Origin of the sequence: Centipeda noxia ATCC 43541 (assembly GCF_000160555.1) — a bacterium.
GTDB lineage: Bacteria > Bacillota > Negativicutes > Selenomonadales > Selenomonadaceae > Centipeda > Centipeda noxia.
Genome location: NZ_GG749280.1, coordinates 285,664 through 339,009 on the forward strand (window position 1 = coordinate 285,664; position 53,346 = coordinate 339,009).

Sequence of the window (53,346 nt, forward strand, 5' to 3'; positions counted from 1 at the left end):
GCAGGCACCTGATCCCGGCCGCTGTGGCGCACCTCGATATAGTAGCCGAACACCTTGTTGTAGCCGATCTTGAGGGTCTTGATGCCCGTACGCTCGCGCTCGCGCTCCTCCATCTCCTGCAGCAGGGCTTTGCTGTCATGCGAGAAGCGATGCAGATCATCGAGCGCCGCATCGTATCCTTCCCGGATAATGCCGCCCTCGCGTACGGAGATCCCCGGCTCGTCCACAATCGCACGCTCCAGCACATCGCGCAGCTCATCAAAAGTCAGGATCGCCCCGGCAAAATGCGTAAGCAGGCGGCTCTCCGCCGTACCCAACGCCGTACGCACCATGGGAAGCGCGGCAAGAGAAACGCGCAGAGCGACGAGATCGCGCGCATTTGCCGCCAAAGTTTCGATGCGGGTCAAAAGGCGCTCGAAATCGTAGATCGAGCGCAGAGCCTCCCGCAGGCCGCTTCGCAGCGATGGTTTCTCCGCCAGCTCCGCGACCGCATCCAGGCGCGCGTCGATGCGGTGCGGTACGAGCAGCGGATGCTCCAGCCAGGACTTCAGGAGGCGTGTGCCCATCGGCGTACGCGTAAAGTCCAGCACATCAAAAAGGGTATTTTTCTTGCTGCCGTCGCGCAGGCTGCGGGTAATCTCGAGATTGCGCAGCGTGTAGGTATCCAGCTGCATCGTACCTGCCGCATCGAGGAACGCGAGGCGGTTGATCTGCGAGAGATCCGCCATCACCGTATCGTGCAGGTAGCGCAAAAGCGCAGCGATCGCCGTCTGCGCTCCCCCGTCTGCGGGAATCTCCTCCGCCGGGAAATGCTGTGCGAGCAGCTCCGTATCCGCCGTCGCCTCCACGGACGAAATGGCACAGTGCGGCAGGCGCTGCGCGGCGAACTCGCGCACATCGTCTGCAAGAGAGAATCCCCAGGTCATGAGCAGCTCCGCCGTCATACGGCGATAGAGCTCGTCGAAAATCTGCTGTGCGGCATTTTCCCCTGCATAGGCGGCATAGAACGCCTCGCCCGTCGAGATGTCCGCACCTGCCAGAACGAATTTCCTGGGCGCACTCTCGTGAAGGAGCGCGATGTAAATATTGGATGCGTCCCGCAGTACCTCGTCCGAAAGCGTCGTGCCCGGGGTGATGACCTTGACCACCTCGCGATGCGTCAGTCCCTTTGCCTTCGGGTCGCCGATCTGTTCGGCAATCGCGACTTTGAACCCCTTGGCAACGAGGCGCGCGATATAGCTGTCTGCTGCATGGTAGGGCACGCCGCACATAGGACTCTTGTCGAGGTCGCCGCTGCGGCTCGTGAGGGTCAGTCCGAGCTCCTTGGCAGCAATCTTTGCATCCTCGAAGAACATCTCGTAGAAGTCCCCGAGGCGAAAGAAGAGCAGTTCGCCGGGATGCGCCTGCTTCGCGCTCAGATATTGCTGCATCATCGGCGTGACGTTCTGCGCATCCATAACGAACCTCCTAGATTAAGTAATTGTTGATAAAGTAAGATGACAGCGTGCGTTTCGCCCCCGACGGGTTTCTTTCGTCCAAGCGAAGCGCGTTCAGGTATTTAGGTGAATAAACACGCGGCCACTTGTGTAACGAGGCACTCGCGCGGACTCACATCGTGATAAACTACGAAACAACTTCCCCTTTGAGCAGCCACGTCTGCGGCTGGTTGATTTTCACCCGCACGAAGTCGCCCTCACGTTCTGCGCCATGCGGAAAGAGCACAATCTTGTTCGTGCGCGTGCGCCCGCTCCAGACGCGCGGATCATTCTTGCTCGCTCCCTCGACCATGATCTCGAGCTCCGCACCCATGAGCCGCTCGTTGATCGCGCGGCTGATCGCGTTCTGCTCTTCCATCAGTCGGTTCAGGCGCGCATGCTTTACATCGTCCGCCACTTGGTTCGCCATCGTTGCAGCGGGCGTCCCCGAGCGCTTCGAGTAGAGGAAGGTATATGCCGAGTCATAGCGCATCTCGCGCAGGAACGCGAGCATCTGAGCAAAATCCTCCTCCGTCTCGCCGGGAAATCCCACAATGAGATCGGTCGTCAGGCTCGCCTCCGGCAGCGCCTCGCGCACACGCAGCGCACGCTCGCGATATTTTTCCACCGTATAGCCGCGGTTCATTGCCTTCAGGAGGCGGCTGCTGCCGTACTGCACGGGGAGATGGATATGCTCGCAGATATGCGCGCCGCTCTTGATCGTATCGATGAGCTTGTCGCTGATATCCTTCGGGTGCGAGGTCATGAAGCGCACGCGGCGAATGCCCTCCACCTCATCCACCATGCGCAGAAGATCGGCAAAATCCGCTTCCTTATGATCTTTGCCGTAGGAGTTCACATTCTGTCCAAGGAGCGTCACCTCGCGATAGCCTTCCGCTACCGCGCGGCGCACCTCTGCAACGACCTCCTCCGGCGCGCGGCTGCGCTCGCGTCCGCGCACATAGGGCACGATGCAGTACGTACAGTAGTTGTTGCAGCCGTACATGATCGGCACCCATGCCGAGAACTTTCCGCCGCGCGCAACGGGCAGATCCTCCGCGATCTCACTGTCCGAAAGCGCCACGTCCACCACAGGCGAGTGTTCCGCGCGGATCTCGGCGATGATGCGCGTCAGTTCCTGCACCTTGCCCGTACCGAGGACAAAGTCAATGTGCGGCGCGCGGCGCATGAGGTTGTCCCCCTCCTTCTGCGCCATGCAGCCTGCGATGCCGAAGATCAGCTTCGGATTTTTCTCCTTGATCTTCTTGACTTCGCCGATCTTCCCGTAGACCTTATCCTCCGCTGTCTCGCGCACACAGCAGGTGTTGATGAGGATGATGTCGGCATTCGCCGTCTCCTCCGTGCGCGCGTAGCCCGCCGCCTGCAGCTGCCCCTCCATGCGCTCGGCGTCGGCGATGTTCATCTGGCAGCCGTAGACAAGAATCTTGTACCGTCCCTGCATGCGTTTCCTTTCCCGTTGCATTCATACACAGATAGTAAAAAAGTCTGGAAGAAATCCTTCCAGACCGCATTTCATATTGGAGGCGACACCCAGAATCGAACTGGGGATAAAGGTTTTGCAGACCTCGGCCTTACCACTTGGCTATGTCGCCGAAAGATGGAGCGGAAAACGAGGCTCGAACTCGCGACCCCCACCTTGGCAAGGTGGTGCTCTACCACTGAGCTACTTCCGCATGTGATCTTCCTGCACCGCAAATATGCGATACCTTGATATTATATCTGCAACACCTGGTCATGTCAACCCTAAAATCCGGGGAGGCAGCATGAATCATTTTCCTGCACAAAAGTTTGACACGAGGCGCTGATTCTGCAATAATGCAGGTTGAACTTTTTGAAATATTTGTATAGGACCGTGGAGGGACTCACTATCAATTCGTTGAAAAAAAAGGATCTGCTGACGCTCGGCTTCATGATGTTCTCCATCTACTTCGGGGCGGGCAATCTCATCTTCCCGCCCGCGCTCGGGCAGGCTGCCGGAGATCACACGCTGCATGCAATGCTGGGCTTTATGACGACAGGTATCGGGCTGCCGCTGCTCGGCATCACGGCGATCGCGCTCGCGGGCGGCGAATATGTGCCGCTCCTGCACGCAAAGACGTGGCCGCGCTTTGCGACGGTGCTGCTCGTCATCCTCTACCTCATCATCGGGCCGCTCTTTGCCATGCCGCGCACCGGTGCCGTCTCGTTTGAGATCGGCATACGCCCCTTTCTCAGCGCAGATAATCTTGCGCTCGGACAGATTATCTATACGGCAGTCTTCTTTGCTTCATCATACTATCTCGCGCTGAATCCGAACAAGATCATCGACCGCGTGGGCCGGATGCTGACACCTGCACTCCTCATCGTCCTGCTCATTCTCTTTGTGCAGGCGTTCCATGCGCCGCTCGGAGCCATCCTGCCTGCAACGGGCGCCTACATCGACGCGCCGTTTGCGCAGGGCTTCCAGGACGGCTACCAGACGATGGATCTGCTGGCATCAATTGCGATCGGCGCGCTTGTTGCCAATGCCGTGCGCATGCGCGGGATCACGGACAGTCGGGCAGTCGGCGCCGCGTGTCTTGTCTCCGGTCTCATCACGGTCATGCTGATGGCTGCGGTTTACGGCTCTCTTGCCTACATCGGGGCAACGAGTACATCCATACTCGGTCAGGCGGAGAACGGCGGTCAGATTCTCTCGGCTGCGGTCGGCATCTTCTTCGGCTCTGCAGGGAATCTTCTGCTCGCGGTCATCATCGGGCTCGCATGTCTGACGACCTGCTGCGGCATCACCTCGAGCGCCGCGATGTTCTTCAATAAATTGCTCAAAGGGCGCATCTCCTATGAGCGCCTGCTCCTCTTTTCGATCCTATTCAGCTTCGCGGCATCGAATGTCGGACTCACACAGATCATTGCGCTCGCTATCCCGTTCCTCGTCACAATCTATCCGCTGATTATCGTGTTCGTCATCCTCTCGCTCTTCGACCGCTTCATCGGATGGCGAAAGAGCATCTATCAGGGCGCAATGGCGCTCACGCTCGTATTCTCATTCATCGACGGCCTGCATGCAGCGGGCCTGAGCAGTGAACCGGTCCATGCGCTGCTTGTCGCATACATTCCCTTCTATAATATTATGATGGGATGGGTATGCCCCGCCGTCATCGGCGCGCTCGTCGGCCTTATCATCTCGTTTTTTCAGACGGTTCCAAGGGCGGCGGAAGAATCCCATGTCTAGGACGGTAAAAAGCGGCTGCTGCACGAATTTTTCATGCAGCAGCCGCTTTTTCATCAACGCAGATGTCTCTTTTTTTTCTTCCTCCACTGAAGGTAGAAGTAAGCGATCACAAGGACGGAGCAAATAACGAAGACGATGCTCGCCTCGTGTCCGTACTCCATGAGATCGGTCCAGTTCTCGCCGAGCATCATTCCGGCGCAGAGGATTGCCGCAGTCCACGGGAGGGAGCCTGCGATCGTGTAGACGAAAAATCGCTTCGTATCAACGCGGGCAAACCCCGCTGGGAGCGAGATAAACGTACGAATGACGGGCAGCATGCGGCTGAAGAATACCACCTTGAGTCCATAACGGTCGAACCAGTCCTGCGCCGTATCGACATGAGACTTCTTAATGAGGAAGTATTTCCCGTATTTCTCCACGAACGGGCGTCCGCCGCGCGCGCCGACCTCATAGGAAAACACCGATCCGAGAAGGCCGCCGACCATCCCGGCCGCAAGCGCTCCCTCGAACGACATGTGTCCGGCAAAGATGAGATAGCCCGCAAATCCGAGGATGAGCTCGCTCGGGATGGGGATGCAGGCGTTCTCCGCTGCCATGAGGACGGCGACAGCAAAATAGCCCCAGGAGGCAATGAACGAGAGAAATATCTGAGAGAAATATTCCACGGCAGGTTCTCCTTTAGATCCTCCAAATGAGTGAATGTCCTACAAAAAAATCCCCAGTGCACATCTGTACTGGAGATTCAAATCCACGGTGGTGCCTCAGAGCGGAATCGAACCACTGACACGGGGATTTTCAGTCCCCTGCTCTACCAACTGAGCTACCGAGGCAAGAGGAAAATGGCGACCCGGATGGGACTTGAACCCACGACCTCCGCCGTGACAGGGCGGCATTCTAACCAACTAAACTACCGGGCCGTTCTTGGTGACGCGTACGGGATTCGAACCCGTGAAGCCGCCGTGAAAGGGCGGTGTCTTAACCACTTGACCAACGCGCCGAACATGATAAGATGCGGCGGACTGCCTGCATGGCATCCGCCGCACACTCACGAACGCAATTATATGGGATTTTTAACAGCTTGTCAACATCTTTTATTTGTGCTGCAATACGGGCATCAGATGTTGACGCCGCTGCCGAGATTCGCCCACTGAGCGTCGGAGGCATACTCCTCGAGCTCTGGCAGTTTCTCCATGAGGTACGCGTTCGTCACGCGCACAAACGTCCCCTTCATGCCAAGCGATTTCGACTCGATGACGCCCGCCGACTCGAACTTGCGGAGCGCGTTGACGATCACCGAGCGCGTGATCTTCGCCTCGTCCGCGATGCGGGAAGCGATCAGCCGTCCTTCGAATTTCCCCTGGCTCGCAAGCTCCTGCAGGATGGCATGTGCCGCCTTGCGCTCGGAGTAGGAGAGCGTCTCAACGGCGATGCGTACGGCCTCGCGCTGACGCGCCTCAATCTCATTGCGCTGCGATGCGTCGCGCAGCATCTCCATGCCGACAACTGTCGCGCCATACTCGCAGAGCAGGAGATCAGGGTCTCCGAACTCCTTCTTGCTGCTTGCCACGACGAGTGTCCCCAGTCTGCGCCGCGGGCCGTAGATCGGTGTGATGACAATATTCTGCCCGCGAAAGAGCTCCACCATCTCCTGCTCATAGGAAGCGCCCTCTGCATCCATGCGGATGTTGGCGTGCGTCTCCTCAAGCCGATTGAGCCAATCAACATACTTGCGCGGGAACTGCCCCAGCTCGATTGCTTCATTCACCATGAGATCATCATCATCGAAGAACGCGTATCCGCAGATCTTTCCTCTCTCGTCGGTAATGTAGACATTCGCCTCAAGGACATTGCTCAGCACCCGCGAAATGCCGTCATACTCAACGCTCTCTGAGCGCTGGAGCAGGCGATTGATCTGTCGTGTCTTCCCCAGTAATGAAATCATCTGAATCCCCCTCTTTCTCGGGCCGTCCGCACAGCCCTGTGAAACAAATAACCACACCCCGTAAATGACATTTTCCTTCTATGCCTAGCATACCACTTTTTTCCGAAATTTCAAGAAAAACTTGAATGTTTTTCATTTTTCACAGATAAAATCCTACTATTGTCCCATAGGCATATATGATGGTGCAGGAAAAAATTTTTGCAACGTATTGCCTAATAGAAGGAATCATAGTATAATGTTCTGGTATTGCGCGCAGCTTGGATGAAGTGCGCGCCGAGGAGGTGTAGCAATGGCAAGTGTATGCGAGGTCTGCGGCAAGGGCCCGATGAGCGGCAACAACGTGAGCCACTCCCATGTAAAGACGAAACGCAAGTGGAAGCCGAATATTCAGCGTGTCCGCGCCCTTGTGAAGGGTGAAGTGAAACACGTCAATGTGTGTACGCGCTGCCTGCGTTCCGGCAACGTTGACCGTGCCGTTTGAGCAATCAGTGCATAGAAGAAGCCGTCCGGCATGCCGGACGGTTTTTTCGTAAATATTTTGGAGAGAACGAGATGACCATGGGAACGAACATCGAAAAAATCCGCGCAGCAAACGAGCGCTATGCTGCTGCGTTCGGCGATAAGTGTCGTCTGCCGCACCATCCGGTGCGCCGCTTTGCCGTCGTTACCTGCATGGACTGCCGTCTCGATCCCGCAAAGTTTGCGGGGATCGCCGAGGGCGATGCGCACGTCATCCGCAATGCGGGCGGCCGCGTCTCGGACGATGTCATCCGCTCCCTCCTCATCTCCTGCAAGATGCTCGGCACGAACGAATGGTTCGTTATCCAGCACACACACTGCGGCATGCAGGGATTTACAAATGAGGAAGCGCGCGCGCGCTTCGCGGAGGACGCCACAGCGCAGGGGCGCGATGCGGCAGAGGCGCACAGCATCGACTTTATGCCGATCAGCGGCACGATCGAGGAAAGCGTTGTGCGCGATGTGCAGCGTCTGCGCACGCATCCGCTTGTCCCCGCTTCTGTTGCGATCCACGGCTATGTCTACGATGTACACACAGGGCGTCTCGCCCCGGTAGAGGAAGCCGAACAAATCGGCGCGGCGAAATAAAGTACGGCATAAAAAGAACGCTCCATCCGGAGCGTTCTTTTTTGCTGTCAAATTCCATCTGCTCTTGCCCAGCCGTTCAGCATGCGCCGCATTTCCTGCCAGTCCGGAAAATACATATCCATGCGTGCATAAAAACGCGCGTCATGCCCGCGCACCCAGAGATGGGTCAGCTCATGGATAATGACGCAGCGCAGGGCGCGCACATCGTACTGTGCGAGCTGCAGGTTCAGCGTGATCGCCGCTGTGCGGATATTGCAGCTGCCCCAGCGCGTCTTCATTGCGCGGATGCGCCAACGAGAAGCATGTTTGCCGACAATTTCCTCGCACGCAGGTGCTTCGCGCTCGATTGCTGCTGCGAGTTCTGTGCGATAGAGGGCATCGAGTGCCGCACGCCGCTGCTTGGCATCTGCGCCCTCCGCCGCATGAAGGACAATCGCTCCGTCTGTGCGTTCGGCATATGATCTCCCGCGCAGGAGAGGACGGTGCATGATCCGATATTCCTTTCCCCAGAGGCGAAGATGCTCTCCTTCCCCACAGCAGGGCGGATCGTTCTCCGCACGCGCACAAATCAGCCGCCGGCGCTCATCAATCCATGCGCGCCTGTGGCTGATAAAGTTTTCCATATCTGCATATGCCGTATGATACGGCACACTCAGTTCAATATGTCCGTCCGGCGGGCGAACACGAAGATAGAGGTTCTTGATGTTCTTATACCGAATGCATGCAGGAATGCCCGCAATCACTGTCTCTTCCTCGCGCAAAAGGCGCATGTTCCTTCTCATGCCCCGACGGGAGCGCGCATCGCACGCATTTTCTTTGCGGCATTGTAGATGGCGCTGAGTTCCTCGCGGTCAAAGTTGTACGCCGCGCCGCAGAAGTGGCATTTCACCTCTGCCCGACCATCGTCGCGAAGCGACCGCAGGTCCTCCTCACCGAGCATCAAGAGGCGGTCGGTGATATAGTTCTTCGAGCAGTTGCAGCGAAAGGAAAGATCCGTTGCGGACAGGATCTTCACATCGTCGAAGCCGCCAAAGACTTTTTCGATGATCCCTGCGGCATCCAGTCCCGCCTCGACCATGTGGGAGACGGAGGATATCGTCTTGAGGTTCTCCTCAACACGGTCGAGCGTCTCCCCCGATGCGCCCGGCATCGGCTGAACGAAAAAACCGCCGGCGCCGAGGCACTCGAGTTCCGGGCTGACCAAAACGCCGAGCCCAATGGACGACGGCGTCTGCTCGGAGGTATAGAGATAGCTGATGAGATCCTCTGCAATCTCCCCGTTCACGATATGAACGCTTCCCGTCACCGGCTCTTTCAGTCCTGTAAAACGTGTAACGGACAGAAGTCCCCTGCCGATCCCGCCGCCGACATCGATCTTTCCCATCGCATTGAGCGGCAGATGGACGTGCGGATGATCGACATAGCCGCGCACATAGCCCTCCGCCGTCGCATCCGCCGTGACAGTCCCGAGCGGGCCGTCGCCCTTGAACTTAATCGTGACCGATTCCTTATTCTTAAGATTTGCGGCAAAGAGGAGCGCGCCCGTCATCGTGCGTCCGAGTGCTGCCGCCGCAACGGGCCAGCAGTCATGCCGGCGCATTGCCTCGGCGACGAGGTTCGTGGTCACCGCTGCAAATATACGCAGTTCGCCGCCTGCTGCCGCAGCTTTTACCAGTTGATCCATTTTATCCTTACCAATCCAGAGCGAGTTCATGCAGGACATCGCCCGTCTCAATATCAAAAATCTGAGCTCTTCCGTTCTCGAGAACGGCGACGGTATTGCGCCCATCGGAGCGCTTCGAGAGGGCCGCAGACCCGGGGTTGAGGAACACCGTGCTGCCGCGCTTTTCGAGAACGGTCACATGAATATGACCACTGATGAAAAGATCTGCCTTCAGATGCTTTGCCGCCCTGTCTTTTTCCGTATCCGTCATGACCGCATCGCCGTGCGTAACGATGATGCGCCGCCCCTCCCATACAACGTAGGCATAGGGGGACATAAGAGGCACCTCGAGGCAGCTCGCGTCCACATCGGAGTCGCAGTTCCCCTTAGCAAGGATGACGGGAATCTCCGAGGCGTTGATGCGCTCGATGAGCCCCATCGGATTATAGTCTGCCTTCATCGGATTGCGCGGTCCGTGGTAGGCGACGTCCCCCGCGTGGAGAATGAGATCTGCACCCGTGAAAAACTGCTCACAGGCGCGCACCCACGCACCCTCATGTCCGTGGGTGTCGCTGATAATTCCAATCTTCATCGCGTGCCTCACATCTTCTTCAAGAGGCTTGCCATCTCCATCGCTGCCATCGCAGAGTCTGCGCCCTTGTTGCCGGCCTTTGTGCCCGCACGCTCGATCGCCTGTTCAATGTTCTCCGTCGTCACCACGCCGAAGATTGTCGGCACGCCCGTCTGGAGGCCGACCTGCGCCACGCCCTTCGAGACCTCGCTGCACACGTAGTCGTAATGCGTCGTCGCGCCGCGGATAACCGCACCGAGGCAGATGACGGCATCGTATCTGCCGCTGCCCGCCATTCTCTTCGCTGCGAGCGGGATCTCGAACGCGCCCGGCACCCATGCGATGTCGATATCGCTGTCCGCCGTCTCATGGCGATGCAGCGCATCAAGTGCGCCGCTGAGCAGCTTGCTCGTGATAAATTCGTTGAACCGCGCGGCAATGATGCCGATCTTCAGTCCCTTGCCGCTGATGTATCCTTCGATGATGTTTGCCATATCCGTTTCTCCTTACTCCTCCATCATCTTCACAAATTGATTGTGCGACGATGCATGATAATATCCCAACTTGTGCAGTGTATACCAATCCTCAATCAGAGTTTTCTCAGCGACATGAAGTGCCGTCAAAACCTCTCTGGCAAATTCCAGAGGCGCAGACCCGTTCGCCGTAATGATATTTTGATCGCGCACAGATTGTCGCGCCTGGAAATTCTCTGCGCCTTCGTACTCCGTGCCCGGCCACTCCTGCAAGGCGGACAGTCGGTTGCCCGTATGTTTGACCGTATTCAAAACGCCGATTGACGCCAAAAAGGCAGCCGCATCGCAAATCCCGCCAAGCAGTCTGTCGTTTTTCAAACAATGCCTGACCAGCGGGATAATCTGTTGTGCACGCTCTTCGCGCCATCTCATTCCGCCGATGAGAAGCAGCGCATCGTAATCCTCCGGTGCTGAATCCACGGTATAATCTGCCACAGCTTGGATGCCGCCGATCGAAGTCACCGCATGCTCCGAGAGGGCTGCCGTCTTGACTATAAATTTCCCTTGCCCAAGCATATGAATCCCTGTCGATACATACGCCGCTTCCCAATCCGCATACTGTTCCAGAAGCGCCAGTAAAACCGTTCTCATCCCTTGCGCCCTTTCACTTGTTTCCCAATTCCTCATCCGTCAGCATATGTCCCATTTTTTCCTTCTTAACCGTCATATATTTGCGGTCGAACTCGTGCGTATGCATAACGAGCGGCACGCGCTCGACGATCTTCAGGCCGTAGCCCTCGAGTCCCGCGCGCTTTGCCGGGTTGTTCGTCATGAGACGGATCGTTGTAAGTCCGAGATCGGCGAGGATCTGCGCGCCGAGGCCGTAGTCGCGGAGATCCGGCGCAAAGCCGAGCTCAACATTCGCCTCCACCGTGTCGCGTCCCTGATCCTGGAGCGCATAGGCGCGCATCTTGTTCGCAAGGCCGATGCCGCGCCCCTCCTGCCGCACATAGAGGACAACGCCCTCGCCTGCCGCTTCGATCTGCTTGAGCGCCGCCGTGAGCTGATCGCCGCAGTCGCAGCGCATCGAGCCGAGTGCATCGCCCGTCAGGCATTCCGAGTGCACGCGCACGAGCACGTTCTGCTTACCGCGCACATCGCCCTTGACAACGGCGAGATCGCAGCGGTTATTGAGCGTATTCTCGTAGGCGAGCAGGCGGAAGTGTCCGTATTTGCTTGGGAAATCAACGTCCGAGATCTGATGAACCAGCGTCTCCGTATGCTTGCGGTACTCGATGAGATCCTTGATCGTGATGATATGGAGCTCATGCTTTTTCGCAAATTCGATGAGCTCCGCCGTACGCATCATATGCCCGTCATCGGCCATGATCTCACAGCACAAGCCCGCCGGATAGAGGCCCGCCATACGCGCAAGATCCGTCGTCGCCTCCGTATGCCCCGCGCGGCGCAGCACGCCGCCCTCCACCGTACGCAGAGGAAAGACGTGGCCGGGCCGGCGAAAGCTCAACGGCTTCGCCGCAGGATCGATCAGCATCTTCACCGTGTGGCAGCGCTCGAATGCCGAGATTCCGGTCGTCGTATCGCAGGCGTCAATGCTGACCGTGAAGGCAGTCTCGTGGTTATCCGTATTGTTCTCCACCATCTGCCCGATCTCAAGCTCATCGAGGCGGCTGCCGATGATCGGCGTGCAGATCAGTCCGCGCGCATACGTCGCCATAAAATTGATATGCGCGGGCGTGAGTTTTTCTGCGGCGACGATGATATCGCCCTCATTCTCCCGGTCCTCATCGTCGATGACAACGAGCATCCTGCCGGCTCTGATGTCCGCGACCGCCTGTTCAATTGTTGCAAAGTCTGACATGCTATCTCTCCTAAAATCCATTTTGCAGAAGGAACTCCTGCGTTACCCTGCCGCTCTTATCCGCATGATCGGTGATGCCAAGCAGCTTCACTGCGTATTTCCCAAGAATGTCCGTCTCAATGTTGAGCGAACTGCCCGCTCGTTTCGCGCCGAGATTTGTCACGGTGCGGGTGTGCGGGATCAGGCTGACAGTAAAATCCGCCGCACCCACAGCCGCCACCGTGAGACTGATGCCGTCAAGGGCAACCGAGCCTTTCTCCACGATGCCGCGCAGGATCTCAGGCGCCGCCGCTACCGTCATCAGGATAGCGTTGCCCTCCTCGCGCATCTCTTTGATGCGCCCGACGCCGTCGATGTGCCCGCTGACGAAATGCCCGCCGAGCCGCGTGGTCGGGAGCAGTGCGCGTTCGAGATTGAGCGGAGCCCCGTGCGCGAGACCCTCGAGCGACGTCCGCCGCATCGTCTCCGGCATGACCGCCGCGCGAAAACCGCGTGCGTCGAACTGCGTCACTGTGAGACAGATGCCGTTGACCGCAATGCTGTCCCCAATATGCGCATCGGATACGACGAGGCGCGCGCCGATCGTGATCTCGCCGCGCGAGAGCCCCCCGAACACGCCGACCTCCTCAATGATTCCTGTAAACATGCCGCCTCCTCATTCCGACGGGATAATCGGATAGCCTGTAACCAAAAGATCCATGCCGATCTGTTCAACCGTCACATCGCCGAGGCGAAGCGCCGTCTGCGGGCTGTCAAAGCCTGCCCCTCCGACGGGGGTCGGTGCCGCAGCGCCGCCCATGAGCATCGGCGCGATAAACGCGTGTACCTTATCCGCATGTCCCCCCGCGAGAAATGACCAGTTTGCCTCTGCACCGCCCTCGACAAAGAGCGACGTGCATTCGCGTTCCCCGAGCCAGTCCAGGAGGCACCCGATATCCACGCGCTCTGCACCGAGGGTCACAACCTCCGCGCCGCATGCACGGAGGAGGTTCATGCGCTTCGGATCGGCGCGCTCACTCACGGCGATCACGGTTGGTGCCGCACCGTCCGTCACAAGCTTTGCAGAGATCGGCGTCCGCGCTTCGGAGTCGAGCACGATGCGCAGCGGGTGATGCCCCGGACGATCGGGCAGACGTGCCGTCAGGCTCGGGTCGTCGGCAAGCAGCGTACCAATGCCGATGAGAATGGCGTCATACGCGTCGCGATACTCATGTACGCGCATGCGGGCACTCTCCCCTGTGATCCACGCAGAGGCGCCCGTGCGGCTTGCAATCTTTCCATCGAGCGTCATTGCTGTCTTGAGTGTGACAAAAGGACGCTTCGTCGTAATCCATTTGAGAAACGTCTCGTTCTGCCGACGCGCCTCATCTTCGAGTACGCCGGTCACAACTTCGATGCCCGCCGCCTCAAGCATCGCGATTCCGCGGCCCGCAACCAAGGGATTCGGATCGCAGAGCGCCACAACTACACGGGCAACCCCCGCCGCAATGACGGCCTCAGCGCAGGGGCCCGTACGCCCGTGATGCGCGCACGGTTCGAGTGTCACATAGAGCGCTGCTCCGCGCGCGAGGTCCCCTGCCATCCGCAGCGCATGGATCTCCGCGTGCGGCTCGCCCGCCGCGCGGTGCCAGCCGTTTGCAACGACCACACCGTCACGTACGATAAGCGCGCCGACCAGCGGATTTGGAGATGTGCGTCCGCGCGCAAATTCCGCAAGGCGCAGCGCCTCCCGCATATAGGATTCGTCAAGAGCACGTTGTTCATTCATAGTGATCCGTTCTATTCTCTTTGTTCAGCGAGGCACATACAAGCAAGCAGCAGAATAAAAATACCGCCGGAAGGATTCTCCTCCGGCGGCACATAAATCGTCCAAATAAGACGCGCCTTTTCCCATCCAGACTGCAGAAGCAACTCACTTCCTTCACTGTCGGCTTCGGAATCACACCGAATCGTGCCCCGTGCAGGGGCTTGCGGGCTGTACCGCCGGTGGGGATTTTCACCCCGCCTCAAAGAGCATCATTCGTATTGTATTGTAACACTGTGTATTCGTGATGTCAATTGCCAATCTTCTGTGCGGCGCGCGTCTCCTCCGCACGGCGTACGACCTCATCAAGATTCGCTCCGCAGACCGATGCGATGGCAGCGACAACGCCCCCCTCGGCAACGGGACAGTCCGCCATGCGCAGCCGGCGATGGCCCATCTCCTCAACGATCGTCTCCACCGTCAGAATCGAACTGCCCGCGTCCATGAGAATAGCGACCCCGTCCTCACCGTACACGCTGTCGATCGCCGCAACAATCCGCGCATAACTCGTGCCGAAGCCGCCGTCCTCCATGCCGCCTGCTGTTGCGATGCGCGCGTCCTTTGCCATCATCCGGCAAGTCTCCGCGACACCGTGCGCCAACGCGGCGCTGTGCGTTACAATCACAAGTCCAACCATGTTATTCGCTCCGCTGTCTCCGTCCGCCGATGCTGCATACGATCCCTGCGAGCGCCGCCGGGATCAGTGTCTCAGCCTGCGGTGCAAAGCCGAGGATCATAGGGCCGATCGTGCGGTCATGCACAATCATCGTGCCGCCCGTCCAGCCGAGGATGGCAGCACCGATCACAACGAGCACGGGATATTTCTCCATCAGTTTCCCGATCAGCTGGCTGCCGCCTACGACAATCGGAATGCTGATGATGAGACCGAGCACGACGAGCAGAAAATCGCCGTGTGACGCGCCCGCAATCGCAATCACGTTATCGATGCCCATTGCCGCATCCGCAACGATAATTGTCTTGACCGCGCCCGCAAACGTATCTGCCGCCTCTACGTGTTCCTCCGAGGCGGAGGGCCGCATGAGCCTTACCGCGATCGGCAGGAGCACAAGGCCGCCGATCGCCTGCAGATACGGCACCGTAAGCAGCTGCACGGCAAAGAATGTCATGGCCAGACGAATAACGATCGCGCCCGCCGTACCGACGTAGATCGCGCGTTTGCGCAAATGCGCAGCCAGGCGGTTCGACGCCATCGCAATCACGACGGCATTATCCCCCGCAAGCACGAGATCCAGAATAATGATCGAAAAGAGGGCCACAAAGAACTGTGACGAAAAGAGTTCGACTTCCACAGCTTCTCCTTATTTCGCCATCATCTTTGCGAGCTTCTGCGCAAAGGCGACGGGATTCTCCGGCAGGATGCCCTCAATCAAGAGAGCCTGCGTGTAAAGGAGATCGCAGTAGTCCTTGAACTCCTCGGTGTCCTTGCCCGCCGCGTGGACTTGCTGCAGCTTGGCAAAAAGATCGTGGTGCGGATTAATCTCGAGGATGCGCCGCGCCTTGAACATCGGATTGTTCATCTCGGCGAAGGTCTGCTCCATCGAGAGCGACGGCCCCGTCTCATCGGCGACCAGGCAGACCGCACTCGAACGCAGGCGCTGCGAGATCTTGACCTCTGCAATTTTGTCACCGAGCACGTCCTTGACGTCCTTGATGAGATCGTCGTTCGCCTTTGCGATATCCTCGGTCTCCTTCTTCGCCGCCTCACTCTCAGCATCGTCAAGCCCCAAGTCGCCGCGGCTGATCGAGTGGAAGTTTTTCCCCTCGTACTCGTGTACCGTCTCGATCGCGAACTCATCGACCGGGTCGAGCAGGAAGAGTACCTCGAGTCCGCGCTCACGCAGCTGCTCCATCTGCGGCAGCTGCTCGATCGTCGCCTGATCCTTCGCCGTTGCGTAGTAAATGCTTTTCTGGCTCTCAGGCATCCGCTGGATGTACTCCTTCAGCGAGACGAGTTTACCCTCCTTCGAGCTGTGGAACAGCAGGAGATCCTTCAGCTTATCCACTGTATCATGCCCGGAGTACATGCTGTTGTAGATGCCGATCTTCAGCATGCGGCCGTATTCGTTCCAGAATTTCTCGTAGCCCTCACGCTCCTTTTCGAGCTTCTTGCCGAGCGTCTTGAGAACATTCTTCTCGAGCGCGCGGCCGATGGTCTTGAGCTCGCGGCTCTGCTGCAAAAGCTCACGCGAGATGTTCAGCGAGAGGTCGGGCGAGTCCACGAGCCCCTTCATAAAGCGCAGATAGTCCGGCAGGAGATCCTTGCACTTGTCCATGATGAAGACATGGCGCGAGTAAAGCTGGATGCCCGGCTCGTAGTCCGCCTGATAGAGGTTAAACGGCGCGCGCGCGGGAATCTCGAGGAGCGCTGTATACTCGACGGTGCCCTCCGCCTTTGTGTGGAATACCTCCATCGGCGCTTCCCACTCGTGGAACTGGTCGCGGAAGAAATCGTTGTACTCCTCCGCCTTGATCTCGGACTTCGCGCGCGTCCAGAGCGGCTGCATTGAGTTCAGCGTGCGCAGCTCCGTCTTCTTGATCTTCTCCGCACCCTCGATAATCTTGCCCTCATCGTCGCGCGGCATCTCCTCCGTCGTGACGTTCATGCGGATCGGGTAGCGCACATAGTCCGAATACTTCTTCACGAGATTCTCGAGCGTAAACGTATCCGTATAGTCCGTCTCGCCCTTCGTGAACTCTTTCGCGAGATGGATCGTCACCGTCGTGCCGCGCGTCTCCTTCTCAGCGTCCTCAATCGTGTAGCTGCCGTCGCCCGCCGACTCCCAGCGCGTCGCCTTCGTCTCTCCCGCCCGGCGCGTCACAATCGTCACTCGATCGGCGACCATAAACGCGGAGTAAAAGCCCACGCCGAACTGACCGATGAGATCCTTGTCCGGCGCGCCGCCGCTCTCCTCCTTCGCCTTCGCGAGCTGCTCCATGAATGCCTTTGTGCCCGATTTTGCGATCGTGCCGATATTCTCCACGACCTCCGCACGCGACATGCCGATGCCGTTGTCCGAGATCGTGAGCGTCTTGCTCTTCTTATCCGGCACGAGGAAAATCTCATACGCATCGTTCCCCTCGAGGATGTCCCTGTTTGTCAGACTCTCGAAGTGGAGCTTGTCAATCGCGTCCGACGCGTTCGAAATCAGCTCGCGCAGAAAAATCTCGCGGTTCGTATAGATCGAATGGATCATCAGATCCAGTAATTGTTTTGTCTCCGCTTGAAACTCAAACGTTTCCTTTGCCATGCTATCGTTCTCCCTTGGATTCATTTTTTTGCATATTATTATATATGCAGTACTAAACTGCGCTCTATATTACACGAAAAATGACAAAAAGTCAAATTTTGATTTGTCCTCGGAAATACATGCGGAATAATTGCGGAAGTATTTTTTGATTCGATTGTTTTGCACTGTATCAGGATGTATTTATTGTAACAAATTCATCGTTCAATCGCAAATGCTTGCATAAGAATTTTCACATGCACAGGCTCCTTCTCCCATTTGCAATCTATTGGATTTTCGATTATACTCAGGCAAGAAATGGTTATCACGCAAGGTTTTAAGGGAAAAGGAGATGTATTATGGATCAGGAGCAAAACACGCAGAAGACGCAGACCATCATTGTAAAATCGCCCAAAAACGTCGGTCTCGCAGCGGGTCTGGGGTTCTTCTTCGGACCGATCGGCATGTGCTACTCGACGCTGATCGGTGCGCTCGTCATGTTTCTCGTTAATATCGTGGTAGGTCTGCTGACGCTTGGGATCGGATTTATTTTTACTTTCCCGATCTGCGCGGTCTGGGCTTACATTGCGGCGAAAAAGTACAATCAGCAGCTCTACGCGGAGCACGGCTAATCCTGTTTTTATTAATTTTTTGCAGCGATATGCTATAATGAGCGCAGTTTTTGACCGTTATAATTACAGTCAGAAGAACGGAGGATTTTCATGAGGCATATTTTATTCGGCTCGCTTGCACGCGTCTCTGTGCTGGCCCTGGCTCTCGTCATCCCGACGGGCATCGCCGCAGCGGAGGAAGCGCCCGCAACGCTGACGGTCGGCGGAATCGGCACGGCGCAGATTGCCCCCGATACGGCGGAGATCACCGTCGGCGTCATCATAGAGGCGAAGGACGCTGCAAAGGCGCACGCCGACAATGCTGCGGCAACAGCGCGCATACACAGCGCCGTAAAAGGACTCGGCATTGCAGACCGCGACATTCAGACGGCGCACTACGATTTTTCGCAGCGCTACGACATGCGCGACAACGGGCGCGGCGATGTCATCGGCTACACGGCGCAGAACTCCGTCGTAATCACGGTGCGCAACCTGAACAATGTGAGCAAGGTGATTGACACAGCGCTTGCAAACGGTGCGAACCGCATCGACTCGCTGAACTTCACGGTGAGCGATACGAGCGCTGCAAAGAACGCCGCCCTTGCGGATGCGGTACGTTCCGCGCAGAGCAAGGCGCAGGCAATGGCAGGCGCGCTCGGCGTTCGCCTCGTGCGCATTGCAAATGTCTATGCGGATGCGCAGTCCGCCCCTCCGCGCAACTACATGCCGATGATGATGGCGAAGGAGTCATATGACTCCTCGACGCCGATCTCTGCAGGAGAACTCTCTGTCGAAGCAACGGTGAACATCACCTATGTCATCCAATAAACGCGAGCGAGTCTCCGCTGTCGAAGCGATCCGCGGCATCTCCATGATGGGCGTGATCGGCATTCACATCGGCGCGGAGTATCTCGCAAATTCATCGCCAAATCTTCATCTTGTGGCGCTTTTTGACATCGGCACGCGCTTCAGCGTGCCGATTTTTTTCTTTATCTCGGCGTTCGGTCTCTTCTACGGGCAGTCGCTGTCCGCAGTGTTTTCCTACCGAGATTTCCTCGCGCGGCGCGGGCGTACGGTCGTCATTCCGTATCTTATCTGGTCGCTCTTTTACATCGTGCATGACGCGTGGTATTACGGGACGGGCTTCCCGCCGCTTCTCTCCCTGCCGGGCATTCTCTTCTTCGGCAATGCAAAGTATCAGCTCTATTTCATGGTCATCCTGATCTGGTTCTATCTGCTGATGCCGCTCTGGCGCTTCCTCCTGCGCCACATGACCCTGCCGCTGCTGGCAGGCATCCTCGTCCTGCAGATCGCGTTCGACGACTGGTCGAGCTTCAATACGGCGTTCAATCTTTACGTCTACGGGCTCCCCGAGGGAACGCTTCTGCGCGCGCTGCTGTTTTATCGGCTGAACTACTGGGTCATGCACTACGTCTTTATCTTCCTGCTCGGCGGATACATCGCCCTGCATTTTGACACGTTCCGCACGCTGATGGCACGGCATGCGCGGCGTCTCTATGCCCTCGGCATCATCAGTCTCACCGCGCTTCTCGCATGGTATTACAAACTGATTCTCACGGACGGCTATACGCCGCTCGAGGCAATCTACACGGCACATCAGCTCTCGCCGCTCGGCATTCTCTATACGATTGGTGCGTCGCTCGCGCTCTTTGCGTTCTTCACGCGGCTGGGAACGAAAAATCTCCTGGGCCGCGCGTTCCAGTTCCTCGGGAAGCACTCCTACTTCATCTACCTCGCCCATCCGATCGCCATCACCTACCTGCTCCTGATGATTCATGCGCACGGTCATGTGCTCACAGCGCCCATTGCGCTCGGGCTCTACGCGGCGACGCTCCTGCTGACGCTCCTCGGAGCAGTCATCGCGAGAAAGATCGGAGAGCACATACCGATGGTGAACGAGCTGACGATCGGGCTAAGGAAACGCTGATAAATAAAGTCTGTCCGATTGCTGAACGCATCCGTGTTTTCTAAAGCCGAAGAAGTAAAGGGGCATTGTACGAAGCTAAAACTTCGTACAATGCCCCCCTTTTATTTCAGCCGCCGCAGCGCTTCCTCCGCCATGTGCGCGAGACAGCGCGCCGTCATCGGAATCGCCGCAGGATCAACCGTGAATTTCGGATGATGGTTCTCAGGCGCAAGTCCCGTGCCGATGAATGCGAAGCAGGTCTCCATCGTCTCCTGATAGTAAGCGAAATCCTCCCCCGCCATCCACGGAACGGCATCGACGACTGCAAAGCCCTCCTGCTCCGCAGTCTCCTTTGCGAGCGCATTCCAGCGCTCCGTATTGACGACGGCAGGCGGCCCCGCGGTCCACGTGATCTCCGCACGTCCGCCAAATGCGGCGGCAATTCCGTCGGCAAGCGCCTCCATGCGTTCCTTGACGAGTGCCCGATCATCGGCATCAAAGAGGCGTATCGTCCCCTCCATCCACGCGCGCTCGGGCAGGACATTCCACGTTGCCCCCGCCTCAATGTGCGTCACGCTGACAACAGCAGGACGCAGGGGACTGATGTTGCGCGCCGCAATCGTCTGCGCCGCCGTCACGAACTGCGCCGCCATGACGACAGGATCACAGCCGCGGTCAGGCTGCGCGGCATGCGTGCCAGCGCCGTGGAATGTGAGCTCAAATTTATCCACGGACGCCATCATACCGCCCGTGCACAGCCCCAGTGTCCCAACGGGATAGATCGGACGCGCGTGAATGCCGAAGATCGCCGCGACACCGTCAAGCGCCCCCGTATCGAGGACGGTGCGCGCCCCGCCCGGCGCCTCCTCGGCCGGCTGGCAGACGATATAGACGGTTCCCGCCAGCTGCGCTTCACGCTCCTTTAGGAGAAGCGCTGCCGCAAGCACCGATGCCATGTGAAAGTCATGCCCGCAGGCGTGCATCTTCCCCTCGTACTGCGAGGCATACGGCAGGTTCGTTTCCTCGTTCACGGGCAGAGCATCCATATCCGTCCGCAGAGCAACGACAGGATTTTCTCCCGTTCCGATCACGGCGACGAGTCCCGTTGCAAGAGGCAGATCGCGCATGCGGATCCCTGCGCGCGCGAAGTCCGCCCGCAGGCGCGCCGTCGTCTCGAGCTCCTCGTAGGCAAGTTCCGGATGCGCATGCAGCCACTCAAATTCTGCGTGCGCAAAGTCCATAATTTCTGTTTCCGTCATTGGTTTCCCCCCGATGTAGAAACAACGGGGCTACTGTACAAAGCCAAAAAGTTTCGTACAGTAGCCCCGAGTTTATTTTGGATATGTCGCTCAAGGCGCCCCTTCCACCGCTTGCGCGGTTCCCCTTCCCCGCTGTGGCGGGGCAGGCTGAATGCGCTTACAGTCCGGCTTCCTTCTTCAAAAGCGCGGCCTTGTCCGTCTTCTCCCACGGCAGATCGACATCCGTGCGGCCGAAGTGTCCGTATGCCGCCGTCTGGCGATAGATCGGACGGCGCAGGTCGAGCATCTTGATGATGCCCGCCGGGCGCAGGTCAAACGTCTTCTGCACGAGATCGACGATCTTCTCCTCGTCGACCTTGCCCGTGCCGAACGTATCCACCATGATGGACACGGGATGCGCAACGCCGATAGCGTAGGCGAGCTGGATCTCGACACGGTCGGCAAGTCCTGCCGCGACGATGTTCTTGGCGACATAGCGCGCCGCATACGCTGCACTGCGGTCCACCTTTGTGGGGTCCTTGCCCGAGAACGCGCCGCCGCCGTGGCGTGCCCAGCCGCCGTAGGTGTCAACGATGATTTTGCGCCCCGTGAGACCGGAGTCGCCGTGCGGGCCGCCGATGACGAACTTGCCCGTTGGATTGACAAAATACTTTGTCTCTGCGCGCAGGAGCTCTGCCGGAACAATCACCTTAATGACCTTTTCGATCATATCCTTTCGGATGGTTGCAAGGTCGACCGCCTCGTCATGCTGCGTCGAGATAACGATGGTATTGACATAAATCGGCTTGCCGGCCTCATAGGCAACGGTGACCTGTGTCTTGCCGTCCGGACGCAGATAGGGGAGCTCGCCGCTTTTGCGCACGTCCGTGAGGCGGCGTGCCAGCTTGTGCGCGAGCACCGTCGTGAGCGGCATGTACTCGGGCGTCTCGTTCGTCGCATAGCCGAACATCATGCCCTGATCGCCTGCACCGATCGCATCGGCCGCGTCCATATTCCCCTCGCGCGACTCGATCGCGCGATCAACTCCCTGCGCGATATCCGGCGACTGCTCGTCGAGTGAGACGAGGATGCCGCAGGTATCAGCATCAAAGCCGTAGCTGGCGTTCGTGTAGCCGACCTCGCGCACCGTCTGGCGGATGATCTTCGGAATATCGACGTAGCATGTGGTCGAGATCTCGCCGACAACATGTGCCTGCCCCGTCGTGACAAGCGTCTCGCAGGCGACGCGTCCCTGCGGATCCTGCGCCAGAATCGCGTCGAGAATGCTGTCAGAGATCTGATCAGCGAGTTTATCCGGATGTCCTTCAGTGACAGACTCGGATGTAAAGAGCATCTTTTTCATTCAAAAACCTCCCTGCGTTTTGAATACCATTTCAGAAAACCTCACTCCACTCCTGCAAAAAAGCCTCCCTTTTAAGATAAGGGAGGCTTTTTTCCGCCGCTCTCATCTCATAGGCAGTCCGCCTAAAGGAATTGGCACCGTTGACCCAGTCGTCATGGTTGCCGCAGCTTCATCGGGCCATTCCCTCCACTGCTCTGGATGAGGTATATTCTCTTCTATACGTCGCATTGTAACGAATGCAGAGTGCATTGTCAAGGACTATTTTCACATATTTTTCTCATGCACGTTTTTGGAGTGCTTCTTCCAGATGATCGAGGATCACGCCCGCGAGCGCCGCCTTCGCCATGAGCGGATGATCCTCTGCCCGGCCGTCTGCAAAGAAAATCTTCACATGATTCGTCAAGACCCCGAAGCCCGCGTCCTTCTCCGCTACATTGTTCGCTACAATGAAGTCGAGGTTCTTTTTCGCGAGTTTCTCCTGCGCATACGTCTCGACGTTCTGTGTCTCCGCCGCAAAGCCGACGAGAACCTGACCGCGCTTTTTCTGCCCGAGCTCATAGAGGATGTCGGGGTTGCGCGTGAGCGTCAGCGTCAGCGGGCTGTCCGTTTTCTTGATCTTGTGCTCCGCCGTCTCTGCAGGGCGGTAGTCCGCCACAGCCGCCGCCTTGATGACGGCGTCTGCATTCTCGTATTCCGCGAGCACGGCCGCATACATGTCGCGTGCGCTCCGCACATTCACGCGCCGAACGCCCGCCGGCGTCTCGAGATGCGTCGGCCCTGAGACGAGGATCACCTCCGCACCGCGCCGCGCTGCCGCTGCAGCGACCTCATAGCCCATACGCCCCGTCGATCGGTTGCCGAGGTAGCGCACAGGATCGAGTGCCTCCTCCGTCCCGGCTGCCGTCACGAGGATACGTCGTCCTGCGAGGCTCTGCGCCTTGGCAAAGTGTTCCTCGACCGCAGCGACAATCTCCGCAGGCTCCGGCAACCGTCCCGCTCCCATTGCCCCGCAGGCGAGCTGTCCCACGGAGGGAGGGATGATCTGCGCGCCGCGCTCTGTAAGGCGGCGTACATTTTCCTGCGTGACGGGATTCTCCCACATGCCCGTATTCATTGCAGGCGCGAGAAGCAGCGGCGCACGCGTTGCGAGGACCGTCGTTGTGAGCATATCGTCGGCAATCCCTGCCGCGGCCTTTGCAATAAAGTTCGCTGTTGCAGGCGCAACAAGCACGATTTCGGCCAGCTCAGCCAACGCAATATGCTCGACGTGATAACGGGGCTCGCCCCACATCGTCGTCACAACGGGCGCATCTGTGATCGTGCGGAACGTGAGCGGCGTGACGAAGGATGTCGCTGCATGCGTCATGACGACATGCACCGCAGCACCTGCCTTCTTTAGGCGGCTTGCAAGCTCCACTGCCTTATAGGCGGCGATGCCGCCCGTCACGCCGAGCACGATGCGCCGTCCGGCAAGCGTGCCCATGCTCAGACGCTCTCCTTGCAGAGATCGTAGGTGATCTTGCCCTCGGCAATCTCCTCCAAGGCGTTCGTAACATTCTTTGTCGAGCGCGCGAGTTCTGACTTCACAGGATCCCCCTCGAGCAGCTGGCGCGCTCTTTTCGCAGCAAGCACGACCATGCCGTAGCGGCTGTCCACCTTCGTCAGCAGTTCGTCCGTCGAGGGATTGACCATGCCGATTTCCACATTCGTTTTCATCCGTATACCTCTATCTTTCAAATAACAACATCAAACTGCGCGGGATTCATATCCGCACGCAGGTGCTCGGCGGCAAGGATCGTCCGAATCCGCTCTGTCGCCGCCTCCACCGTATCGTTCAGCACGGCGTAGCGATAGCGTTTGCCGAGCAGGATCTCATCGCGCGCTGCGGCAAGGCGCCGGGCAATGCTCTCCTCCGACTCCGTTCCGCGTCCTGTAATGCGTCGGCACAGCTCCTCATAGGAGGGCGGCAGAAGGAAGATAAACGTCCCATCGGGACAGCGCTCCATCACATTCAGCGCCCCCTGCGTATCGATCTCGAGCAGGATATCCTCGCCCGCCGCACGGCGCACCTCAATCGGCGCCAGCGGCGTGCCGTAATAGTTGCCGTACACATCCGCATACTCGAGAAAAGCACCGTCCGCAATCATCGCTTCGAACTCCTCGCGCGTACGAAAGTAATACTCTCGCCCGTCCTGCTCCCCTTCGCGCGGCGCGCGCGAGGTTGCGGAGATCGAGTAGGCGATGGCAGGCTCGCGTGTGAGGAGCTCCTTGCAGACCGTTCCCTTCCCCGTACCCGAGGCGCCCGAGATCACAATGAGAAGTCCCTTTTTCACTCGGCTTCCTCCCTCTCATTCGCCATGCGCCCCGCGATGGTCTCCGGCTGTATCGCCGAGAGCACGATATGTCCGCTGTCCATGATGATAACGGCGCGCGTCCGCCGCTTGTAGGTCGCATCGATGAGCCGCCCTGTCTCCCGCGCGTCCTGCACCATGCGCTTGACAGACATCGAGGTCGGCGCAACGACGGCGATCATGCGTCCCGCGAGGACAATGTCGCCGAATCCGATATTGACCGTCTCCATGTCATCACTCCAAATTCTGTACCTGCTCGCGCAGCTTCTCGACCTCGTTCTTCATCGCAACGACAATTTGCTGTGCGGCGGCATTGTTCGCCTTCGAACCGATCGTGTTCGTCTCGCGGTTGATCTCCTGCAGGAGAAAATCGAGCCGCCGTCCGACCGGCGCATCTTCTGCTAGAATCACACGGAACTGTGTGAAGTGGCTCGCGAGGCGCACGAGCTCCTCCGTGATGTTCACACGGTCGGCATAGAGCGCCGCCTCCTGCACCAGACGTGATTCATCCGGCGCCGCCTCCTTGAACTCTGCAAGGAGCTCCCCCAGATGCGCGCGGTACTCCGCAACAATCTGGGGGGCCATCTCCTTGATCTGCGCGCGCTGCATCTCCAGACGCACAAGACGTTTTTCAAAATCATGCGCAATATGTGCGCCCTCCGCAAGCCGCATCGCATCAAGCGCCTCGAGTGCCTGTGCCGCGGCATCCAAAAAGACCGCGCGCGCCCCCGAGATGTCCGTATCCTCTCTGACTGAGATCACGCCCTCGTATGCCGCTGCCATGCGCACGCCGTCATTCAAAGGTGCGTCAACGGCGCGTGCTACCTTTCCGAGCGCCGCATAGTAGGCACGTGCAAGATTCTCGTTGACATGCACCTCATACCGTTTCTCGCTGTGGTCCTCAAAGTTCACATAGACGTCGAGCTTCCCACGCGCAACGCGCGAACGGATCACATCGCGCAGATCGTTCTCCCATGCACCGAATGCACGCGGCATATGCGGCACAATCTCAAGAAAGCGCTGATTGACCGCCTTGATCTCGACGACAACACGATAGTCCGGCGTCTCTGTCGTCCCCGCGCCGTAGCCCGTCATGCTCCTGCGCAGCGTACTCATACATCCCCCTGCCATATGCCCGCAAAGACCGGCTCTGCCGGCCCCGTCATAAAGATATGCCCGTCCGCGTGCCATGCAACATGGATCACGCCGCCGTCGACCTCGATCTCTGCCGCGCGGTCGAGCACATCGCACAGCACGCCCGCCGCAAGCGTCGCGCACGTCCCCGTCCCGCAGGCGAGCGTGATGCCCGCACCGCGCTCCCAGACGCGCATCCGCGCATGCTTTCGATCCCGCACATGGACGAACTCCGTATTGATCCTGCGTGGGAATGCGGGATGGTTCTCAAACTTCGGTCCCAGCTCCGCGAGCGGAAAGCCCTCGGCATCGTCCACAAAGATCACGCAGTGCGGATTTCCCATTGAGACGCAGGTCATCGCATACGTCCTGTCCTCGACTGTGATCGGCTGCGCAATGACAGGCTCCATGCCGAACCCGCGAACGGGAATCGCATCACCTGCGAGCACGGGCTCGCCCATATCCACCTCAACCGCCGTCACTTCGCCGCTTTCCGTGAGAATCCGCGGCACCATTGTGCCCGCAATCGTCTCGATCGTGAACTGCTCCCTGCGGATGCGCCCGCAGTCGTAGAGACAGCGTGCAAAGCAGCGGATGCCGTTCCCGCACATCTCGGGTTCCGTCCCGTCCGGATTGAACTCGCGCATGCGGATATCTGCCGTCTCCGACGGGCAGACGATCATCAACCCGTCCGCGCCGACGCCGAAGTGGCGGTCGCACATCCGCACGGCAAGTGCCGCAAAGTCCACGGGCTCCCGGTCAAGGAAATCCACAATCACGAAATCATTGCCGCAGCCCTGCCACTTTGTAAATTCCATAGGTCTCCTTATCGTCGTGTGAATCTTTGTGTATTGTACTATGAAATCTCCTCGTGCGCAAGGCGTACGCCTTGCCTATTGTGTCCCGCATGTGTATAATTTTCTTCGACAGAACGAACGAAAGAAGATGATACCATGAGCCTTGACGGCTTCTCCATGTCCGCCCTCGCGCATGAACTCGCAGATGCCCTCACGGGCGGGCGCATCGATAAGATCAATCAGCCGAACAAGCAGTCCGTCATTCTCTCCGTCCGCCAGCCGGGCAAAAATTTTCTTCTCTATATCAACACGAATGCGAGCAATCCGTCGGCCCATCTCATTGAGGCCGCGCCCGAGAACCCCGCTGAGCCGCCGACCTTCGTCATGCTGCTGCGCAAGCAGCTCGAAACGGGCCGCATCGCCGCCGTACGTCAAGAGAGGCGCGACCGCATCCTGCATCTCGACATCGACATCATCGCGGGCGGCGGCCGCTTTGTCACGCGCACGCTCACCCTTGAACTCATCGGCAAGTACAGCAATATCATCCTCCACGAAGGCGGCACCATCATCGAGGCGCTGCGCCGCATCGGCGAGAACTCGAGCCGCGTACGCACCGTGTTCAAAGGCGTTCCCTACACATTGCCGCCCGCGCAAGACAAATACGATCTCTTTGCAGCAGATATTGATGATATTGCTGCACGCGTGCGAAACGCGGGCGAAGCAAAGATTTTTCAAGCGCTGATCAGCGCTGTTTTGGGGTTCGGCCCCGTCTCGGCAAAGGAAGTCTGTTTCTTGGCAGGCCTCGCGCCGAACATTCCCGTTTCACAGCTTGATCCGTCCGACTTTGATGCCCTTTCCGCAGCGCTCACCGAAGTGCGCGCGTGGATGGAGCAGCCGGCGCCCTCTCTGCGCCTCGATGCAAACGGCAAGGTCGCGGCGATGGCCGCATTCCCCCTCAGCAGGCTGCCGGGAACGACGATCCTTTCCTATCCTACGGTCAGTGCTCTCATGATCGACGCGGACCGGCGCCTCGGCAGCTACGTCATCCCCGATCGCGAGCGCTTTCGCCGTCTTGTGCGCACCGAGCTCCATCGTGCACGGGAAAAGTACGACAAGCTCCGCACGGAGATCGCCGCGGCAGAGAATGCCGAAGAGCAGAAGATCTATGCCGACAATCTGATGACCTACCAATATAACTATCAAGATCACGCAGATGATGCGATCACCGTCGCAAACATATACAGCGACACGGGCGAAATGCTCACAATCCCGCTCGATCGGCGCATCGGAATCATCCAGAATATGCAGGCATACTACAAGAAATACGATAAGCTGAAGCGCGCGAAGCACCTCCTCGCCGTCCAGCAGGAACACTGCACTGCGAACATCCGACACCTCGAGAGCATCGAGGCGTCACTGGACTCCTCCACGCGCCTTGCCGAGATCGCGGAGATACAGGACGAGCTGATCACGTCCGGCTATCTCCATGAAAAGCTGCCCAAGCGCAGCAAAGACCGCCGTGCACATCCCTTCTCCTTCACCGCGCCCGACGGTACTGTGATCCTGGTCGGCAAGAACAACGCACAGAATGATACGCTCACCTTTCGAACCGCCGCGCCGACGGACATCTGGCTGCATGTGCGCGACATCCCCGGTTCGCACGTCATCCTGCGGACGAGCGGCGGTGAGCCGAGCGAGCAGGCACTCTGCCTCGCGGCGCAGATCGCCGCGCACTTCAGCAAGGCACGCGGCTCCTCGAACGTCCCCGTCGACTACACCGCCGTCCGCTTCGTCAAGAAGCCCGCGGGCGCTGCTCCCGGCTTCGTCCGCTTCATCAACGAGAAAACGCTGTTTGTCACCGAAGACGAGGACGAACTTGCACCGATACTCGCACAAGACCCGACGGTTTAAAAATGCATACACAAAAAGACCGCCCGCAGGCGGTCTTTTTAATTCGTTGATCAGACGAGCTCAATGATGGCCATCGGGGCGGCATCGCCGCGGCGTGGGCCGAGCTTCAAGATGCGTGTATAGCCGCTCTTGCGGTCCGTATATTTCTCTGCGATTTCGCCGAAGAGCTTGCGTACGACATCCTCTTCTGCCAGCGCCGCAATGGCCTGGCGACGCGCGCTGAGATCGCCGCGCTTCGCGAGCGTAATGAGGCCGTCGGCGAGGGAGCGGAGCTCCTTTGCCTTTGCCTCGGTCGTCTCAATGCGTCCATACTTGAAGAAGGATGTGAGGATGCTCCTGAGGAGAGCCTTGCGGGCCGCGGAATTGCGTCCGAGCTTTCTCATGTGTTTCCCACTCCTATCGTTATTCGTTGTCCTGTCTCAAGGAGAGTCCAAGCTCCTCAAGTTTCTTCTTCACTTCATCCAGAGATTTGCGCCCGAGATTGCGTACCTTCATCATGTCATCCTCGGTCTTCTGCGCCAGATCCGCAACGGTGTTGATGCCGGCGCGCTTGAGGCAGTTAAAGGAACGGACGGAAAGATCCAGATCGTCGATGGTCATCTCAAGCACCTTGGCGCTGTCGTCAACCTCTTCGGGCGGGAAGTTCGGCACTTCCTCCTCTTCCTCGAGCATTGTGCCGTCCATGTTCTGGAACAGCCGCAGATGCATGACGAGGATCGCTGCCGCCTTGCTTACGGCCTCCTCGGGACGGATGGAGCCGTTCGTCCATACGTCGAGGATGAGGCGGTCGTAGTCGGTGACGTTGCCGACGCGCGTGTCCTCTACGGTATAGTTGACACGCTGTACCGGCGAGAAGATGGAGTCGATGGGAATGACCCCGATCGAGTCCTCCGACTTCTTGTTCTTGTCCGCCGGTACGTAGCCCCGTCCGCGTTCGACGGTCATCTCGATCTTGAGTTTGCCCGTGGCGCCCAACGTAGCGATGTGAAGCTCCGGGTTCAGGATCTCGATGTCGCTGCCGCACTCAATGTCGGCTGCAGTGACCTCACGCTCTCCCTCCGCCTCGATGCGGAGCGTATGCAGCTCGCTGCCCTGCATGCGGATGCAGAGCTGCTTGAGCGCCAGCACAATGCTCGTCACATCATCCCGTACACCGGGAATGGTGGAAAACTCATGCAGAACTCCATCGATCTGGATGGAGGTAACCGCCGCTCCGTCAAGGGACGAGAGCAGCATGCGGCGCAGACTGTTGCCGAACGTCGTGCCGTAGCCCGGTTCGAGCGGCTCGCAGACGAAACGCCCGTAGCGTCCGTCCTCGCTGATCTCTGCGATTTCGATTTTCGGTTTTTCGATATCTGTCATCTATGTGCCTCCTCCATAATAAACGCGTAATGCAGACACATTCACATTCATTATTTGGAGTAGAGCTCGACGATGGCCTGCTCATTGACCGGAACGTCAATTTCCTCACGATGGGGGAAACGTGTGACGGTGCCCGTCAAATTTGCCTGATCGGCAGTCAGCCATGCGGGAGCGGAAAGGGCGTTGCTGCTCTCCTTGAGCTCCTTGAAGAACGCGCTGGCGCGGCTCTTCTCTGCAACCTCGATCACGTCGCCCTCACGAACGAGTGCGGAAGGAATGTCAACGCGCTTGCCGTTCACGGTGAAATGTCCGTGACGGACGAGCTGACGTGCCTGGCGCCGCGTGTTGGCAAGGCCGAGACGGAAGACAACATTGTCGAGGCGGCGCTCGAGAAGGCTCAGCAGGTTCTCACCCGTGACGCCGGACATTTTCTTCGCTTTCTCATAGTATCCACGGAACTGCCGCTCGAGAACGCCATAGACGAATTTCGCCTTCTGCTTTTCCTTGAGCTGGAGTCCGTACTCGGAGACCTTGCGGTTCGTGCGGCGCAGCTGGCGCGTAGACTGGCGCGCGCGGCCAAGCGTGGCGGGCTCGATGCCAAGAGCGCGGCAGCGCTTGAGAACTGGTACTCTATCGATTGCCATGTTGTTTCATGCACCTCCTGTTAGACGCGGCGACGCTTGGGTGGACGGCATCCGTTGTGCGGAATGGGGGTCACGTCTTTGATCATATTGACTTCAAGGCCGGTTGCCTGCAGCGAGCGGATTGCCGCCTCGCGGCCTGCGCCAGGTCCCTTGACATAGACTTCGACGGACTTGAGCCCGTGCTCCATCGCAGCCTTTGCCGCCGTCTCCGCAGCCATCTGCGCTGCGAACGGCGTGCTCTTGCGGGAGCCGCGGAAGCCGAGACCGCCGGCGCTCGCCCACGAGAGGGCATTGCCGCTCTTATCGGTGAGCGTGACGATCGTGTTATTGAATGTCGAGCTGATGTGTGCAACGCCCGACTCTATGTTCTTGCGAACTTTTTTCTTGGAACGTGTTGTTTTCTTAACAGCCACCTCTACGAGCCTCCTTTACTTTTTCTTGCCTGCGACGGCCTTCTTCGGGCCTTTGCGCGTACGCGCATTGTTCTTCGTGTTCTGTCCGCGGACAGGCAGGCCGAGACGGTGGCGGCGGCCACGGTAGCAGCCGATATCAACGAGACGCTTGATGTTCATCTGAACTTCGCGGCGAAGATCACCTTCGACCACGGCGTTCTTATCGATGGCATCACGAAGTCTGACGACTTCATCCTCCGTGAGGTCGCGCGTACGGGTATCGGGATTGACATCTGCGATCGCGAGGATCTTCTGCGCGGTCGTCAGGCCAATGCCGTAGATGTACGTCAGGGAAATTTCAATTCTCTTGTCACGGGGCAAATCTACACCGGCAATACGTGCCATAAGTGCACCTCCTTTTATCCTTGTCTTTGTTTATGCTTTGGGTTCTCGCAAATGACCATAACGCGGCCCTTGCGCTTAATGATTTTGCATTTATCGCAGATTTTCTTGACAGACGGTCTTACCTTCACTGCGCTTGCCTCCTTCCGTCTCCCTGTGGTTCCTACGTTCAAGTCGATCTTTTCCATTCTAGCACAAAACACGCTGTTCGGCTAGTATGTTCAGGACTATTTGAAGCGATATGTGATACGTCCGCGAGTCAGATCGTACGGGGTGAGCTCGATGGTTACCTTGTCGCCCGGAAGAATACGAATGAAATTCATGCGTATCTTTCCGGAAACATGAGCAAGGACGACATGTCCGTTCTCAAGTTCGACTTGGAACATCGCATTGGGAAGCTTCTCTACGACTCTTCCCTCTACCTCGATGACATCCTGTTTTGACATACTTCCCTTTCGCTCCTTTTACGCCTCAAGGACGGCGGCGAGATCCGCCTCGACCTTCGCGATGTCCTGTCTGCCGTCGATCTCCTTGTAGACGCCTGCTTTTTTATAGTATTCGATCAGCGGGCGCGTAGAGGATTCATAGACGGAAAGACGGCTCTTCATGGTCTCTTCGCTGTCGTCGGCACGCTGATAGGTCGTGCCGCCGCAGTCATCACAGACACCCTCAACTTTGCTCGGTTTGAACTTCACATGAAAGGAGTGTCCGCAGTCTTTGCAGATGCGCCGTCCGACAGCACGCTCGATGAGATCGGCCGTCGGGACGTTGATGTTGACAACGCCGGTCAGCTTGATCCCATTGTCTGCAAGGATCTCATCAAGTGCATCCGCCTGCTCGACGGTGCGCGGAAAGCCGTCCAGGATGAACCCCTTCCTGCAGTCCGGTTTGCTGAGACGCTCGCGTACGATGCCGACGGTGACGGCATCGGGAACAAGCTTGCCCGCATCCATATAGGACTTCGCCTCTTTGCCGAGGGGCGTCCCCTCCTTTACGGCCTCACGAAACATATCGCCCGTGGAGATGTGAAGAATGCCGTACCGTTTTACGAGGTTTGCTGCCTGCGTGCCCTTGCCGGCACCGGGCGGCCCCATCAAAATGATGTGCATAGAATCTCCTTCGTTCACTATTTCATAAAGCCTTCGTAATGGCGCATAACGACCATAGATTCGATCTGCTTCATCGTCTGGAGCGCGACGCCTACGACGATGAGGAGAGCCGTACCGCCGAAATACACGCCTTGGATGTTCGTTGCGCTTGCTACAAGATTGGGCAGAACAGCAATGAATGCGAGGAAAAATGCCCCCGCAAGCGTGATGCGCGTCAAGACATAGTCGAGATAATCTGCCGTTGCCTGTCCGGGTCTGAGCCCCGGGACAAAGCCGCCGTATTTCTTGAGATTATCCGCCATATCCGGGATCTTCACTGTGACCGATGTATAGAAATAGGTGAAGAAAATGATCATAAACACATAGAGGGTGGTCTGGAGGGGTTTGCCCCACTCGAGATACGCCGCTACGGTCTTGACCCACGGGATATCGATGAACTGTGCTACGGTGATCGGGAACATGAGCACCGACGATGCAAAGATGATCGGGATAACGCCAGCCTGATTGACCTTGAACGGGATGTGACTCGAATGCCCGCTCGCCATGCGCCCGCCGACGACGCGCTTTGCATACGTAATCGGAACGCGGCGGAAGCCTGTCTCGATGTGGATGACAAAAACGATCATCGCAAGCGCAATGACGGCAAATGCAAATACGCTGAAGTAGCTGATCGTGCCTGCCTTCACATAGGCATAGATGGTGCCGATGTTCTTCGGCAAGGCCGCAACAATTCCGGCAAAGATGATGAGTGAGATCCCGTTGCCGACGCCGTTCGCCGTGATCTGCTCGCCCAGCCACATGAGAAAGACAGTTCCCGCCGTCAGGGTGATGGCGATGATGAGAATGTTCACCGGGTTCGGGTTGAGGATCGCGGTCTTGAGGCCGATGGACATGCCGATCGCCTGAAAGAACGCAAGCGCAACCGTAAGATACCGTGTGACCTTCGTCGTCTTTTTCTGCCCCTCTGCGCCCTCTTTCGACCATTGCTCAAGTGTCGGAACAACGACGTTGAGCAGCTGGATGATGATGGCCGCGTTGATGTAGGGCGTGATGCTCATTGCAAAGACGGAAAATTTACTGAACGCGCCGCCGGAGAAAAGATCCAGAAGACCGAACAGCGTCCCCTGTGCGAAGAGCTGTTCAATCGCTGTCGGATCCACGCCGGGCACGGGGATATGCGTCCCCATGCGGAATACGGCGAACATGATCAGTGTGAATACGATCTTTTGCCGCAGCTCGGGAATCTGGAAGATGTTTCCAAGGGCTTGGAGCACCTTAGATCACCTCGACTTTGCCGCCTGCCGCTGCGATTTTCTCAGCCGCCGCATGGGTAAATCCCTGCGCACGGACGGTGAGGTTCTTTGCCGTGAGCTCGCCGTCACCGAGAATGCGGATGCCGTCACGGACATTCTTTAGGATGCCCGCCTCGATCAGCGCAACGGGATCTACCGTCGTGCCGTCCTCAAAGCAGTTCAGGCTGCCGACATTCACCTCAGCAAAGGTCTTTGCCCAGACGTTCTTGAAGCCGCGCTTTGGGAGACGACGGTAGAGAGGCATCTGACCGCCCTCAAAGCCGCTGCGGACACCGCCGCCGGAGCGGGACTTCTGTCCCTTCATGCCGCGCGTCGAGGTCTTGCCCATGCCGGAGCCGATGCCGCGGCCGACGCGCTTGCGTGTCTTCTGCGAGCCATCAGCCGGCTGTAATTCATGCAGTTTCATAGATTCTTGCCTCCCCTCTTCAGTCTGCAATCTCTTCCACCGTAATGAGGTGGGAGACCTTGTGAAGCTGTCCGCGCACGGCGGGCGTGTCGGGAAGCTCGGTAACGGAGTTGCGCTTGCGCAGTCCGAGGGATTTCACAGTCTTGCGCTGCGTCTCAGGACGACCGATCAAGCTGCGTGTCAGCGTTACTCTGACTTTTGCCATGTTCGTTCCTCCTTATCAGCCAAAAATCTCACGCACGGTCTTGCCGCGGAGAGCTGCAACATCGGCAGGGTTCTTGAGGCCGATGAGGCCTTCCATCGTCGCACGAACCATGTTGTTCGGGTTGGACGAACCAAGCGACTTCGTGAGGATGTCACGTACGCCTGCGAGCTCGAGCACTGCACGCGCCGGGCCGCCGGCGATGACGCCGGTACCTTTGGCGGCGGGCTTTAAGAGCACGCGGCCGGCACCGAAGATGCCCGTGATCTCATGCGGGATCGTGCGCTCTTCGCGCAGCGGAACCTCGATGAGGCTCTTCTTCGCATCCTCGACGCCCTTGCGGATCGCCTCGGGAACCTCAGCAGCCTTGCCCATGCCAAAGCCGACCTTGCCCTTCTTGTTGCCGACGACAACAAGCGCACTGAAGGAAGAGCGTCGGCCGCCCTTTACAACCTTCGATACGCGGTTGATGAATACGACACGCTCCTCAAACTCCGGCGTCTCGTTTTCGTTATGTCTAGCCATGCTTTCCCTCCTTTAGAATTTCAGACCGGCCTCGCGTGCTGCCTCAGCGAGAGCAGCGACGCGGCCATGATAGATGTAGCCGCCGCGGTCAAAGACGACCTCGGTGATGCCCTTTTCAAGAGCCTTCTTCGCAACAGCGGTGCCGATGGCCTTTGCGGCCTCAACATTGCCGCCGTACTGCGAGAAGTCCTTATCCTTAGAGCTGGCGGAGACGAGCGTCACGCCCTTTTCATCGTCAATGATCTGTGCGTAGATGTTCTTGAGACTGCGGAACACATTGAGACGCGGACGGGCCGCAGTGCCTGCAATGTGGTTGCGCACGCGCAGATGGCGCTTTTGACGCGCCTTATTCTTATCCTGCTTGATAAGCACAGTGTGTCACTCCTCTCCTTCTTATTTCTTGCCCTTCGCGCCGGCTTTGCCTTCCTTGCGGCGGACATGCTCTCCGGCGTACTTGATGCCCTTGCCCTTATACGGCTCCGGCTCACGATGCGCGCGAATCTCAGCTGCAGTCTGACCGACGGTTTCCTTATTGATGCCGGAAATCGTGATGACCGTAGCAGAGGGACACTCGAACGTGATGCCTGCGGGCGGCTCAATGACAACGGGATGCGAGAAGCCGAGCGAGAGGTTCAAATTCTTGCCCTGCTTTGCCGCGCGATAGCCGACGCCGCTGATCTCAAGGGTCTTCATAAAGCCCTCCGATACGCCGACCACCATGTTGTTGATGAGCGCACGGGAGAGGCCGTGGAGCGACCTGTGCATTTTATCGTCCGAAGGACGCGTGACTGTTACGACGCCGTCCTCGACGGTTATTTTCATATCCGGATGGATTTCACGCGAAAGTTCGCCCTTCGGGCCCTTCACTTTCACGAGGTTATTCGCACCGACCGTGACGGTAACGCCAGACGGAATGTGAATCGGTGCTCTTCCAATTCTTGACATTGTTACACCTCCTGCCTGTGCATTACCATACGAATGCGAGAACTTCGCCGCCGAGGCCGGCTTTCCTTGCATCCTTGTCGCTCATGATCCCCTTTGAAGTGGAGATCACGGAGATGCCGAGGCCGCCGTAGACGCGCGGGAGCGCATCGTGCTTTGCGTACTGACGAAGTCCGGGCTTGGAAACGCGCTTCAGGCCGGAGATGACGTGTTCACGCTTTGCTCCATACTTCAGCGTGACGGTGAGGACGCCCTGCTTGCCGTCCTCCTGGAAGGTGTAGTCCTTGATGAAGCCTTCCTTTTTCAAGACCTCGGCAATTGCCGTCTTGACCTTTGACCCGGGGATCGCCACGCTCTCGTGGTAGACCGAGTTCGCGTTGCGGATGCGGGTCAGCATATCTGCGATAGGATCAGTCATTGCCATGAATCGATATCCTCCTTATATCAGTATTACCAGCTTGCCTTCGTTACGCCAGGGATGGCGCCCTTGTAACTCTGCTCACGGAAGCAGATACGGCACATGTCAAATTTGCGGATATAGCCGTGCGGACGTCCGCAGATTTTGCAGCGGTTATATTTGCGCGTCGAGAATTTGGGCTCTTTGCTCCACTTCTCAATCATTGCCTTCTTTGCCACAGTTGTTCCTCCTTGTCCGTTACGCGCGGAACGGCATACCCATAAGACGCAGGAGCTCTTTTGCCTCCTCGTCCGTATGCGCGCTCGTAACGATGACGATGTTCATGCCGCGGATCTTGTCGATCTTATCGTAATCAATTTCGGGGAAAATGAGCTGTTCGCGCAGCCCCACGGCGTAATTGCCGCGGCCGTCGAACGCCTTCTCGCTGACCCCGCGAAAATCGCGGACGCGCGGAAGTGCGACATTCATGAATTTATCGAGGAACTGATACATGCGCGTGCCGCGCAGGGTAACCTTGCAGCCGATCGGCATGCCCTCGCGGAGCTTCCACGCAGCGAGCGATTTCTTCGCGCGCGTGAGCTGGGGCTTCTGTCCGGAGATGGCAGTGAGATCCGTCACGGCGGCGTCAAGTGCCTTCGGGTTGCCGACGGCCTCGCCGACGCCCATGTTGATGATGACCTTCTCTACCTTCGGGAGCTGCATGACGTTCTTATAGCCGAACTTTTCCGTAAGGGCAGGAGCAACTTCCTTCTGATACTTTTCCTTGAGTCTTTCCACTTTGCGTATTCCTCCTTTCCGCTGAAGATTACTGCTCGATGGGCTCGCCGCACTTCTTGCAGGCGCGCACCTTGCGCTCGCCGACGATGCGGTGCGCAACGCGCGTTGCCTTGCCGCATGCGGGGCAGACCAGCTGCACCTTGCTTGCAAACAGCGGTGCTTCCTTCGTGATAATACCGCCCTGCGGTGCACTCTGGCTGGGCTTCGTGTGACGCTTCACCTTGTTGACGCCCTCAACGATGACTTTGCCCTTCTTCGGCTGCGCCTCGATGACCTTGCCCTGCTTTCCCTTATCCTTACCGGAAAGAACGACGACGGTATCGCCCTTCTTGACGTTCAGTTTTGCCAGCGACAAAATAACACCTCCTCCTTAAAGAACTTCGGGAGCGAGCGAGACGATCTTCATAAAATCCTTCTCGCGCAGCTCGCGTGCAACAGGTCCGAAAATACGCGTTCCGCGCGGGGTGTGATCGTCCTTGATGAGGACAGCTGCGTTCTCGTCGAAACGGATGTAAGAACCGTCCGGACGGCGCAGGCCCTTGACGCTGCGGACGACGACGGCCTTGACAACATCGCCCTTCTTCACCGTGCCGCCCGGCGCTGCCGCCTTGACGGAGGCGACGATAACATCGCCGATGTTGGCATACTTGCGGTACGAGCCGCCCAGTACGCGAATGCAGAGGATTTCCTTCGCTCCTGTGTTATCGCCGACATTCAGGATTGTTTCCTGCTGTATCATTGATCCATTTCCTCCTTACTTTGCGCGCTCGACGATCTCGACCACGCGCCAGCGCTTCGTCTTGGAGAGCGGACGCGTCTCCATGATGGATACGCGGTCGCCGACATGCGCGTCGTTCTTCTCGTCATGCGCGTGGAACTTTACCGTCTTCTTGACCGGCTTCTTATACATTTTATGCTGCTCGAGCTCCTCGACAGCCACGACAACGGTCTTTTCCATCTTGTCGGATACGACCTTGCCGACTCTCACTTTGCGTACGTTTCTATCGCTCATGTGTGTATGAGCCTCCTTCCTGCGTATCATCCCGCCTTCTTCTTTTCCGGCCTCTCTGCGTCAACAAATCTCTGCAGAGCCGCACTCTGCGTTCGGATTGTTTCCTTGACAGGACGAAAAATCTGTGTGAATCCGGCAGGGCTCTTTCACCAGTTGTTATAACTGAGACTTAGGCGTTTGCCTGCTCGCGCTGAATGGTCTTGATGCGGGCAATCGTCTTCTTTACGTCCTTGATACGCATCGGGTTATCGAGCTGTCCGGTGGCGTGCTGAAAACGGAGGCCAAAGAGCTCTTCCTTGAGCGACGCAAGTTTTTCCGTGAGCTCGTCGGCGCTCAGGCCGCGGATCTCATCAACCTTCATTCACTTCACCGCCCTCTACTTCTTCGCGTACGACGAACTTCGTCTTGATCGGGAGCTTGTGCCCCGCGAGACGCATCGCCTCTGCTGCAACGTCGCGCGCCACGCCGTCCATCTCAAAGAGGACGCGGCCCGGCTTTACGACAGCGACCCAGTACTCGGGCGAGCCCTTGCCGGAACCCATGCGGGTCTCCGCCGGCTTCGCCGTAACCGGCTTATCCGGGAAAATCTTGATCCAGACCTTGCCGCCGCGCTTGATGTAACGCGTCATCGCGATACGCGCAGCCTCGATCTGGCGGTTTGTAATCCATGCCGGCTCCAGAGCGACGAGACCGTACTGGCCATGGCTGACCGTGTTGCCGCGCTGTGCCTTGCCCTTCATGCGTCCGCGGAACTGCTTGCGGTACTTTACGCGCTTTGGGAGTAACATTACGCCTCGCTCCTTTCCTTACCGTTTCTTGACTGCTGCTTCTTGTCGTGGAGCACCTCGCCCTTGAAGATCCAGACTTTGATGCCGATACGGCCGTAGGTCGTGTGTGCCTCAGCTGTGCCGTAGTCGATGTCTGCACGCAGTGTGTGCAGAGGAATGCTTCCCTCGCGGTAGGACTCGCGGCGTGCGATTTCCGCACCGCCGAGACGACCGCTGACGGCGATCTTAATGCCCTTTGCACCGAGACGCATCGTGCGTCCGACCGCCTGCTTCATCGCACGGCGGAATGCGATGCGGCGCTCAAGCTGTGCCGCAATGTTCTCTGCGACGAGCGTCGCGTCGAGGTCCGGCTGCTTGATCTCTGCAATATTGATGTCAACGCGCTTATCCGTGAGGTTCTTGAGTCCCTCTTTGATCTGCTCGATGCCCGAGCCGCCGCGTCCGATGACCATACCCGGCTTTGCCGTATGGATCGTGAGCTTCAGGCGGTTCTTGCTGCGCTCCGTCTCCACGCGGGGAACACCTGCGGTCTGGAGGCTCTTCTTGAGGTAATCGCGAATTTTGATGTCCTCATGCAGATTCTGCGCGAAGTCTTTGTCTGCGTACCAGCGGGCATCCCAATCCTTGACGATGCCAAGGCGAATGCCATGGGGATTTACTTTCTGACCCAAACTGTTTCCCTCCCTATTACTTTTCGTTTACGGCAACCGTGATATGGGACGTGTGCTTCAAAATCTTGAACGCCTGCCCGCGCGAACGCGGATGAATGCGCTTCAAGGTCGGTCCCTGGTCAACGAAAGCTGAGGAAATGAACAGTCGGTCCACATCCATGTCGAAGTTGTTCTCCGCGTTTGCAACAGCAGAGCGGAGCACCTTCTCCACGGCATCCGCGCCGATCTTCGGCGTGAACTTCAGGATTGCAAGAGCGTCAGCAACGCTCTTGCCGCGCACGAGGTTCATAACAATGCGAACCTTGCGCGGTGCGATACGGATGTATTTGGCGGTAGCCTTTACTTCCTGTGCCACGAATCGTCCTCCTCTCTATCAGCGCAGCGAGGTCTTGCGCTCTTCGCCTGCGTGACCTTTGAATGTACGTGTCGGCGCAAATTCGCCGAGTTTATGTCCGACCATGTCCTCCGTCACGTAGACAGGAACATGCTTGCGTCCGTCATGGACAGCGATCGTATGTCCAACGAAATCCGGGAAGATCGTGGAGCTGCGCGACCATGTGCGCACAACCTTCTTCTCGTTCTTCTCGTTGAGCGCCTCGATCTTCTTCATCAGGCTCTCTGCGACGAAGGGCCCTTTCTTAATCGATCTTGACAAAGTTTTTCCTCCTTTCGCCGGACTGTAATCAATCCGACGAGGTTCTATCTGCAAGTTACGATGCTATACCGCTTTCTTGGGCGGTGCTCAGATTGGAGCAAATTTTTCGTTCTGTCAAGGCAGCAAACCGGACGCATAGATTATGCTATGTGGAGGATTTGCTGTCCGCAGGCAGGGCGGAAAAGATGCCCAAGATGGGTGCCGCCCTCATGAGCCGTTAATTACTTACGGCGGTGAACAATCAGACGATTCGACGCCTTCTTCTTGCGGCGCGTCTTCTTGCCCATCGCAATCTTGCCCCACTTCGTCATCGGGCTCTTGCGTCCGACCGGCGAACGGCCCTCGCCGCCGCCGTGCGGATGGTCATTCGGGTTCATCGCAATACCGCGCGTCTCCGGACGGCGTCCGAGCCAGCGGCTGCGGCCCGCCTTGCCGATGGTGATGTTCTCATGTTCGAGGTTCCCGACCTCGCCGATCGTTGCACGACAGTTGATGTGCACACGGCGGATCTCACCGGACGGCAGACGCAGAAGCGCGTAGTCGCCTTCCTTCGCCATGAGCTGTGCCGATGTGCCCGCACTGCGTGCCAGCTGCGCGCCCTTGCCGATCTTGAGCTCTATGGCATGAATAACCGTACCGAGCGGGATATTCTTGAGCGGAAGCGTGTTCCCCGGCTTGATGTCAGCCTCGGCACCCGACTCCACAACATCGCCGACCTTGAGGCCGTTCGGTGCGAGGATGTAGCGCTTCTCGCCGTCTGCGTAGTTCAGCAGCGCGATGCGCGCACTGCGGTTCGGATCGTATTCGATCGTCGCGACACGGGCCGGAATTCCGTCCTTCGTGCGCTTAAAGTCAATGATGCGGTAGAGCCGCTTGTGTCCGCCGCCGCGATGGCGCACGGTCAGTTTGCCCTGCTGGTTGCGTCCGCCCGTCTTTGTCAGGCGGACGGTGAGGGACTTCTCCGGCTTATCTGTCGTGATCTCATCGAAGGAAGAGACCGTCATGAAGCGTCTGCCGGCAGAATACGGCTTAAAACTCTTTACTGCCACGTTCGTACCTCCCTTTCGTCTCAGCCTTCAAAGAACTCGATGGTCTCGCCCGGAGCGAGTTTCACGATGGCCTTCTTGTAGTCGGGGCGCTTGCCCTGCGTACGGCCCATGCGCTTTTTCTTGCCGAGGACGTTGACCGTATTGACCTTTGCGACCTTCACCTTGAAAATCTCAGAGACCGCCTTGGCAATCTCGATTTTATTGGCAGCCTTCGCAACGACGAAGACGTATTTGCCCTCAGCCATGAGCTGCGTCGTCCGCTCGGTGATGAGCGGGCGAACGAGAATATCACGTGCTTCCATTATGCGAATACCTCCTCGATACGGGTGATGGCATCCTTCGTAATGAAGAGCTTGTCGTGATGGAGAATGTCAAAGACATTGATTCCACTTGCCGTGATGGCTTTTACACCCGGAATATTGCTGGTGGAGCGCTCTACGTTCACAGCTTCGTCCGCCGTGATGAAGAGGCTCTTTGCATTCACGCCGAAATCGCTCAGGAGCTTGACTGCTGCCTTCGTCTTCGGTGCATCAAAGTCAAGCTGATCGAGGACGATGAAATCGCCCGTACGGACCTTGTCCGAAAGCGCACACTTGAGTGCGAGACGGCGCTGCTTGCGCGGCATCGTAAATCCGTATTTGCGCGGATGCGGTCCAAAGACCGTGCCGCCGCCGACCCACAGCGGGCTGCGCGTCGAACCTGCGCGGGCACGGCCCGTGCCCTTCTGACGCCAAGGCTTGCGTCCGCCGCCGCGCACGAGGCCGCGCGTCTTCGTGGAATGCGTGCCGAGGCGCTGCGATGCGAGCTGGAGGACAACCGCCTGATGAAGGAGGCCGGCATTCATTTCGACATTGAAAAATTCGTCGTTCAGGCTGATTTCGCCAACCTGGTTGTGCGACATATCATATACTGCTACATTCGCCATGCTGCGATTCCCCCTTCCTTATTCTTTCGCTGCCTTTGCAGGCTTTACGGTATCTTTAATGACGACAAATCCCTTCTTCGGGCCCGGAATCGCGCCCTTGATGAGGATGAGGTTGCGGTCGGCGTCTACACGGACCACCGTCAGCCGCTGGACTGTGACACGCTCGCCGCCCATGCGTCCCGGGAGCTTCTTGCCCTTGAGGACACGTCCGCCGGGACCGGAGATCATTGCACCCGTCGAGCCCGGCTCGCGGTGCGACTTCGAACCGTGGCCCATGGGACCGCGTGCAAAGTTGTGGCGCTTGATTCCGCCGGCAAAGCCTTTGCCCTTGGACGTTCCGACCACATCGACGAGATCGCCCGCAGCAAAGATGTCTACGCCGATCGTATCGCCTACATTATATTCCGAAGGAGCCGAGAGGCGCATTTCACGAATGAAGCGCACTGCCTTGACGCCCGCCTTCTCAAAGTGTCCCTTGAGCGGCTTGTTGACGTTCTTCTCCTTTACCTCGCCGAACCCGATCTGCACAGCATTGTAGCCGTCCGTCTCGTCGGTCTTGTTCTGCAGCACAAAGTTGTTGCCGGACTCAACGACCGTCACGGGAACGACGCGGCCTTCCTCTGTGAAGATCTGGGTCATGCCCAGTTTTCTTCCTAAAATAGCCTTAGCCAAGGCTTCCACCTCCTATTTTAGAGCTTAATCTCGATGTCAACGCCGGCAGGCAGATCGAGACGCATGAGCGAATCGACCGTCTTGTTCGTCGGCTGCAGGATGTCGATGAGACGCTTGTGCGTGCGCATCTCAAACTGCTCGCGCGAATCCTTGTTGACGTGCGGAGAACGGAGAATCGTGTAGACATTCTTCTCCGTCGGAAGTGGAATGGGCCCGGAGACCATTGCGCCCGTCTTCTTCGCCGTGTCGACGATCTTCGCCGCACTCTGGTCGAGAGCCTTGTGGTCATAGGCCTTCAAACGAATTCTGATTTTCTGCTGTTTCGCCAAAGTAGTTTTCCTCCTTCGTCCGGGGTCCCGCCCCAAACATTTCTCCACGGCAGTTCCCTCTGCCCCGCCGGGGCATAGCCATCTGCCATGTCATCGCATGGAGTACGTCGTCTGTCGTATGATTCCAAAAGATGAAAAGAAGTTTTATCATATTCCCCATCGGGAAATTTCAGTCGGACTTTTCGTCAAACCGTCATTTCCCTCGAAAAGGAGCGACGCGAGCGCCGCTCCTCCTCTTTGGGAATATCAATCAGCTATTTTATTAGCCCTCAATCGCCGTAACACGACCCGCGCCGACCGTATGTCCGCCCTCGCGGATAGCGAAGCGGAGGCCCTGCTCGATCGCGATCGGGGTGATGAGCTCGACTTCCATCTCGACGTTATCACCGGGCATGACCATCTCGGTGCCCTCGGGGAGACGGACAACACCCGTCACGTCCGTCGTACGGAAGTAGAACTGAGGACGATAGTTCGTGAAGAACGGCGTATGACGGCCGCCCTCCTCTTTCGTCAGGACGTAAACCTGCGCCTTGAACTTCGTGTGCGGGTTGATAGAGCCCGGCTTTGCGAGAACCTGTCCGCGCTCGATGTCCTTGCGGTCCACGCCGCGCAGAAGTGCGCCGATGTTGTCGCCCGCAACCGCGCTGTCGAGCAACTTGCGGAACATCTCGATGCCCGTAACAACTGTGCTGCGCGCCTCATCCTGAAGGCCGACGATCTCAACCGTATCGTTCAGCTTCAGCTCGCCGCGCTCCACACGGCCCGTTGCGACCGTGCCGCGACCCGTGATGGTGAACACGTCCTCAACCGGCATGAGGAACGGCTTCTCCGTGTCGCGAGTCGGTGTCGGGATGTACGAATCAACCGCATCCATGAGCTCGAGGATCTTCGCCTTCATCGCCTCGTCGCCCTCGAGCGCCTTGAGTGCAGAGCCTGCGATGACGGGGATGTCGTCGCCGGGGAACTCATACTGCGAGAGCAGCTCGCGTACTTCCATCTCAACGAGTTCGAGGAGCTCGGGGTCATCCACTTGGTCAACCTTGTTGAGGAAGACGACAAGCGCCGGAACGCCGACCTGACGAGCGAGCAGGATGTGCTCACGCGTCTGGGGCATCGGGCCGTCAGCTGCGGAGACAACGAGGATCGCGCCGTCCATCTGCGCAGCACCCGTAATCATGTTCTTGACATAGTCCGCATGGCCCGGGCAGTCAACGTGCGCATAGTGACGGTTGTCCGTCTCGTACTCCACGTGTGCCGTATTGATCGTGATGCCGCGCTCGCGCTCCTCCGGAGCCTTGTCGATGTCCGCATAGTCCTCGAACTTCGCATAGCCCTTCTCGGAGAGAACCTTCGTGATCGCAGCCGTCAGCGTCGTCTTGCCGTGGTCAACGTGGCCGATCGTGCCGATGTTGACATGGGGCTTGCTGCGGTTAAATTTTTCCTTTGCCATTTAAAATTGCCTCCTTATTCGCCTTTGTTCTTGGCGACTACAGCGTCAGCTATATTCTTAGGAACTTCATCGTAGAAGGAAACCTCCATCGAGTAGTTCCCGCGGCCCTGAGTTTTGGAACGGAGATCCGTCGAATAGCCGAACATCTCCGAAAGCGGAACGTAGGCGTTGATGACCTGTACGCCGTTGCGCGGCTCCATGCCGTCAATGCGCCCGCGGCGCGAGTTCAGATCGCCGATCACGTCGCCCATGTACTCCTCCGGCACCGTGACCTCGACCTTGACGTACGGCTCGAGAAGGACCGGGTTTGCCTTCTCAGCGCCGGCCTTGAACGCCATCGAACCTGCCACCTTGAATGCCGCCTCGGACGAGTCGACTTCATGGAACGAACCATCGTAGACGATGACCTTGATGTCGACCATTGGATAGCCGGCGACGACGCCGCCCTCCATGGCCTGACGAACACCGGCCTCGATCGGATTGATGAATTCCTTCGGAATCACGCCGCCGACGACCTTGTTCTCGAAGCTGAAGCCCTCGCCCGCCTCCTGCGGGATGAGCTCGAGCCAGCAGTGTCCGTACTGTCCGTGACCGCCGGACTGACGGACGAACTTGCCCTCTGCCTTGACGGACTTGCGGATCGTCTCGCGGTATGCAACCTGCGGCTCGCCGACCTTGCAGTCGACCTTGAACTCGCGGAGCATGCGGTCAACGATGATCTGCAGATGCAGCTCGCCCATGCCTGAGATGATGACCTGTCCCGTCTCCGCATCCGTATGAACGCGGAACGTCGGATCTTCCTCGGCAAGTTTCTGGAGCGCGATGCCCATCTTCTCCTGGTCATTCTTCGTCGCAGGCTCAACCGCAACGGAGATAACCGGATCCGGGAACTCCATCGACTCGAGGATGATCGGGTTGTTCTCATCGCAGAGCGTATCGCCCGTCGTCGTGTTCTTGAGTCCGACAGCCGCCGCAATGTCTCCGCTGTAAACCACGTCGATCTCCTTGCGGTTGTTCGCGTGCATCTGGAGGATGCGGCCGATGCGTTCCTTGTTGTCCTTCGTCGCGTTAAAAACGTAGGAGCCGGAATTCAGCGTGCCGGAGTAAACGCGGAAGAACGCGAGTTTTCCGACGAACGGGTCCGTCATGATTTTGAACGCGAGTGCCGAGAACGGTGCCGTATCGGAAGCCGGACGGCTGTCTGCCTCTCCCGTATCCGGGTTGACGCCTGCAATCGGCGGGATATCCGTCGGTGCGGGCATGTAGTCGACAATGGCGTCGAGCAGGGGCTGAACCCCCTTGTTGCGGTACGAAGTACCGCAGGTCACCGGGGTCATCTCGCAGGCAATCGTCGCCTTGCGGATCGCGCGGCGGATTTCCTCCTCCGTGACCTCCTCACCGCCGAGGTATTTCTCCATCAGCTCGTCGTCCACCTCAGCGCACGCCTCGAGGAGTTTGTCGCGGTACTCTTCCGCCTGTTCCTTGTACTCAGCCGGGATCTCGACCTCATCGGTTACCTTGCCGAGGTCATCCTCATAGACGATCGCGTCCATCTTCACGAGGTCGATGATGCCTTTGAATTCGTCCTCTGCACCGATCGGCAGCTGAATCGCTACCGGGTTCGCATTGAGACGCTCGCGCATCATATCCATAACATTGAAGAAATCGGCGCCTGTGATGTCCATCTTGTTGACATACGCCATACGCGGGACATTGTAACGCTCTGCCTGACGCCAGACCGTCTCCGTCTGCGGCTCAACGCCACCGCGGGCGGTCAAAACTGCGACTGTGCCGTCCAGCACGCGCAGCGAGCGCTCTACCTCGACCGTAAAGTCAACGTGACCCGGCGTATCAATGATATTGATGCGATGGTCTTTCCAGTGGCAGGTCGTCGCCGCCGACGTAATCGTAATGCCGCGTTCCTGTTCCTGAACCATCCAGTCCATGGTGGCAGCGCCCTCATGAACCTCGCCGATCTTGTGCGTTACGCCCGTGTAGAAGAGAATGCGCTCTGTGGTCGTCGTCTTCCCGGCATCAATGTGTGCCATGATGCCGATATTCCGCGTTTTTTCAAGGGAATATTCTCTTGCCACTGTTTCCTATCGCTCCTTACACTGCCGGCAGATATTATTACCAGCGATAATGTGCGAATGCCTTGTTGGCCTCCGCCATCTTGTGCGTATCTTCCTTCTTCTTGATCGCTGCGCCCGTATTGTTTGCAGCATCCATCAGCTCTGCCGAGAGGCGCGCATCCATCGTCTTCTCGCCGCGCAGACGCGCATAACTGACGAGCCAGCGGATGCCGAGTGTCATGCGTCGATCCGGACGAACCTCGACCGGAACCTGATAGTTGGCACCGCCGACGCGGCGCGCCTTGACCTCGAGCACAGGCATGACGTTGCGCAGCGCCGTCTCGAACACCTCGAGAGGATCCTGTCCCGTCTTTTCGCGAATCGTGTCAAACGCGTCATAGACAACGCGCTGTGCAACACTCTTCTTGCCCGAGAGCATAACCTTGTTGATAAACTTCGTCACCGTCTTGGAATGATATACCGGATCCGGCAGAACATCCCGCTTCGGCACGGGGCCCTTACGTGGCATAGCCCAACCTCCTAACGATATACTTCCTTACTTCTTCTTCGCGCGTTTCGCACCGTACTTCGAGCGCCCCTGTGCGCGATCCTGGACTCCTGCGGTATCGAGTGAACCGCGAATGATATGGTAGCGAACACCTGGCAGATCCTTCACACGACCGCCGCGAATGAGGACGACGCTGTGCTCCTGCAGATTGTGCCCGATTCCTGGGATATATGCGGTCACCTCGATGCTGTTCGTCAGGCGAACACGAGCAACCTTTCTAAGAGCAGAGTTCGGCTTCTTCGGCGTGGATGTATAGACACGCGTGCAGACGCCGCGCTTCTGCGGGCTGTTCTTCAGTGCTGGTGCTTTCGATTTCTCCTCAAGGCTCTTCCGGCTCTTGCGAATGAGCTGATTGATCGTTGGCATACTGCACCTCCTTCCTTTGTCGTCGTTCACTTCTTTTTTGTATGAAAACGCAGCGCCTGCGTTTTTACCGTAGTGTAGCCACCGCCGCAGCGCTGACATCGAGGCGCGCCCGCTCACCGAGCTCTGCCTTCGTCGCCGTGCGCTCCGGCGCGATTCCCTTTTCTCTGCAGGCCGCAAGCAGCGGCCCAAGCACACGATCGTCGACATCCGCAGCGATGAACACCGTCTCCGCCTCGCCGCTGAGCACAGCCTTGCATACTTGATGAATTCCGGCAACCGAGCGTGCCGTGCGCAATTTCTCCAGAGACATCGTGCACCTCCAAAAAGGGGACTGTCACATAATATCATCCGTCAAAAAGCTTGTCAACGCATATTTTACAAAGTTTTATATTTACACCTTTTCTAGCGTGTCTTTCTTTCCAAAATCTCATAACGGGGTTTATTCTTTAGGAAAAATATGGATATTTCGCTCGCATTCTCTCAAGACTTCTTCACCATAAGCAGCTCCGGATGGCGTGCATAATACGCCGTCAGCTCGCAGCAGGCATCGCGTTCAGCGGTAAATCTCTCCGTATCAAACTGCAGCGGCGGTTCCCCCGCGGCATCATCGGTCAGCGCCTGTGCCGTACGATCCTGATAGCGCCCGATCTCCTCCCGTGTGAGCCATGCATAGGGTGTCACGACGTGGTCGATCGGCTCGGTCAGCGGCTTTTCGACTGCATAGTAAGAGAAGCCCTTCGGTGCGATCAGTTCAAAGATCGTCGGCAGGATATTCATATGTCCGCCGATGCTGGTCTGCGCAAAACGATCTTTTGAGAGTTCCGGATGGTGCATTGAAAATGACGTCAGCAGCCGCTCACGCAGGAGCAGCTCGGAGCGATCCGTCATTCCGGGAATGAGGGGGTATTCACCTCCGACATGGTCGCCTGTCACAACGAACAGGCTGTCGGGGAAAGACTCCCGCATCTCTGCGATGAAGCGGCAGAGTGCCTGGTCCGCATACCATGCGCAGCCGAGTCCGCGATACTTCAGCGAGCCTTTTTGCAGGGCATGTGCCGCATCGCCCATCAATCGCTCCGCATCGAATCCGTACTCCTCCAACGGGAGCAGATAGGGGCCGTGATTCGACGTTGTATAGAGGAAGTGAAAGGACCGTTCTTCCTCCTCCGCACGAATGCGCCGCGCCGCTTCCGCGAGGAAAATATGATCGTATACGCCGAGCCATGTACGCGGTGCATCCGCAGGACAAATATCCGGCCCGCCATACGCTTTGTCAAATCCAACCGCAGGAATAAAATGTGCGAGGCTCCCCCAGTTCAGTCCGCCGCCGTACCAAAAGGCAGTATGATAGCCGAGGGATTTCAATTGAAGCGGAAGCGAGGTCGGCAGTGTTCCGTTCCAAAACTGCACATTCTCGTTCAGCTCCAAATCCGCATCGTAGATGCCCAAAAGAAGGCTGACGAGAGCCGGCTGCGAAATCATGCCGCTTGAGAGGAAGTGATCGACGCATACGGTATGCGGGTGGGCACGAAAGCGTACACCCGCCTCCATGAGGTTCAGCCCCGCATAGGGCGCATCAAAATGGACCTGCCCATAACTCTCCCCCAAGAGGAAGAAAATATGGCGCGGCGGCGTAATGCCCCCGCCTTGTGCAGTTCGTTTGAACGCCTCCAGAGGTGCACACCCGACAGAATGCTCCGGCGGAAGAAGCGTGCGAAGAATCGCACGCGATTCTTCGTCAGAATGCTGCAGCATCTCATTGACCGGACGTTTCCATACCATCTTGAGCGCAATCAAATCGTCAATCGTCGCCTTGCCCAGGAAAGCGTCTTCCTTGACAATGAGCGGCACCTCGTCCCATTCAGGCTTCAGCCGATGGCGCAGCGTACCGCCGTAGCGCAGCCAGTAAAAGAGGAGCACCGCACCGATGAACACGAGTGTATTAACGGCATACTGCCCCGCCCCGTCCGTAACGATCGGATAGGCAAGAGGCGGCAGCGAGAGCAGCGCATTTCCCGCCGCATAGCAGAGTGCAAGATAGGGCAAATAGCCCAGCAGCAGCCACGCTCCATGATTCTGATGAAAGAAAATATCCGCAAAGTTCCGCTTGTCCGCATTTCGCCCCAGCCAAATCGTCTGGTTGAAGGTATCGTGAAAATATGCATAGAAAACCATCTTGGCAATGAACGCCGTGTAAAGAGCCGCCGCATAGATCAACAAGAGCGCCATGCGCACCGTATCGCCTGCAGCAAAATACGCCGGAGAAAAGGTGCCCGGCACAGACACGGCGAGCAGAGGTACGAGATATGCATATGCATTGATATCCATGCCCCACCAGAAAGCATATCGAAAACATGCCAGCCACTTTCGCCATTCCCCGCGGGGCGACTTCTTCGGTCGATACGCCAAAATGAAGATGAGGCGAAATACGGCGCAGATAACCGGCGGCAAAAGCACCAGCTTCAGATCCTGCTGCATGCCCAAAAAGAAATTGCTAAACATCTGATATTCCTATGATAATTTCCTTATAAACAACGATGGGACCGACGTATTCGTACGCCAGGTCCCTTAGCTATCGTACCACATGCATGCGCCTGCGCCGCATCTCCGGCGCCTCCGGCTCCGGCGGCCGCTTCTTTTTCGCAGTATCCTCCGCGCGGCTGCGGTCAGCAATACCGAGGAGCATGCCCATGCCCGCCATCGTCACAATCAGAGACGAGCCTCCGTAGCTGATGAACGGCAGAGGCACGCCGACCACAGGGAGCAGCCCCGCAACCATCGCCAGATTTGCAAGCGCCTGCCCGAGCACGAGAAAGATAATGCCAAGCGAGAGCACCTGCCCGAACGTATCTTTTGCGCGCGCCGCGACACGCATGCATATAATGAGCAGCACGGCGAGCAAAAAGAAGATCAGCAGTACGCCGAAGAATCCGTGCTCTTGGCTGAAAATCGCAAATGCAAAATCTGTATGCGCCTCCGGCAGATACTCATACTTGCTCACGCCGTCGCCGAACCCCATGCCGAAGATGCCGCCCGAGCCGATCGTCGAGAGGGACTGCACCATCTGATAGCCCGCATCGCGGGCATCCGACCATGGATCGAACCACACCTCGATGCGCTTCATCCGGTAGGGCTGCAGCATCCCGATCGCGAACGCAGCCAAGAGCCCCATCGGCACAATTCCCAGCCAGTAACGCGGCGGAATGAGCAGCACCAACGCCATCAGCAGAGGTACGCCGAACACGATGCACGCCGTTCCGAAATCCGGCTCACGGTAGACAAGAAACGCCATTAGGAGAATCGCGCCGAACGGAACGACCACGCGCGGCCAGTCCCGATCCATGCGGAACCGTTCCTTCCCGAGCACGGACGAGATCGAGAACGCCTCCAGCAGCACCGCCATCAGCTTGGCGAACTCCGCCGGCTGAAAACTCAATGGGCCGACGGCGAGCCAGCGCTGTGCTCCGTTGATCGTCGTCCCGACAAAGAGCACCGCAACGAGCAGAAAGAGCGTCACCGCCAGTCCCACAAGCATCAGCCCGCGCAGACGCTGATAGTTCATCCGCCGGCAGATCCAGCATGCGGCGATGCCGAGCACCAGCCACTGCAGATGACGCTGCAGAAAGTAGTAAGGATTCTCGAAGTCCATTGCCGCAAGCACATAGCTCGAACTGAACACATTGATTGTCCCCGTTACGAGCAGGATCGCCATGATGATGACAATCGGCTCCGTATCGCTCTTAAAGAGCGTATAGCGCGTACGCATTACGCATCTCCCCCCGGATAGCGTGCTATGAGGCGCCCGATCTTCGCGCCGCGCGCGCTGAATTTCCGCTCATACTCCGTCATAATATTATCCGGTTCGCCAAGTGCGTGCAGATCGTGTGTCACACGGGAGAGCTGCCACCCCTCGCGCGTCATCGTCTCGAGAGAGTAGGCAAACAGCCCCGCATTGTCCGTCTTGAAATGAATCTCTCCGCCCGGCTTCAGCACTGCCTGATAGCGTATGAGAAAGGTTTCGCTCGTCAGCCGCCGCTTTGCGTGGCGCTTCTTTGGCCACGGATCGGAGAAATTGAGATAAATGCGGTCAACCTCCCCGGGCGCAAAGAGTTCCGTGAGTCGTGCCGCGTCGAAGACGAGCAGGCGCACATGCGGGAGCGCCTGCTCCGCCGCCTTGCGCGCGGCAAAGTAGAGCACACCCTGCTGTGCCTCCAGCCCGACATAGTTCACGTTGGGATGCCGCGCGGCAAGCTCCGTCAGAAAGGTTCCTTTGCCGACGCCGATCTCCACATGAAGCGGCGCCGTTCGTCCGAACACCTCTGCCCACCTGCCCGCGAACTGCGTCCAGTCCCCCCCGAGCGGCGTTACAAAATCCGCGTAGTCTAAAATCGCCGCATCAATCCACGGCTTTCGCCTGAGTCTCATACGTTCTTTCCGTTCATCTCCGCCTGATTCCCCCAGAGAAACGTATTACCAAATCTTGCCCATCAGGAACCACAGCCGTCCGCGTGCGCTGTTCTTCGCCGCCACCGAGGAATCGAGGCCGATGCGCCGCGCATAGTCGAGCCGTGCGAACCAATCGCCCGGATTGCTGTACGCCGCAGCAACCCCCCAGCCGCGCAGCGTGACGCTGTTGTCATCTGCGATCCGGCTCCTGCTCAGCCGCGCCGTGCCGACATCATAGAACATACTCAGCGTCAGTCCGCGTACAGGCGCATGCCAACGGAGCTCCGCCGTCCCCAGCAGGCCTTCGTCGCCCGCGCCCTCTCCCTGTGCGTAGGCGCGAACGCCGTTCGGGCCGCCGAGATAGAACTCCTCCGAGCTGTCAAGATTACGGCTCGCCTTCTGTCCCGATACCTTGACAAGGAAATCGGTGGTGCTTCCGAGCTGCTGTACAGCTGTCAGATCTGCCTCGAACTTCGCATACGTCCCCTCATCCGTCTGACTCAGCGCCCCCAGGATACTGCTGTACTCGGAATCATAGTTCAGTCTGCCGACGGTCAGATTCGCGTTGTAGTCCAGCGTGGCCCGATACATGCGCTGCGTTCCCGCGACGCCGAGATAGAGGCTGTGCGTATGTTTCTTTCCCTCCAGGCCAAACGCAGTAATATCGTCGTTCAAATCGCGGTAATTGTAGCCGTAGCGCATCGTCAGGCTGCGGTTCGTACGATGATAGAGCGGTGTCTGCCCGAACAGGCTGAACGTCAGTGACTTGCCCTCTGCACCGATCGCAGAGAGCGCGCCGCCGACCTCATAGTTCATACGTGCGACGCCGACGCCGAGCGTCGTGCCGCCGCGGCCGACAACAGTCTCGTAATTCGCATAGAAATTGCGCAGGCTGCCGTTGGAGATCAGCGCCCCCGCGCTCACCTTATCCCCCGTTCCTGACGGATTGTAGAGGGTCTCCTGCAGACCGTAGCGATAGCGCCCCGTATTCGGACTGCCGTAGTTCTCCACATAGAACACCGTGTTGGATTCCTTCGAGTCCTCAATGCGCACCGTCAGCTTGCTCGTTCCGAACTCCGCACCGGGGCTCAGCACGCCGACCGCGCGCGCGCCCGTCGCGTCCGA

Annotated in this window: 69 protein-coding genes, 5 tRNA genes and 2 riboswitches (2 of these 76 cut by a window edge); of the genes, 7 read left to right on the plus strand and 67 right to left on the minus strand. The window is 58.0% G+C overall.

Features of this window, described 5'->3' with window-relative positions; genetic code table 11:
- The 4 genes from mutS to HMPREF7545_RS05245 form a co-directional block, all read right to left on the minus strand.
- Positions 1 to 1,457, minus strand: the 5' portion of a protein-coding gene (gene mutS / locus HMPREF7545_RS05230) for a DNA mismatch repair protein MutS (RefSeq protein WP_006694652.1). The gene continues 1,144 nt to the left of window position 1, outside the view; only the first 1,457 of its 2,601 coding nucleotides appear in the window; it begins with the start codon at positions 1,455 to 1,457; its stop codon lies off the left edge, out of view.
- Positions 1,458 to 1,623: 166 nt separating this feature from the next.
- Entirely contained in the window at positions 1,624 to 2,937 is a 1,314-nt protein-coding gene (gene miaB, locus HMPREF7545_RS05235) for a tRNA (N6-isopentenyl adenosine(37)-C2)-methylthiotransferase MiaB (RefSeq protein ID WP_006695805.1), read from the minus strand.
- Positions 2,938 to 3,014: 77 nt separating this feature from the next.
- Positions 3,015 to 3,088, minus strand: a tRNA-Cys gene (locus HMPREF7545_RS05240).
- Between the two features lie 6 nt (positions 3,089 to 3,094).
- Positions 3,095 to 3,169: transfer RNA gene (locus HMPREF7545_RS05245), tRNA-Gly, on the minus strand.
- A gap of 179 nt (positions 3,170 to 3,348) precedes the next feature.
- Between HMPREF7545_RS05245 and brnQ the strand changes: the two genes are divergently transcribed.
- Positions 3,349 to 4,707 carry a branched-chain amino acid transport system II carrier protein gene (gene brnQ, locus HMPREF7545_RS05250; RefSeq protein WP_211204988.1) on the plus strand — a complete coding sequence of 453 codons (1,359 nt, stop codon included), beginning with the start codon at positions 3,349 to 3,351 and terminating at the stop codon, positions 4,705 to 4,707.
- Positions 4,708 to 4,760: 53 nt separating this feature from the next.
- Here brnQ and HMPREF7545_RS05255 read toward each other — a convergent pair whose 3' ends face one another.
- From HMPREF7545_RS05255 to codY, 5 genes are all read right to left on the minus strand, one after another.
- Positions 4,761 to 5,372, minus strand: a complete 612-nt coding sequence (locus tag HMPREF7545_RS05255; RefSeq protein ID WP_006694655.1) for a DedA family protein — start codon at positions 5,370 to 5,372, stop codon at positions 4,761 to 4,763.
- 89 nt (positions 5,373 to 5,461) lie between these two features.
- A tRNA-Phe gene (locus HMPREF7545_RS05260) sits at positions 5,462 to 5,537 on the minus strand.
- A gap of 10 nt (positions 5,538 to 5,547) precedes the next feature.
- Positions 5,548 to 5,624, minus strand: a tRNA-Asp gene (locus HMPREF7545_RS05265).
- 5 nt (positions 5,625 to 5,629) lie between these two features.
- Positions 5,630 to 5,704 (minus strand) — tRNA-Glu (locus HMPREF7545_RS05270).
- A gap of 117 nt (positions 5,705 to 5,821) precedes the next feature.
- On the minus strand, positions 5,822 to 6,649 hold the full coding sequence (gene codY / locus HMPREF7545_RS05275; RefSeq protein WP_006694656.1) for a GTP-sensing pleiotropic transcriptional regulator CodY: 828 nt from the start codon (positions 6,647 to 6,649) through the stop codon (positions 5,822 to 5,824).
- Positions 6,650 to 6,938: 289 nt separating this feature from the next.
- Here codY and rpmB point away from each other — a divergent pair, with 289 nt between their 5' ends.
- Both rpmB and HMPREF7545_RS05285 read left to right on the plus strand, forming a co-directional pair.
- Positions 6,939 to 7,130 carry a 50S ribosomal protein L28 gene (gene rpmB / locus HMPREF7545_RS05280; protein WP_006694657.1) on the plus strand — a complete coding sequence of 64 codons (192 nt, stop codon included), beginning with the start codon at positions 6,939 to 6,941 and terminating at the stop codon, positions 7,128 to 7,130.
- A gap of 77 nt (positions 7,131 to 7,207) precedes the next feature.
- Positions 7,208 to 7,756: a beta-class carbonic anhydrase gene (locus HMPREF7545_RS05285; RefSeq protein ID WP_040571270.1), complete on the plus strand. Its 549-nt coding sequence runs from the start codon at positions 7,208 to 7,210 to the stop codon at positions 7,754 to 7,756.
- Positions 7,757 to 7,803: 47 nt separating this feature from the next.
- Here the strand turns inward: HMPREF7545_RS05285 and HMPREF7545_RS05290 are convergent, their stop codons facing one another.
- The 11 genes from HMPREF7545_RS05290 to htpG all read right to left on the minus strand — a co-directional run bounded on the left by HMPREF7545_RS05290 (position 7,804) and on the right by htpG (position 17,418).
- The gene (locus tag HMPREF7545_RS05290; protein ID WP_006694659.1) at positions 7,804 to 8,538 is read right to left on the minus strand and encodes a M48 family metallopeptidase; all 735 of its coding nucleotides are present in this window, start codon (positions 8,536 to 8,538) and stop codon (positions 7,804 to 7,806) included.
- The gene (gene hslO, locus HMPREF7545_RS05295) at positions 8,535 to 9,440 is read right to left on the minus strand and encodes an Hsp33 family molecular chaperone HslO (protein WP_040571271.1); all 906 of its coding nucleotides are present in this window, start codon (positions 9,438 to 9,440) and stop codon (positions 8,535 to 8,537) included. The genes HMPREF7545_RS05290 and hslO overlap by 4 nt, the downstream gene beginning before the upstream one ends.
- Before the next feature lie 7 nt (positions 9,441 to 9,447).
- A complete protein-coding gene (gene yfcE, locus HMPREF7545_RS05300; RefSeq protein ID WP_006694661.1) occupies positions 9,448 to 10,011 on the minus strand; it encodes a phosphodiesterase in 564 nt (187 codons plus the stop codon).
- Positions 10,012 to 10,019: 8 nt separating this feature from the next.
- Positions 10,020 to 10,484: a 6,7-dimethyl-8-ribityllumazine synthase gene (gene ribH, locus HMPREF7545_RS05305; RefSeq protein WP_006694662.1), complete on the minus strand. Its 465-nt coding sequence runs from the start codon at positions 10,482 to 10,484 to the stop codon at positions 10,020 to 10,022.
- A gap of 12 nt (positions 10,485 to 10,496) precedes the next feature.
- Positions 10,497 to 11,114 (minus strand): DJ-1/PfpI family protein, encoded by a 618-nt coding sequence (locus tag HMPREF7545_RS05310; protein WP_006694663.1) that lies wholly within the window; start codon positions 11,112 to 11,114, stop codon positions 10,497 to 10,499.
- A 13-nt stretch (positions 11,115 to 11,127) separates the two neighbouring features.
- Positions 11,128 to 12,345: a bifunctional 3,4-dihydroxy-2-butanone-4-phosphate synthase/GTP cyclohydrolase II gene (locus HMPREF7545_RS05315; RefSeq protein ID WP_006695815.1), complete on the minus strand. Its 1,218-nt coding sequence runs from the start codon at positions 12,343 to 12,345 to the stop codon at positions 11,128 to 11,130.
- A 10-nt stretch (positions 12,346 to 12,355) separates the two neighbouring features.
- The gene (locus tag HMPREF7545_RS05320; protein ID WP_006694665.1) at positions 12,356 to 12,991 is read right to left on the minus strand and encodes a riboflavin synthase; all 636 of its coding nucleotides are present in this window, start codon (positions 12,989 to 12,991) and stop codon (positions 12,356 to 12,358) included.
- Between the two features lie 9 nt (positions 12,992 to 13,000).
- Positions 13,001 to 14,113: a bifunctional diaminohydroxyphosphoribosylaminopyrimidine deaminase/5-amino-6-(5-phosphoribosylamino)uracil reductase RibD gene (ribD, locus tag HMPREF7545_RS05325; RefSeq protein WP_006694666.1), complete on the minus strand. Its 1,113-nt coding sequence runs from the start codon at positions 14,111 to 14,113 to the stop codon at positions 13,001 to 13,003.
- Between the two features lie 110 nt (positions 14,114 to 14,223).
- Positions 14,224 to 14,362, minus strand: a riboswitch (FMN riboswitch).
- 37 nt (positions 14,363 to 14,399) lie between these two features.
- Positions 14,400 to 14,786 (minus strand): PTS-dependent dihydroxyacetone kinase phosphotransferase subunit DhaM, encoded by a 387-nt coding sequence (locus HMPREF7545_RS05330; RefSeq protein ID WP_006694668.1) that lies wholly within the window; start codon positions 14,784 to 14,786, stop codon positions 14,400 to 14,402.
- A gap of 1 nt (position 14,787) precedes the next feature.
- Positions 14,788 to 15,459, minus strand: a complete 672-nt coding sequence (locus HMPREF7545_RS05335) for a TerC family protein (RefSeq protein WP_006694669.1) — start codon at positions 15,457 to 15,459, stop codon at positions 14,788 to 14,790.
- Between the two features lie 9 nt (positions 15,460 to 15,468).
- Positions 15,469 to 17,418, minus strand: a complete 1,950-nt coding sequence (gene htpG, locus HMPREF7545_RS05340; RefSeq protein ID WP_040571228.1) for a molecular chaperone HtpG — start codon at positions 17,416 to 17,418, stop codon at positions 15,469 to 15,471.
- Between the two features lie 335 nt (positions 17,419 to 17,753).
- Here htpG and HMPREF7545_RS05345 point away from each other — a divergent pair, with 335 nt between their 5' ends.
- The 3 genes from HMPREF7545_RS05345 (at position 17,754) to HMPREF7545_RS05355 (ending at position 19,953) form a co-directional block, all read left to right on the plus strand.
- Positions 17,754 to 18,026, plus strand: a complete 273-nt coding sequence (locus tag HMPREF7545_RS05345; RefSeq protein WP_006694671.1) for a hypothetical protein — start codon at positions 17,754 to 17,756, stop codon at positions 18,024 to 18,026.
- Between the two features lie 90 nt (positions 18,027 to 18,116).
- On the plus strand, positions 18,117 to 18,833 hold the full coding sequence (locus HMPREF7545_RS05350; protein ID WP_006694672.1) for an SIMPL domain-containing protein: 717 nt from the start codon (positions 18,117 to 18,119) through the stop codon (positions 18,831 to 18,833).
- Positions 18,820 to 19,953 carry an acyltransferase gene (locus HMPREF7545_RS05355; RefSeq protein ID WP_006694673.1) on the plus strand — a complete coding sequence of 378 codons (1,134 nt, stop codon included), beginning with the start codon at positions 18,820 to 18,822 and terminating at the stop codon, positions 19,951 to 19,953. Before HMPREF7545_RS05350 ends, HMPREF7545_RS05355 begins: the two co-directional genes overlap by 14 nt.
- Positions 19,954 to 20,054: 101 nt before the next feature.
- Here HMPREF7545_RS05355 and HMPREF7545_RS05360 read toward each other — a convergent pair whose 3' ends face one another.
- From HMPREF7545_RS05360 to dapF, 8 genes are all read right to left on the minus strand, one after another.
- A complete protein-coding gene (locus HMPREF7545_RS05360; RefSeq protein ID WP_006694674.1) occupies positions 20,055 to 21,191 on the minus strand; it encodes an amidohydrolase in 1,137 nt (378 codons plus the stop codon).
- Positions 21,192 to 21,348: 157 nt separating this feature from the next.
- The gene (metK, locus tag HMPREF7545_RS05365) at positions 21,349 to 22,533 is read right to left on the minus strand and encodes a methionine adenosyltransferase (RefSeq protein WP_006694675.1); all 1,185 of its coding nucleotides are present in this window, start codon (positions 22,531 to 22,533) and stop codon (positions 21,349 to 21,351) included.
- Positions 22,534 to 22,632: 99 nt separating this feature from the next.
- Positions 22,633 to 22,738, minus strand: a riboswitch (SAM riboswitch).
- A 72-nt stretch (positions 22,739 to 22,810) separates the two neighbouring features.
- Entirely contained in the window at positions 22,811 to 24,016 is a 1,206-nt protein-coding gene (gene coaBC, locus HMPREF7545_RS05370; protein ID WP_006694676.1) for a bifunctional phosphopantothenoylcysteine decarboxylase/phosphopantothenate--cysteine ligase CoaBC, read from the minus strand.
- A gap of 2 nt (positions 24,017 to 24,018) precedes the next feature.
- The gene (rpoZ, locus tag HMPREF7545_RS05375; RefSeq protein ID WP_006694677.1) at positions 24,019 to 24,249 is read right to left on the minus strand and encodes a DNA-directed RNA polymerase subunit omega; all 231 of its coding nucleotides are present in this window, start codon (positions 24,247 to 24,249) and stop codon (positions 24,019 to 24,021) included.
- 17 nt (positions 24,250 to 24,266) lie between these two features.
- Complete coding sequence (gmk, locus tag HMPREF7545_RS05380; RefSeq protein WP_006694678.1) at positions 24,267 to 24,866, minus strand: guanylate kinase; 600 nt, start codon at positions 24,864 to 24,866, stop codon at positions 24,267 to 24,269.
- Complete coding sequence (locus HMPREF7545_RS05385) at positions 24,863 to 25,114, minus strand: DUF370 domain-containing protein (RefSeq protein ID WP_006694679.1); 252 nt, start codon at positions 25,112 to 25,114, stop codon at positions 24,863 to 24,865. Before HMPREF7545_RS05385 ends, gmk begins: the two co-directional genes overlap by 4 nt.
- A gap of 4 nt (positions 25,115 to 25,118) precedes the next feature.
- Positions 25,119 to 26,000 carry a YicC/YloC family endoribonuclease gene (locus HMPREF7545_RS05390; RefSeq protein WP_006694680.1) on the minus strand — a complete coding sequence of 294 codons (882 nt, stop codon included), beginning with the start codon at positions 25,998 to 26,000 and terminating at the stop codon, positions 25,119 to 25,121.
- Entirely contained in the window at positions 25,997 to 26,836 is an 840-nt protein-coding gene (dapF, locus tag HMPREF7545_RS05395) for a diaminopimelate epimerase (RefSeq protein WP_006694681.1), read from the minus strand. Before dapF ends, HMPREF7545_RS05390 begins: the two co-directional genes overlap by 4 nt.
- Positions 26,837 to 26,971: 135 nt before the next feature.
- Here dapF and HMPREF7545_RS05400 point away from each other — a divergent pair, with 135 nt between their 5' ends.
- Entirely contained in the window at positions 26,972 to 28,726 is a 1,755-nt protein-coding gene (locus tag HMPREF7545_RS05400; protein ID WP_006694682.1) for an Rqc2 family fibronectin-binding protein, read from the plus strand.
- A gap of 50 nt (positions 28,727 to 28,776) precedes the next feature.
- On the opposite strand, the gene rplQ is transcribed toward HMPREF7545_RS05400, so the two are convergent.
- The 39 genes from rplQ to HMPREF7545_RS05590 form a co-directional block, all read right to left on the minus strand.
- Positions 28,777 to 29,109 carry a 50S ribosomal protein L17 gene (gene rplQ, locus HMPREF7545_RS05405; RefSeq protein ID WP_006694683.1) on the minus strand — a complete coding sequence of 111 codons (333 nt, stop codon included), beginning with the start codon at positions 29,107 to 29,109 and terminating at the stop codon, positions 28,777 to 28,779.
- Between the two features lie 19 nt (positions 29,110 to 29,128).
- On the minus strand, positions 29,129 to 30,088 hold the full coding sequence (locus HMPREF7545_RS05410) for a DNA-directed RNA polymerase subunit alpha (RefSeq protein WP_006694684.1): 960 nt from the start codon (positions 30,086 to 30,088) through the stop codon (positions 29,129 to 29,131).
- Between the two features lie 50 nt (positions 30,089 to 30,138).
- On the minus strand, positions 30,139 to 30,732 hold the full coding sequence (gene rpsD, locus HMPREF7545_RS05415; RefSeq protein WP_006694685.1) for a 30S ribosomal protein S4: 594 nt from the start codon (positions 30,730 to 30,732) through the stop codon (positions 30,139 to 30,141).
- 20 nt (positions 30,733 to 30,752) lie between these two features.
- Complete coding sequence (gene rpsK / locus HMPREF7545_RS05420) at positions 30,753 to 31,145, minus strand: 30S ribosomal protein S11 (protein WP_006307536.1); 393 nt, start codon at positions 31,143 to 31,145, stop codon at positions 30,753 to 30,755.
- 15 nt (positions 31,146 to 31,160) lie between these two features.
- Positions 31,161 to 31,529: a 30S ribosomal protein S13 gene (gene rpsM / locus HMPREF7545_RS05425; protein ID WP_006694686.1), complete on the minus strand. Its 369-nt coding sequence runs from the start codon at positions 31,527 to 31,529 to the stop codon at positions 31,161 to 31,163.
- 14 nt (positions 31,530 to 31,543) lie between these two features.
- Positions 31,544 to 31,657, minus strand: a complete 114-nt coding sequence (gene rpmJ / locus HMPREF7545_RS10030) for a 50S ribosomal protein L36 (RefSeq protein ID WP_068721291.1) — start codon at positions 31,655 to 31,657, stop codon at positions 31,544 to 31,546.
- Positions 31,658 to 31,753: 96 nt separating this feature from the next.
- Entirely contained in the window at positions 31,754 to 31,972 is a 219-nt protein-coding gene (gene infA, locus HMPREF7545_RS05430) for a translation initiation factor IF-1 (RefSeq protein WP_006307539.1), read from the minus strand.
- 18 nt (positions 31,973 to 31,990) lie between these two features.
- Positions 31,991 to 32,635: an adenylate kinase gene (locus tag HMPREF7545_RS05435; RefSeq protein ID WP_006694688.1), complete on the minus strand. Its 645-nt coding sequence runs from the start codon at positions 32,633 to 32,635 to the stop codon at positions 31,991 to 31,993.
- A gap of 17 nt (positions 32,636 to 32,652) precedes the next feature.
- Positions 32,653 to 33,909, minus strand: coding sequence for a preprotein translocase subunit SecY (gene secY, locus HMPREF7545_RS05440; protein WP_006694689.1), 1,257 nt, complete (start codon positions 33,907 to 33,909; stop codon positions 32,653 to 32,655).
- A gap of 1 nt (position 33,910) precedes the next feature.
- Positions 33,911 to 34,354: a 50S ribosomal protein L15 gene (gene rplO / locus HMPREF7545_RS05445; protein ID WP_006694690.1), complete on the minus strand. Its 444-nt coding sequence runs from the start codon at positions 34,352 to 34,354 to the stop codon at positions 33,911 to 33,913.
- A 19-nt stretch (positions 34,355 to 34,373) separates the two neighbouring features.
- The gene (gene rpmD / locus HMPREF7545_RS05450; protein WP_006692907.1) at positions 34,374 to 34,559 is read right to left on the minus strand and encodes a 50S ribosomal protein L30; all 186 of its coding nucleotides are present in this window, start codon (positions 34,557 to 34,559) and stop codon (positions 34,374 to 34,376) included.
- Positions 34,560 to 34,574: 15 nt separating this feature from the next.
- Complete coding sequence (gene rpsE / locus HMPREF7545_RS05455) at positions 34,575 to 35,081, minus strand: 30S ribosomal protein S5 (RefSeq protein ID WP_006694691.1); 507 nt, start codon at positions 35,079 to 35,081, stop codon at positions 34,575 to 34,577.
- A 12-nt stretch (positions 35,082 to 35,093) separates the two neighbouring features.
- Positions 35,094 to 35,453, minus strand: coding sequence for a 50S ribosomal protein L18 (gene rplR, locus HMPREF7545_RS05460; protein WP_006694692.1), 360 nt, complete (start codon positions 35,451 to 35,453; stop codon positions 35,094 to 35,096).
- Between the two features lie 21 nt (positions 35,454 to 35,474).
- Entirely contained in the window at positions 35,475 to 36,026 is a 552-nt protein-coding gene (gene rplF, locus HMPREF7545_RS05465; RefSeq protein ID WP_006694693.1) for a 50S ribosomal protein L6, read from the minus strand.
- A 22-nt stretch (positions 36,027 to 36,048) separates the two neighbouring features.
- Positions 36,049 to 36,447 carry a 30S ribosomal protein S8 gene (gene rpsH / locus HMPREF7545_RS05470; protein ID WP_006694694.1) on the minus strand — a complete coding sequence of 133 codons (399 nt, stop codon included), beginning with the start codon at positions 36,445 to 36,447 and terminating at the stop codon, positions 36,049 to 36,051.
- Positions 36,448 to 36,473: 26 nt separating this feature from the next.
- Positions 36,474 to 36,659 carry a type Z 30S ribosomal protein S14 gene (locus tag HMPREF7545_RS05475; RefSeq protein WP_006307548.1) on the minus strand — a complete coding sequence of 62 codons (186 nt, stop codon included), beginning with the start codon at positions 36,657 to 36,659 and terminating at the stop codon, positions 36,474 to 36,476.
- Positions 36,660 to 36,678: 19 nt separating this feature from the next.
- Positions 36,679 to 37,218, minus strand: a complete 540-nt coding sequence (rplE, locus tag HMPREF7545_RS05480) for a 50S ribosomal protein L5 (RefSeq protein ID WP_006694695.1) — start codon at positions 37,216 to 37,218, stop codon at positions 36,679 to 36,681.
- Between the two features lie 28 nt (positions 37,219 to 37,246).
- Positions 37,247 to 37,573 (minus strand): 50S ribosomal protein L24, encoded by a 327-nt coding sequence (gene rplX / locus HMPREF7545_RS05485; protein ID WP_006694696.1) that lies wholly within the window; start codon positions 37,571 to 37,573, stop codon positions 37,247 to 37,249.
- Positions 37,574 to 37,588: 15 nt separating this feature from the next.
- Complete coding sequence (gene rplN / locus HMPREF7545_RS05490) at positions 37,589 to 37,957, minus strand: 50S ribosomal protein L14 (RefSeq protein WP_006694697.1); 369 nt, start codon at positions 37,955 to 37,957, stop codon at positions 37,589 to 37,591.
- 15 nt (positions 37,958 to 37,972) lie between these two features.
- Positions 37,973 to 38,230, minus strand: coding sequence for a 30S ribosomal protein S17 (gene rpsQ, locus HMPREF7545_RS05495; RefSeq protein ID WP_006695831.1), 258 nt, complete (start codon positions 38,228 to 38,230; stop codon positions 37,973 to 37,975).
- Between the two features lie 169 nt (positions 38,231 to 38,399).
- On the minus strand, positions 38,400 to 38,591 hold the full coding sequence (gene rpmC, locus HMPREF7545_RS05500; RefSeq protein ID WP_006307553.1) for a 50S ribosomal protein L29: 192 nt from the start codon (positions 38,589 to 38,591) through the stop codon (positions 38,400 to 38,402).
- On the minus strand, positions 38,581 to 39,018 hold the full coding sequence (gene rplP, locus HMPREF7545_RS05505) for a 50S ribosomal protein L16 (RefSeq protein WP_006307554.1): 438 nt from the start codon (positions 39,016 to 39,018) through the stop codon (positions 38,581 to 38,583). Before rplP ends, rpmC begins: the two co-directional genes overlap by 11 nt.
- Positions 39,018 to 39,689, minus strand: a complete 672-nt coding sequence (gene rpsC, locus HMPREF7545_RS05510) for a 30S ribosomal protein S3 (protein ID WP_006694700.1) — start codon at positions 39,687 to 39,689, stop codon at positions 39,018 to 39,020. The genes rplP and rpsC overlap by 1 nt, the downstream gene beginning before the upstream one ends.
- A gap of 16 nt (positions 39,690 to 39,705) precedes the next feature.
- Positions 39,706 to 40,044: a 50S ribosomal protein L22 gene (rplV, locus tag HMPREF7545_RS05515; RefSeq protein WP_006694701.1), complete on the minus strand. Its 339-nt coding sequence runs from the start codon at positions 40,042 to 40,044 to the stop codon at positions 39,706 to 39,708.
- 18 nt (positions 40,045 to 40,062) lie between these two features.
- On the minus strand, positions 40,063 to 40,344 hold the full coding sequence (gene rpsS / locus HMPREF7545_RS05520; RefSeq protein WP_006695832.1) for a 30S ribosomal protein S19: 282 nt from the start codon (positions 40,342 to 40,344) through the stop codon (positions 40,063 to 40,065).
- 221 nt (positions 40,345 to 40,565) lie between these two features.
- On the minus strand, positions 40,566 to 41,393 hold the full coding sequence (gene rplB, locus HMPREF7545_RS05525) for a 50S ribosomal protein L2 (protein WP_040571229.1): 828 nt from the start codon (positions 41,391 to 41,393) through the stop codon (positions 40,566 to 40,568).
- A gap of 20 nt (positions 41,394 to 41,413) precedes the next feature.
- A complete protein-coding gene (gene rplW, locus HMPREF7545_RS05530) occupies positions 41,414 to 41,695 on the minus strand; it encodes a 50S ribosomal protein L23 (RefSeq protein ID WP_006694704.1) in 282 nt (93 codons plus the stop codon).
- Positions 41,695 to 42,318, minus strand: coding sequence for a 50S ribosomal protein L4 (rplD, locus tag HMPREF7545_RS05535; RefSeq protein ID WP_006694705.1), 624 nt, complete (start codon positions 42,316 to 42,318; stop codon positions 41,695 to 41,697). The genes rplW and rplD overlap by 1 nt, the downstream gene beginning before the upstream one ends.
- 18 nt (positions 42,319 to 42,336) lie before the next feature.
- On the minus strand, positions 42,337 to 42,990 hold the full coding sequence (gene rplC / locus HMPREF7545_RS05540; protein ID WP_006695834.1) for a 50S ribosomal protein L3: 654 nt from the start codon (positions 42,988 to 42,990) through the stop codon (positions 42,337 to 42,339).
- Positions 42,991 to 43,007: 17 nt separating this feature from the next.
- Entirely contained in the window at positions 43,008 to 43,319 is a 312-nt protein-coding gene (gene rpsJ / locus HMPREF7545_RS05545) for a 30S ribosomal protein S10 (RefSeq protein ID WP_006695835.1), read from the minus strand.
- Positions 43,320 to 43,581: 262 nt separating this feature from the next.
- Entirely contained in the window at positions 43,582 to 44,769 is a 1,188-nt protein-coding gene (gene tuf / locus HMPREF7545_RS05550) for an elongation factor Tu (RefSeq protein ID WP_006694710.1), read from the minus strand.
- Positions 44,770 to 44,783: 14 nt separating this feature from the next.
- Positions 44,784 to 46,862: an elongation factor G gene (gene fusA, locus HMPREF7545_RS05555; protein ID WP_006695836.1), complete on the minus strand. Its 2,079-nt coding sequence runs from the start codon at positions 46,860 to 46,862 to the stop codon at positions 44,784 to 44,786.
- A gap of 37 nt (positions 46,863 to 46,899) precedes the next feature.
- Positions 46,900 to 47,370, minus strand: coding sequence for a 30S ribosomal protein S7 (rpsG, locus tag HMPREF7545_RS05560; RefSeq protein ID WP_006694712.1), 471 nt, complete (start codon positions 47,368 to 47,370; stop codon positions 46,900 to 46,902).
- A 27-nt stretch (positions 47,371 to 47,397) separates the two neighbouring features.
- Positions 47,398 to 47,775: a 30S ribosomal protein S12 gene (gene rpsL, locus HMPREF7545_RS05565; protein ID WP_006307578.1), complete on the minus strand. Its 378-nt coding sequence runs from the start codon at positions 47,773 to 47,775 to the stop codon at positions 47,398 to 47,400.
- Positions 47,776 to 47,839: 64 nt separating this feature from the next.
- Positions 47,840 to 48,085: a ribosomal L7Ae/L30e/S12e/Gadd45 family protein gene (locus HMPREF7545_RS05570; protein WP_006694713.1), complete on the minus strand. Its 246-nt coding sequence runs from the start codon at positions 48,083 to 48,085 to the stop codon at positions 47,840 to 47,842.
- A gap of 170 nt (positions 48,086 to 48,255) precedes the next feature.
- A complete protein-coding gene (locus HMPREF7545_RS05575; protein ID WP_006694714.1) occupies positions 48,256 to 50,277 on the minus strand; it encodes an LTA synthase family protein in 2,022 nt (673 codons plus the stop codon).
- Positions 50,278 to 50,347: 70 nt separating this feature from the next.
- Complete coding sequence (locus HMPREF7545_RS05580) at positions 50,348 to 51,541, minus strand: FtsW/RodA/SpoVE family cell cycle protein (RefSeq protein ID WP_006694715.1); 1,194 nt, start codon at positions 51,539 to 51,541, stop codon at positions 50,348 to 50,350.
- A complete protein-coding gene (trmB, locus tag HMPREF7545_RS05585) occupies positions 51,541 to 52,200 on the minus strand; it encodes a tRNA (guanosine(46)-N7)-methyltransferase TrmB (protein WP_006694716.1) in 660 nt (219 codons plus the stop codon). Before trmB ends, HMPREF7545_RS05580 begins: the two co-directional genes overlap by 1 nt.
- Positions 52,201 to 52,245: 45 nt before the next feature.
- Positions 52,246 to 53,346, minus strand: partial view of a ShlB/FhaC/HecB family hemolysin secretion/activation protein gene (locus HMPREF7545_RS05590; RefSeq protein ID WP_006694717.1) — the 3' portion only. It continues 561 nt past the right edge of the window; 1,101 of the gene's 1,662 nt are visible here — the last part of the coding sequence; its start codon lies beyond the right edge, outside the window — the gene reads right to left on this strand; it ends in the stop codon at positions 52,246 to 52,248.

Excerpts from the sequence above, each read along its gene's own strand:
- miaB (WP_006695805.1), bottom strand. The coding sequence starts at position 2,937 with ATGCAGGGACGGTACAAGATTCTTGTCTACGGCTGCCAGATGAACATC.
- codY (WP_006694656.1), bottom strand. The coding sequence starts at position 6,649 with ATGATTTCATTACTGGGGAAGACACGACAGATCAATCGCCTGCTCCAG.
- rpmB (WP_006694657.1), top strand. The coding sequence starts at position 6,939 with ATGGCAAGTGTATGCGAGGTCTGCGGCAAGGGCCCGATGAGCGGCAAC.
- HMPREF7545_RS05285 (WP_040571270.1), top strand. The coding sequence starts at position 7,208 with ATGGGAACGAACATCGAAAAAATCCGCGCAGCAAACGAGCGCTATGCT.
- HMPREF7545_RS05290 (WP_006694659.1), bottom strand. The coding sequence starts at position 8,538 with ATGAGAAGGAACATGCGCCTTTTGCGCGAGGAAGAGACAGTGATTGCG.
- hslO (WP_040571271.1), bottom strand. The coding sequence starts at position 9,440 with ATGGATCAACTGGTAAAAGCTGCGGCAGCAGGCGGCGAACTGCGTATA.
- yfcE (WP_006694661.1), bottom strand. The coding sequence starts at position 10,011 with ATGAAGATTGGAATTATCAGCGACACCCACGGACATGAGGGTGCGTGG.
- ribH (WP_006694662.1), bottom strand. The coding sequence starts at position 10,484 with ATGGCAAACATCATCGAAGGATACATCAGCGGCAAGGGACTGAAGATC.
- HMPREF7545_RS05310 (WP_006694663.1), bottom strand. The coding sequence starts at position 11,114 with ATGAGAACGGTTTTACTGGCGCTTCTGGAACAGTATGCGGATTGGGAA.
- HMPREF7545_RS05315 (WP_006695815.1), bottom strand. The coding sequence starts at position 12,345 with ATGTCAGACTTTGCAACAATTGAACAGGCGGTCGCGGACATCAGAGCC.
- HMPREF7545_RS05320 (WP_006694665.1), bottom strand. The coding sequence starts at position 12,991 with ATGTTTACAGGAATCATTGAGGAGGTCGGCGTGTTCGGGGGGCTCTCG.
- ribD (WP_006694666.1), bottom strand. The coding sequence starts at position 14,113 with ATGAATGAACAACGTGCTCTTGACGAATCCTATATGCGGGAGGCGCTG.
- HMPREF7545_RS05330 (WP_006694668.1), bottom strand. The coding sequence starts at position 14,786 with ATGGTTGGACTTGTGATTGTAACGCACAGCGCCGCGTTGGCGCACGGT.
- htpG (WP_040571228.1), bottom strand. The coding sequence starts at position 17,418 with ATGGCAAAGGAAACGTTTGAGTTTCAAGCGGAGACAAAACAATTACTG.
- HMPREF7545_RS05345 (WP_006694671.1), top strand. The coding sequence starts at position 17,754 with ATGGATCAGGAGCAAAACACGCAGAAGACGCAGACCATCATTGTAAAA.
- HMPREF7545_RS05350 (WP_006694672.1), top strand. The coding sequence starts at position 18,117 with ATGAGGCATATTTTATTCGGCTCGCTTGCACGCGTCTCTGTGCTGGCC.
- HMPREF7545_RS05355 (WP_006694673.1), top strand. The coding sequence starts at position 18,820 with ATGTCATCCAATAAACGCGAGCGAGTCTCCGCTGTCGAAGCGATCCGC.
- HMPREF7545_RS05360 (WP_006694674.1), bottom strand. The coding sequence starts at position 21,191 with ATGACGGAAACAGAAATTATGGACTTTGCGCACGCAGAATTTGAGTGG.
- metK (WP_006694675.1), bottom strand. The coding sequence starts at position 22,533 with ATGAAAAAGATGCTCTTTACATCCGAGTCTGTCACTGAAGGACATCCG.
- coaBC (WP_006694676.1), bottom strand. The coding sequence starts at position 24,016 with ATGGGCACGCTTGCCGGACGGCGCATCGTGCTCGGCGTGACGGGCGGC.
- rpoZ (WP_006694677.1), bottom strand. The coding sequence starts at position 24,249 with ATGAAAACGAATGTGGAAATCGGCATGGTCAATCCCTCGACGGACGAA.
- HMPREF7545_RS05385 (WP_006694679.1), bottom strand. The coding sequence starts at position 25,114 with ATGGAGACGGTCAATATCGGATTCGGCGACATTGTCCTCGCGGGACGC.
- HMPREF7545_RS05390 (WP_006694680.1), bottom strand. The coding sequence starts at position 26,000 with ATGAGTACGCTGCGCAGGAGCATGACGGGCTACGGCGCGGGGACGACA.
- dapF (WP_006694681.1), bottom strand. The coding sequence starts at position 26,836 with ATGGAATTTACAAAGTGGCAGGGCTGCGGCAATGATTTCGTGATTGTG.
- HMPREF7545_RS05400 (WP_006694682.1), top strand. The coding sequence starts at position 26,972 with ATGAGCCTTGACGGCTTCTCCATGTCCGCCCTCGCGCATGAACTCGCA.
- rplQ (WP_006694683.1), bottom strand. The coding sequence starts at position 29,109 with ATGAGAAAGCTCGGACGCAATTCCGCGGCCCGCAAGGCTCTCCTCAGG.
- HMPREF7545_RS05410 (WP_006694684.1), bottom strand. The coding sequence starts at position 30,088 with ATGACAGATATCGAAAAACCGAAAATCGAAATCGCAGAGATCAGCGAG.
- rpsD (WP_006694685.1), bottom strand. The coding sequence starts at position 30,732 with ATGGCAATCGATAGAGTACCAGTTCTCAAGCGCTGCCGCGCTCTTGGC.
- rpsM (WP_006694686.1), bottom strand. The coding sequence starts at position 31,529 with ATGGCACGTATTGCCGGTGTAGATTTGCCCCGTGACAAGAGAATTGAA.
- infA (WP_006307539.1), bottom strand. The coding sequence starts at position 31,972 with ATGTCAAAACAGGATGTCATCGAGGTAGAGGGAAGAGTCGTAGAGAAG.
- HMPREF7545_RS05435 (WP_006694688.1), bottom strand. The coding sequence starts at position 32,635 with ATGCACATCATTTTGATGGGGCCGCCCGGTGCCGGCAAGGGCACGCAG.
- rplO (WP_006694690.1), bottom strand. The coding sequence starts at position 34,354 with ATGAAACTGCATGAATTACAGCCGGCTGATGGCTCGCAGAAGACACGC.
- rpmD (WP_006692907.1), bottom strand. The coding sequence starts at position 34,559 with ATGGCAAAAGTCAGAGTAACGCTGACACGCAGCTTGATCGGTCGTCCT.
- rpsE (WP_006694691.1), bottom strand. The coding sequence starts at position 35,081 with ATGGCTAGACATAACGAAAACGAGACGCCGGAGTTTGAGGAGCGTGTC.
- rplF (WP_006694693.1), bottom strand. The coding sequence starts at position 36,026 with ATGTCAAGAATTGGAAGAGCACCGATTCACATTCCGTCTGGCGTTACC.
- rpsH (WP_006694694.1), bottom strand. The coding sequence starts at position 36,447 with ATGGCAATGACTGATCCTATCGCAGATATGCTGACCCGCATCCGCAAC.
- rplN (WP_006694697.1), bottom strand. The coding sequence starts at position 37,957 with ATGATACAGCAGGAAACAATCCTGAATGTCGGCGATAACACAGGAGCG.
- rpsQ (WP_006695831.1), bottom strand. The coding sequence starts at position 38,230 with ATGAGCGATAGAAACGTACGCAAAGTGAGAGTCGGCAAGGTCGTATCC.
- rpmC (WP_006307553.1), bottom strand. The coding sequence starts at position 38,591 with ATGAAGGTTGATGAGATCCGCGGCCTGAGCGCCGACGAGCTCACGGAA.
- rplP (WP_006307554.1), bottom strand. The coding sequence starts at position 39,018 with ATGTTACTCCCAAAGCGCGTAAAGTACCGCAAGCAGTTCCGCGGACGC.
- rplW (WP_006694704.1), bottom strand. The coding sequence starts at position 41,695 with ATGGAAGCACGTGATATTCTCGTTCGCCCGCTCATCACCGAGCGGACG.
- rplD (WP_006694705.1), bottom strand. The coding sequence starts at position 42,318 with ATGGCGAATGTAGCAGTATATGATATGTCGCACAACCAGGTTGGCGAA.
- tuf (WP_006694710.1), bottom strand. The coding sequence starts at position 44,769 with ATGGCAAAGGAAAAATTTAACCGCAGCAAGCCCCATGTCAACATCGGC.
- rpsG (WP_006694712.1), bottom strand. The coding sequence starts at position 47,370 with ATGCCACGTAAGGGCCCCGTGCCGAAGCGGGATGTTCTGCCGGATCCG.
- rpsL (WP_006307578.1), bottom strand. The coding sequence starts at position 47,775 with ATGCCAACGATCAATCAGCTCATTCGCAAGAGCCGGAAGAGCCTTGAG.
- HMPREF7545_RS05570 (WP_006694713.1), bottom strand. The coding sequence starts at position 48,085 with ATGTCTCTGGAGAAATTGCGCACGGCACGCTCGGTTGCCGGAATTCAT.
- HMPREF7545_RS05575 (WP_006694714.1), bottom strand. The coding sequence starts at position 50,277 with ATGTTTAGCAATTTCTTTTTGGGCATGCAGCAGGATCTGAAGCTGGTG.
- HMPREF7545_RS05580 (WP_006694715.1), bottom strand. The coding sequence starts at position 51,541 with ATGCGTACGCGCTATACGCTCTTTAAGAGCGATACGGAGCCGATTGTC.
- trmB (WP_006694716.1), bottom strand. The coding sequence starts at position 52,200 with ATGAGACTCAGGCGAAAGCCGTGGATTGATGCGGCGATTTTAGACTAC.